55 protein-coding genes and 1 tRNA gene (1 of these 56 running past the window's edge) are annotated in these 55,364 nt (G+C 75.4%); 26 read left to right on the top strand and 30 right to left on the bottom strand.

The window, feature by feature from the left end:
- Window positions 1-730 carry the 3' portion of an esterase/lipase family protein gene (locus ACI794_RS15225; RefSeq protein ID WP_456616780.1) on the top strand. The gene continues 47 nt to the left of window position 1, outside the view, so the window shows 730 of its 777 coding nt (coding positions 48-777); its start codon lies off the left edge, out of view; its stop codon occupies window positions 728-730.
- A 44-nt stretch (window positions 731-774) separates the two neighbouring features.
- On the opposite strand, the gene ACI794_RS15220 is transcribed toward ACI794_RS15225, so the two are convergent.
- Together ACI794_RS15220 and ACI794_RS15215 are read right to left on the bottom strand one after the other, a co-directional pair.
- On the bottom strand, window positions 775-1,710 hold the full coding sequence (locus ACI794_RS15220) for an alpha/beta hydrolase (protein WP_456616779.1): 936 nt from the start codon (window positions 1,708-1,710) through the stop codon (window positions 775-777).
- Window positions 1,711-1,754: 44 nt separating this feature from the next.
- Window positions 1,755-3,254 (bottom strand): flavin-containing monooxygenase, encoded by a 1,500-nt coding sequence (locus tag ACI794_RS15215; RefSeq protein WP_456616778.1) that lies wholly within the window; start codon window positions 3,252-3,254, stop codon window positions 1,755-1,757.
- A 90-nt stretch (window positions 3,255-3,344) separates the two neighbouring features.
- Here ACI794_RS15215 and ACI794_RS15210 point away from each other — a divergent pair, with 90 nt between their 5' ends.
- A complete protein-coding gene (locus ACI794_RS15210) occupies window positions 3,345-4,370 on the top strand; it encodes an AraC family transcriptional regulator (RefSeq protein ID WP_456616777.1) in 1,026 nt (341 codons plus the stop codon).
- A 13-nt stretch (window positions 4,371-4,383) separates the two neighbouring features.
- Here ACI794_RS15210 and ACI794_RS15205 read toward each other — a convergent pair whose 3' ends face one another.
- From ACI794_RS15205 to ACI794_RS15190, 4 genes are all read right to left on the bottom strand, one after another.
- Window positions 4,384-5,178: an adenosylcobinamide-GDP ribazoletransferase gene (locus tag ACI794_RS15205; protein WP_456603003.1), complete on the bottom strand. Its 795-nt coding sequence runs from the start codon at window positions 5,176-5,178 to the stop codon at window positions 4,384-4,386.
- A complete protein-coding gene (locus ACI794_RS15200) occupies window positions 5,175-5,720 on the bottom strand; it encodes a bifunctional adenosylcobinamide kinase/adenosylcobinamide-phosphate guanylyltransferase (RefSeq protein ID WP_456603002.1) in 546 nt (181 codons plus the stop codon). The genes ACI794_RS15205 and ACI794_RS15200 overlap by 4 nt, the downstream gene beginning before the upstream one ends.
- A complete protein-coding gene (gene bluB, locus ACI794_RS15195; protein WP_456603001.1) occupies window positions 5,717-7,411 on the bottom strand; it encodes a 5,6-dimethylbenzimidazole synthase in 1,695 nt (564 codons plus the stop codon). Before bluB ends, ACI794_RS15200 begins: the two co-directional genes overlap by 4 nt.
- 84 nt (window positions 7,412-7,495) lie before the next feature.
- Window positions 7,496-7,939, bottom strand: coding sequence for a MarR family winged helix-turn-helix transcriptional regulator (locus ACI794_RS15190; protein WP_456603000.1), 444 nt, complete (start codon window positions 7,937-7,939; stop codon window positions 7,496-7,498).
- 21 nt (window positions 7,940-7,960) lie between these two features.
- On the opposite strand from ACI794_RS15190, the gene ACI794_RS15185 reads away from it, so the two are divergent.
- From ACI794_RS15185 to ACI794_RS15170, 4 genes are all read left to right on the top strand, one after another.
- Window positions 7,961-9,004 carry an ABC transporter substrate-binding protein gene (locus ACI794_RS15185; protein ID WP_456602999.1) on the top strand — a complete coding sequence of 348 codons (1,044 nt, stop codon included), beginning with the start codon at window positions 7,961-7,963 and terminating at the stop codon, window positions 9,002-9,004.
- Between the two features lie 86 nt (window positions 9,005-9,090).
- Window positions 9,091-10,536 carry an APC family permease gene (locus ACI794_RS15180; protein ID WP_456602998.1) on the top strand — a complete coding sequence of 482 codons (1,446 nt, stop codon included), beginning with the start codon at window positions 9,091-9,093 and terminating at the stop codon, window positions 10,534-10,536.
- Complete coding sequence (locus tag ACI794_RS15175; RefSeq protein WP_456616776.1) at window positions 10,533-11,558, top strand: acetamidase/formamidase family protein; 1,026 nt, start codon at window positions 10,533-10,535, stop codon at window positions 11,556-11,558. The genes ACI794_RS15180 and ACI794_RS15175 overlap by 4 nt, the downstream gene beginning before the upstream one ends.
- An 87-nt stretch (window positions 11,559-11,645) precedes the next feature.
- Window positions 11,646-12,272: a Rho termination factor N-terminal domain-containing protein gene (locus ACI794_RS15170; RefSeq protein WP_456602996.1), complete on the top strand. Its 627-nt coding sequence runs from the start codon at window positions 11,646-11,648 to the stop codon at window positions 12,270-12,272.
- A 52-nt stretch (window positions 12,273-12,324) separates the two neighbouring features.
- On the opposite strand, the gene ku is transcribed toward ACI794_RS15170, so the two are convergent.
- From ku to ACI794_RS15150, 4 genes are read right to left on the bottom strand one after another with little or no spacing between them, the layout of a single operon-like run.
- Window positions 12,325-13,323 carry a non-homologous end joining protein Ku gene (ku, locus tag ACI794_RS15165; RefSeq protein ID WP_456602995.1) on the bottom strand — a complete coding sequence of 333 codons (999 nt, stop codon included), beginning with the start codon at window positions 13,321-13,323 and terminating at the stop codon, window positions 12,325-12,327.
- Window positions 13,324-13,382: 59 nt separating this feature from the next.
- The gene (locus ACI794_RS15160) at window positions 13,383-14,294 is read right to left on the bottom strand and encodes a hypothetical protein (protein ID WP_456602994.1); all 912 of its coding nucleotides are present in this window, start codon (window positions 14,292-14,294) and stop codon (window positions 13,383-13,385) included.
- A gap of 57 nt (window positions 14,295-14,351) precedes the next feature.
- Window positions 14,352-14,759: a hypothetical protein gene (locus ACI794_RS15155; RefSeq protein ID WP_456602993.1), complete on the bottom strand. Its 408-nt coding sequence runs from the start codon at window positions 14,757-14,759 to the stop codon at window positions 14,352-14,354.
- An 11-nt stretch (window positions 14,760-14,770) separates the two neighbouring features.
- Window positions 14,771-15,577, bottom strand: a complete 807-nt coding sequence (locus tag ACI794_RS15150; protein WP_456602992.1) for a TIGR02587 family membrane protein — start codon at window positions 15,575-15,577, stop codon at window positions 14,771-14,773.
- A 149-nt stretch (window positions 15,578-15,726) separates the two neighbouring features.
- On the opposite strand from ACI794_RS15150, the gene ACI794_RS15145 reads away from it, so the two are divergent.
- The 6 genes from ACI794_RS15145 (at window position 15,727) to ACI794_RS15120 (ending at window position 22,720) form a co-directional block, all read left to right on the top strand.
- Window positions 15,727-17,793 (top strand): PEP/pyruvate-binding domain-containing protein, encoded by a 2,067-nt coding sequence (locus tag ACI794_RS15145; protein WP_456602991.1) that lies wholly within the window; start codon window positions 15,727-15,729, stop codon window positions 17,791-17,793.
- Complete coding sequence (locus ACI794_RS15140; RefSeq protein ID WP_456602990.1) at window positions 17,790-18,341, top strand: hypothetical protein; 552 nt, start codon at window positions 17,790-17,792, stop codon at window positions 18,339-18,341. Before ACI794_RS15145 ends, ACI794_RS15140 begins: the two co-directional genes overlap by 4 nt.
- Window positions 18,338-18,733 carry a hypothetical protein gene (locus ACI794_RS15135; protein ID WP_456602989.1) on the top strand — a complete coding sequence of 132 codons (396 nt, stop codon included), beginning with the start codon at window positions 18,338-18,340 and terminating at the stop codon, window positions 18,731-18,733. Before ACI794_RS15140 ends, ACI794_RS15135 begins: the two co-directional genes overlap by 4 nt.
- 74 nt (window positions 18,734-18,807) lie before the next feature.
- Entirely contained in the window at window positions 18,808-20,295 is a 1,488-nt protein-coding gene (locus ACI794_RS15130) for a phosphatase PAP2 family protein (RefSeq protein WP_456602988.1), read from the top strand.
- A 71-nt stretch (window positions 20,296-20,366) separates the two neighbouring features.
- The gene (locus ACI794_RS15125) at window positions 20,367-21,773 is read left to right on the top strand and encodes a metallophosphoesterase (protein WP_456616775.1); all 1,407 of its coding nucleotides are present in this window, start codon (window positions 20,367-20,369) and stop codon (window positions 21,771-21,773) included.
- Window positions 21,774-21,835: 62 nt separating this feature from the next.
- Window positions 21,836-22,720 (top strand): alpha/beta fold hydrolase, encoded by an 885-nt coding sequence (locus tag ACI794_RS15120; protein ID WP_456582376.1) that lies wholly within the window; start codon window positions 21,836-21,838, stop codon window positions 22,718-22,720.
- Between the two features lie 15 nt (window positions 22,721-22,735).
- On the opposite strand, the gene ACI794_RS15115 is transcribed toward ACI794_RS15120, so the two are convergent.
- Window positions 22,736-24,262, bottom strand: a complete 1,527-nt coding sequence (locus ACI794_RS15115; protein ID WP_456616774.1) for a molybdopterin-dependent oxidoreductase — start codon at window positions 24,260-24,262, stop codon at window positions 22,736-22,738.
- Window positions 24,263-24,520: 258 nt separating this feature from the next.
- On the opposite strand from ACI794_RS15115, the gene ACI794_RS15110 reads away from it, so the two are divergent.
- Together ACI794_RS15110 and ACI794_RS15105 are read left to right on the top strand one after the other, a co-directional pair.
- Complete coding sequence (locus ACI794_RS15110) at window positions 24,521-25,435, top strand: Gfo/Idh/MocA family protein (protein WP_456616773.1); 915 nt, start codon at window positions 24,521-24,523, stop codon at window positions 25,433-25,435.
- 92 nt (window positions 25,436-25,527) lie between these two features.
- Window positions 25,528-26,754: a glycosyltransferase gene (locus ACI794_RS15105; RefSeq protein WP_456616772.1), complete on the top strand. Its 1,227-nt coding sequence runs from the start codon at window positions 25,528-25,530 to the stop codon at window positions 26,752-26,754.
- A gap of 4 nt (window positions 26,755-26,758) precedes the next feature.
- On the opposite strand, the gene ACI794_RS15100 is transcribed toward ACI794_RS15105, so the two are convergent.
- Together ACI794_RS15100 and ACI794_RS15095 are read right to left on the bottom strand one after the other, a co-directional pair.
- Entirely contained in the window at window positions 26,759-28,573 is a 1,815-nt protein-coding gene (locus ACI794_RS15100; RefSeq protein ID WP_456616771.1) for a glycosyltransferase family 2 protein, read from the bottom strand.
- Window positions 28,570-29,820, bottom strand: a complete 1,251-nt coding sequence (locus tag ACI794_RS15095; protein ID WP_456616770.1) for a glycosyltransferase — start codon at window positions 29,818-29,820, stop codon at window positions 28,570-28,572. Before ACI794_RS15095 ends, ACI794_RS15100 begins: the two co-directional genes overlap by 4 nt.
- A 69-nt stretch (window positions 29,821-29,889) precedes the next feature.
- Here ACI794_RS15095 and ACI794_RS15090 point away from each other — a divergent pair, with 69 nt between their 5' ends.
- From ACI794_RS15090 to folP, 3 genes are read left to right on the top strand one after another with little or no spacing between them, the layout of a single operon-like run.
- Window positions 29,890-30,966, top strand: coding sequence for a glycosyltransferase family 9 protein (locus ACI794_RS15090; RefSeq protein WP_456616769.1), 1,077 nt, complete (start codon window positions 29,890-29,892; stop codon window positions 30,964-30,966).
- Window positions 30,963-32,051 (top strand): glycosyltransferase, encoded by a 1,089-nt coding sequence (locus ACI794_RS15085; RefSeq protein ID WP_456616768.1) that lies wholly within the window; start codon window positions 30,963-30,965, stop codon window positions 32,049-32,051. The genes ACI794_RS15090 and ACI794_RS15085 overlap by 4 nt, the downstream gene beginning before the upstream one ends.
- A 10-nt stretch (window positions 32,052-32,061) precedes the next feature.
- Window positions 32,062-32,895: a dihydropteroate synthase gene (folP, locus tag ACI794_RS15080; RefSeq protein WP_456616767.1), complete on the top strand. Its 834-nt coding sequence runs from the start codon at window positions 32,062-32,064 to the stop codon at window positions 32,893-32,895.
- Between the two features lie 40 nt (window positions 32,896-32,935).
- On the opposite strand, the gene ACI794_RS15075 is transcribed toward folP, so the two are convergent.
- The 5 genes from ACI794_RS15075 to ACI794_RS15055 form a co-directional block, all read right to left on the bottom strand.
- Complete coding sequence (locus tag ACI794_RS15075; protein ID WP_456616766.1) at window positions 32,936-33,721, bottom strand: hypothetical protein; 786 nt, start codon at window positions 33,719-33,721, stop codon at window positions 32,936-32,938.
- A 151-nt stretch (window positions 33,722-33,872) separates the two neighbouring features.
- Window positions 33,873-35,090 (bottom strand): phospholipase D-like domain-containing protein, encoded by a 1,218-nt coding sequence (locus tag ACI794_RS15070; RefSeq protein ID WP_456616765.1) that lies wholly within the window; start codon window positions 35,088-35,090, stop codon window positions 33,873-33,875.
- 5 nt (window positions 35,091-35,095) lie between these two features.
- Entirely contained in the window at window positions 35,096-35,299 is a 204-nt protein-coding gene (locus tag ACI794_RS15065; RefSeq protein WP_456602982.1) for a hypothetical protein, read from the bottom strand.
- Window positions 35,300-35,431: 132 nt separating this feature from the next.
- The gene (locus ACI794_RS15060; RefSeq protein ID WP_456602981.1) at window positions 35,432-36,682 is read right to left on the bottom strand and encodes a cytochrome P450; all 1,251 of its coding nucleotides are present in this window, start codon (window positions 36,680-36,682) and stop codon (window positions 35,432-35,434) included.
- Window positions 36,683-36,760: 78 nt separating this feature from the next.
- On the bottom strand, window positions 36,761-37,054 hold the full coding sequence (locus ACI794_RS15055; protein ID WP_456602980.1) for a hypothetical protein: 294 nt from the start codon (window positions 37,052-37,054) through the stop codon (window positions 36,761-36,763).
- 363 nt (window positions 37,055-37,417) lie between these two features.
- On the opposite strand from ACI794_RS15055, the gene ACI794_RS15050 reads away from it, so the two are divergent.
- Window positions 37,418-38,041 carry a hypothetical protein gene (locus ACI794_RS15050; RefSeq protein ID WP_456602979.1) on the top strand — a complete coding sequence of 208 codons (624 nt, stop codon included), beginning with the start codon at window positions 37,418-37,420 and terminating at the stop codon, window positions 38,039-38,041.
- 213 nt (window positions 38,042-38,254) lie between these two features.
- Entirely contained in the window at window positions 38,255-39,460 is a 1,206-nt protein-coding gene (locus ACI794_RS15045; protein ID WP_456602978.1) for an AI-2E family transporter, read from the top strand.
- 7 nt (window positions 39,461-39,467) lie between these two features.
- On the opposite strand, the gene ACI794_RS15040 is transcribed toward ACI794_RS15045, so the two are convergent.
- Window positions 39,468-40,139 (bottom strand): hypothetical protein, encoded by a 672-nt coding sequence (locus tag ACI794_RS15040; RefSeq protein WP_456602977.1) that lies wholly within the window; start codon window positions 40,137-40,139, stop codon window positions 39,468-39,470.
- Between the two features lie 172 nt (window positions 40,140-40,311).
- On the opposite strand from ACI794_RS15040, the gene ACI794_RS15035 reads away from it, so the two are divergent.
- Complete coding sequence (locus tag ACI794_RS15035; RefSeq protein WP_456602976.1) at window positions 40,312-40,647, top strand: hypothetical protein; 336 nt, start codon at window positions 40,312-40,314, stop codon at window positions 40,645-40,647.
- 59 nt (window positions 40,648-40,706) lie between these two features.
- Window positions 40,707-42,002 carry a class I SAM-dependent methyltransferase gene (locus ACI794_RS15030; RefSeq protein WP_456602975.1) on the top strand — a complete coding sequence of 432 codons (1,296 nt, stop codon included), beginning with the start codon at window positions 40,707-40,709 and terminating at the stop codon, window positions 42,000-42,002.
- A 1-nt stretch (window position 42,003) separates the two neighbouring features.
- Here the strand turns inward: ACI794_RS15030 and ACI794_RS15025 are convergent, their stop codons facing one another.
- Both ACI794_RS15025 and ACI794_RS15020 read right to left on the bottom strand, forming a co-directional pair.
- The gene (locus tag ACI794_RS15025) at window positions 42,004-43,695 is read right to left on the bottom strand and encodes a flavin monoamine oxidase family protein (protein WP_456616764.1); all 1,692 of its coding nucleotides are present in this window, start codon (window positions 43,693-43,695) and stop codon (window positions 42,004-42,006) included.
- Window positions 43,696-43,774: 79 nt separating this feature from the next.
- On the bottom strand, window positions 43,775-44,146 hold the full coding sequence (locus tag ACI794_RS15020) for a nuclear transport factor 2 family protein (protein WP_456602973.1): 372 nt from the start codon (window positions 44,144-44,146) through the stop codon (window positions 43,775-43,777).
- 102 nt (window positions 44,147-44,248) lie between these two features.
- On the opposite strand from ACI794_RS15020, the gene ACI794_RS15015 reads away from it, so the two are divergent.
- Window positions 44,249-44,653, top strand: a complete 405-nt coding sequence (locus ACI794_RS15015; RefSeq protein ID WP_456602972.1) for an MmcQ/YjbR family DNA-binding protein — start codon at window positions 44,249-44,251, stop codon at window positions 44,651-44,653.
- 92 nt (window positions 44,654-44,745) lie between these two features.
- Window positions 44,746-45,312 (top strand): dihydrofolate reductase family protein, encoded by a 567-nt coding sequence (locus tag ACI794_RS15010; RefSeq protein WP_456602971.1) that lies wholly within the window; start codon window positions 44,746-44,748, stop codon window positions 45,310-45,312.
- A gap of 100 nt (window positions 45,313-45,412) precedes the next feature.
- On the opposite strand, the gene ACI794_RS15005 is transcribed toward ACI794_RS15010, so the two are convergent.
- The 5 genes from ACI794_RS15005 to ACI794_RS14985 form a co-directional block, all read right to left on the bottom strand.
- Window positions 45,413-45,826, bottom strand: a complete 414-nt coding sequence (locus tag ACI794_RS15005; RefSeq protein WP_456602970.1) for a hypothetical protein — start codon at window positions 45,824-45,826, stop codon at window positions 45,413-45,415.
- A 15-nt stretch (window positions 45,827-45,841) separates the two neighbouring features.
- The gene (locus ACI794_RS15000; protein WP_456602969.1) at window positions 45,842-46,645 is read right to left on the bottom strand and encodes a TIGR02587 family membrane protein; all 804 of its coding nucleotides are present in this window, start codon (window positions 46,643-46,645) and stop codon (window positions 45,842-45,844) included.
- A 427-nt stretch (window positions 46,646-47,072) separates the two neighbouring features.
- Window positions 47,073-47,441: an STAS domain-containing protein gene (locus ACI794_RS14995; protein WP_456602968.1), complete on the bottom strand. Its 369-nt coding sequence runs from the start codon at window positions 47,439-47,441 to the stop codon at window positions 47,073-47,075.
- Window positions 47,442-47,623: 182 nt separating this feature from the next.
- Entirely contained in the window at window positions 47,624-48,397 is a 774-nt protein-coding gene (locus tag ACI794_RS14990; RefSeq protein ID WP_456602967.1) for a formate/nitrite transporter family protein, read from the bottom strand.
- Window positions 48,398-48,818: 421 nt separating this feature from the next.
- Window positions 48,819-48,891: transfer RNA gene (locus ACI794_RS14985), tRNA-Asn, on the bottom strand.
- Between the two features lie 137 nt (window positions 48,892-49,028).
- On the opposite strand from ACI794_RS14985, the gene ACI794_RS14980 reads away from it, so the two are divergent.
- The gene (locus ACI794_RS14980) at window positions 49,029-49,238 is read left to right on the top strand and encodes a hypothetical protein (RefSeq protein WP_456582904.1); all 210 of its coding nucleotides are present in this window, start codon (window positions 49,029-49,031) and stop codon (window positions 49,236-49,238) included.
- 13 nt (window positions 49,239-49,251) lie between these two features.
- Here the strand turns inward: ACI794_RS14980 and ACI794_RS14975 are convergent, their stop codons facing one another.
- The 4 genes from ACI794_RS14975 to ACI794_RS14960 are packed head-to-tail and all read right to left on the bottom strand — an operon-like array spanning window position 49,252 to window position 52,833.
- A complete protein-coding gene (locus tag ACI794_RS14975; RefSeq protein ID WP_456616763.1) occupies window positions 49,252-49,803 on the bottom strand; it encodes a hypothetical protein in 552 nt (183 codons plus the stop codon).
- The gene (gene dnaG / locus ACI794_RS14970) at window positions 49,800-51,689 is read right to left on the bottom strand and encodes a DNA primase (RefSeq protein ID WP_456616762.1); all 1,890 of its coding nucleotides are present in this window, start codon (window positions 51,687-51,689) and stop codon (window positions 49,800-49,802) included. The genes ACI794_RS14975 and dnaG overlap by 4 nt, the downstream gene beginning before the upstream one ends.
- Entirely contained in the window at window positions 51,689-52,198 is a 510-nt protein-coding gene (locus ACI794_RS14965) for a hypothetical protein (protein ID WP_456616761.1), read from the bottom strand. The genes dnaG and ACI794_RS14965 overlap by 1 nt, the downstream gene beginning before the upstream one ends.
- An 11-nt stretch (window positions 52,199-52,209) precedes the next feature.
- Window positions 52,210-52,833 carry a YdcF family protein gene (locus ACI794_RS14960; RefSeq protein WP_456602962.1) on the bottom strand — a complete coding sequence of 208 codons (624 nt, stop codon included), beginning with the start codon at window positions 52,831-52,833 and terminating at the stop codon, window positions 52,210-52,212.
- 177 nt (window positions 52,834-53,010) lie between these two features.
- Here ACI794_RS14960 and aztD point away from each other — a divergent pair, with 177 nt between their 5' ends.
- Both aztD and ACI794_RS14950 read left to right on the top strand, forming a co-directional pair.
- Complete coding sequence (gene aztD, locus ACI794_RS14955) at window positions 53,011-54,327, top strand: zinc metallochaperone AztD (protein WP_456616760.1); 1,317 nt, start codon at window positions 53,011-53,013, stop codon at window positions 54,325-54,327.
- Entirely contained in the window at window positions 54,324-55,199 is an 876-nt protein-coding gene (locus ACI794_RS14950) for a metal ABC transporter substrate-binding protein (protein WP_456616759.1), read from the top strand. The genes aztD and ACI794_RS14950 overlap by 4 nt, the downstream gene beginning before the upstream one ends.
- Window positions 55,200-55,364: the final 165 nt, after the last annotated feature.

Genomic DNA, 55,364 nt, shown 5'->3' with positions numbered 1-55,364 from the left:
GCTGGCCCTCACCGAGCCCGTCCGCGCCGTGATGAGCGCGGGTGCGCTCGCCGCCGGCACCCCGCTGCTGCGGTGGGCCCCGCGCGGCGAGCCGCACCCGGTCGTCGTCCTGCCGGGGTGGCTGGCCTCCGACGTCTCCACCCGGACGCTGCGCCGCTGGCTGGGCCGCCTCGGCTACCCGGCCGTCGGCTGGGACCTCGGCCGCAACCACGGGCCGCGGCCGGAGGTCGTGGACGGCGTCCGCGACCTGGTGCGGCGGCTCGCCGACGAGCACGGAGGCCCGGTGAGCATCGTCGGGCAGAGCCTGGGTGGCATCTTCGCCCGCCGGCTGGCCGAGCGCTCGCCCCGTCTGGTGCGGCAGGTGGTCTCACTCGGCTCCCCGTTCGCCGCCGTAACCTCCCGGGCGCGCCCTGCCGGCACGCGCGCCGGCACCTACGGCGAGCTGCGACGGCTGCGGGCGGTGCAGGACGTGCGCCCCGCCCGGCCGCTGCCGGTGCCGAGCACCTCGGTCTACTCGCGGTGGGACGGCGTCGTCGACTGGCGCACCTGCCTCCAGCAGGAGGGACCGACCAGCGAGAACGTCGCCGTGCACGCGAGCCACCTGGGCATGGGGGTGGACCCGGCCGTGCTGTGGATCGTCGCCGACCGGCTGGCGCAGCCCCAGGGCGCCTGGCGGCCGTTCCAGCGGCCCACGCGCCTGGGCCTGCGGGCGCTGTTCCCGGAGGCGTGAGGAGCGCGGCGGAACCGGGACAGGGGTTCCGCCGCGTCGTCCCCTCAGCGGTGCAGCAGCTCCCCGAACCGGGCGCAGGACTCCTCGATCGCCTTGTGGGCGGCCGGCGAGATCGTCCCCATGTCGAAGAAGCCGTGGATCATGCCGTCGTAGCGGAGGACCTCGGCGGTCACGCCCGCCGCGCGCAGCGCCTCGCCGTACGCCTCGCCCTCGTCGCGCAGCGGGTCGTACTCGGCCGTGACGACGACCGCGGGCGGGAGCCCGGAGAGGTCCCCGTGGTGCAGCGGCGACAGCCGCGGGTCCATGGCGTCGTCCCAGCCCTCGGCGTAGTGCCCGTAGAACCAGTCCATGGTGTCCTTCTCGAGGAAGTAGCCCTTGGCGTTCTCGATCCGCGACGGGTACTCGCCCTCGGCGTCGACCGCCGGGTAGATGAGGAACTGGGCGGTCATCGGCGTGCCGTCGGCGTGCAGGGCCTGCGCGACGACCGCGGAGAGGTTGCCCCCGGCGCTGTCGCCGGCGACGCCGAGCCGCTGGTCGCCGCCGAACTGGTCCAGGTGGGCGGCGATCCAGCGGGCGGCCGCCACGACGTCGTCCACCGCCGCCGGGAACGGGTGCTCCGGGGCGAGCCGGTAGTCGACGGCGACGACGACGGCGCCGCTGCCCCGGCAGACGTTGCGGGCCATGTTGTCGTGGGTGTCCAGGTCGCCGATCACCCAGCCGCCGCCGTGGAAGAACACGACCGTGGGGAACGGCCCCTGACCCTCGGGGCGGTAGACGCGGGCCTTCAGGTCGCCCTCGGCACCGGGAACGGTCCGGTCCTCCGTGCTGGCCACCGGCACCAGCTGCTCGGGGGTGCGCGCGCCGTGGGTGAGCGCCAGGTAGAGCGCCCGCCCGGCCTCGGGGGTGCCTTCGTACATGGGCGGCAGCCCGGCCTCCTCCATCATGGTCAGCATCGCGGCGATGTGCGGGTCGACGGGCACGTGGTCTCCAGATCTGTGCGGGTGGGAGTGGGCGGGGCGGGCGGTCAGCGGTAGACCAGCGACCCGTCGTCGAGGTCGACGGCAGGCAACGCCGTCCGTTCGTGGGCGTACTCCAGCAGGTGGGTCCACGGCTCGCGGTCCCCCTGCTTGAACATGCGGTCCACCGAGCGCATGACGTAGCCGGAGTTGAAGTTCTCCGGATCGGCCCAGGGCCGCAGCGGCATGTCCGCGTCCTCGGGGCGCAGCGTGGGCACGACGACGAAGGCGCCGCGTTCCTCCAGGTGCGCCAGGAGCCGGCAGACGAGCTCGCTCACCAGGTCGGCCCGCAGCGTCCAGCTCGCGCGGAAGTACCCGAACACGTACGCCATGTTGGGCACGCCGCTGATCATCGTGCCGCGCCAGGTGACCCGTTGGGTGAAGTCCACCGGTTCGCCGTCCACGGTGAACGCGATCCCGCCGAAGAGGCACAGGTCGAACCCGGTGGCGGTCACCACGATGTCGGCCTCCAGCTCCTCGCCCGAGGAGGTGCGGATCCCGGTCTCGGTGAAGGTGTCGATCGTGTCCGTGACGACCGAGGCCTTGCCCTCCCGGATGGCGGTGAACATGTCGCCGTCGGGCAGCAGGGCGAGCCGCTGCTGCCAGGGCCGGTAGGTCGGGCTGAAGTGCTTGGCGATGTCGAAGCCCTCCGGCAGCAGCGGACGCATCGCCTCGATGAGCATCTCGCGCAGCTCGTCAGGCGACTCGAACGACATCCGCGTGATCTCGTCGCCCTCGGCGATGTAGGCGCGGCGGAGGATCTCGTGGGTCCAGTCGTCGGGCACGTCGAGCGCGCGCAGGGTCTCGGCGAGCTCGTGCGTCCGGGGACGGGCGAAGAAGAAGGTCGGGGACCGCTGCAGCATGGTCACGTGCGCGGCGGTCTCCGCCATGGCCGGGACGATCGTCGCCGCGGTCGCGCCCGAGCCGATGACGACGACGCGCTTGCCGGTGTGGTCGAGGTCGTCCGGCCACTGCTGCGGGTGCACCACCACCCCGCGGAAGCGGTCCGTCCCGGGCCACTCCGGCCGGTAGGGCTGCCCGTGGTCGTAGTAGCCCTGGCACATCCACAGGAAGTCGGTGGTGAGGGTCAGCTCCTCGCCGGTGTCCTCGCGGCTGACCCGCACGGTCCACCGCCGCTCGGCCGACGACCAGCTCGCCGAGGTCACGCGGTGCCGGTAGCGGATGCTCCCGGCCAGGTCGTCCTCGGCGATGACCTCGTCGAGGTAGGACAGGATCTCGGCCGAGGTGGCGATCGAGGCGCCGCGCCAGGGCTTGAACTGGTAGCCGAAGGTGAAGAGGTCGCTGTCCGACCGGACGCCGGGGTAGCGGTGCGTCCACCAGGTGCCGCCCCGGTCGTCGAGGGCGTCGAGGACGGTGAAGGTCCGTCCCGGGAAGCGGTCCTTGAGGTGGTGGGCCGCCCCGATGCCCGAGATCCCGGCACCGACGATGAGCACGTCGACGTGCTCGGTCGTCGACGTCCTGGCGGGTTCCTGCGCGATCGCCGTCATGCGTGATGTCCCCTCCGTGCCCGACCGTGACGTCCGCGAACGTAAGGGCGGGACCGCGGTGTGAGCCATGGCACAATCGGCCGCACCTTGATGATTTCGGCCAACTCCGTCCACGCCGCGGCCCGGGGCACCGGCAGCGCGGCGCTGCTGTGCGCGCTCGCGGAGGAGCACGGCCTGGACCGGGCCGACCTGCTCGCGGCGGCCGGCGTCACCGAGGCGCAGCTCCGCGACCCGGCGGCGGAGATCAGCGCCGAGCAGGAGGTCCGGCTGGTGGCAGCCCTGGTCGGCGCGCTCCCCGAGGACGGCGGCCTGGCCGCCGGGGTGCGCTACCGGCTGGCCACCTACGGCATCTGGGGCTTCGCCCTGCTCTCCAGCCGCACGCTGCGGGAGGGGCACGAGGTGGCCATGCGCTTCCTCGACCTGACCTACGCGCTCACCCGGATCAGCGCGCACGAGGAGGACGGCGAGCTCCTGCTCTTCTTCGACGACCTCGAGCTGCCCGACCCGGTGCGCCGGTTCGTCCTCCTGCGCGACAGCTCGGCGGCCCTGCAGCTGTGGCGGGAGTCCCTGGGCCGGCCGGTCGTGCCGCGCCGGGTGGAGCTGCAGCTGCCCGAGCCCGCCGACCCCGCGCCCTACGCGGAGGCGTTCGGCGTCCCGCCGCGGTTCGCCGCGCCGCGGTCGGTCCTGGTCTTCGACGCCGTGCTGCTCGACCAGCCCCTCCCCCAGGCCGCCCCGCTGACCGCCGCGCTGTGCGAGGCGCAGTGCCGCGAGCTGCTGGAGCGCCGTGTCCACCGCCGGGGGCTCAGCGGCCAGGTGCGGGACGTGCTGCTCCGCCACCCGCAGCGGATGCCCGGCCAGGAGGCGGTCGCGGCCGAGCTGCACATGAGCGTGCGCACGCTGCGGCGCCGCCTGGACGAGGAAGGGACGAGCTTCCGCGCCGTCGTCGACCAGACCCGCAGGCACCTGGCCGAGGAGCTCCTCGCGACCGTCGGGCTGAGCGTGGAGCAGGTCGCCGAGCGCATCGGCTACTCGGAGGCCTCGGCGTTCGTGCACGCCTTCCGGCGGTGGACCGGCGACAGCCCGCGACGGTGGGCCCGATCCGCCGCGCGGGACTGAGAGCTCCGCTCGCTCAGGCCCAGGCGGTCCCGGCGGCCAGCACGACGAGTGCCGTGGTCGTCCCGGTCTCCACGGCGGCGCCGAAGACGTCGCCGGTGACCCCGCCGAGCCGGCGGCCGGCGTGCGCGGTCAGCGCCGCCGCGGCCGCCAGCGCGACCAGCACCGCGGCGACCGCCCAGCCGGCGTCGGCCGGGGAGCCACCCGCCAGCAGCCGCAGCCCGGCCGCGGCGGCGAGGAGCAGCAGCGTCGCCGTCCACCGGACCGCGGGCGTTCCCGCCCCGGCCACCAGGACGCCGAGCGCCGAGCCCGCCGCCGGTGGGCGCGCCGCCGCGTGCAGCACCGCCACCCGGCCGGCCGTCGTCGCCAGGACGACGCAGACCAGGCCTGCGGTCCGCGAGGAGTCGTCCAGCACCGCCCCCAGCGCCGCCACCTGGACCACGAGCAGGCAGACGAGGGCGGCCACCCCGAACGCGCCGACGTCGGGCCGCCGCATGATCGCCAGCGCCTGCTCGGCCGGGCGGCCGCTGCCCAGGCCGTCGGCGAGGTCGGCGGTGCCGTCGAGGTGCAGCCCGCGGGTCAGCAGGGCGAGCGCGCCCACCACCACCGCGGCGGCCAGCAGCGGGGCGCCGCCGTCGCTCCCCCGCCACACCGCCAGCGCCGGCACGAACGCCAGCGCCCCGAGCAGCGCGCCCACCAGCGGTAGCCACCGCAGCACGCCGGCGCCGGGCACGCGGGCCGACGGCGGCACCGGCAGCACGCTGAAGACCCCGAGCGCGGCGAGCGGCCCGCCGCGGGCGGGCCCGGTCACCGGAGCCGTTGCGGGATGCCGGCGGTGACCAGCCACACCCGCTGCGACGCCGCCGCCACCCGCGCGTTGAGGATGCCCAGCTCGTCGCGGTAGCGGCGCCCCGAGACGGTCGCCGGCACGACGCCGGAGCCGACCTCGTTGCTGACCGCGACCACCCGGCGGCGGGTGCCCGTCCAGGCGGCGACGACGTCGTCGACCGCGCGGGCCAGCCGCTCGTCCGCGCCCTGCTCCCCGGTCCAGACCCCGCAGTCGTCCATCGCGCGGGCCAGCCAGGTGGAGAGGCAGTCCACCAGCAGCGGCGGGCCCGCCTCCCCCAGCACGCCGACCAGGTCGACGGTCTCGCGGGTGCGCCAGCTCGCCGGGCGGCGGTCGCGGTGCAGGGCCACGCGGTCGGCCCACTCCGGGTCACCGCCGTCGGCGGGCAGGCCGCAGGCCACGTACTCGACCTGCCCGGCGCGGCCCAGCAGCTGCTCGGCGTGCCGCGACTTGCCCGAGCGCGCCCCCCCGAGCACCAGCGTGCGCCGCGGTCGGCGCAGGCTCACGAGACCCGCCCGGCGGTGCGCCGGGCCCGCAGCGCGGTGAGCAGCAGCTGCGCGGCCAGCGCGGCGCCGACGCCCTCGCCGGCCCGCAGGCGCAGGTCCAGCAGCGGCTCCAGCCCCAGGTCGGTGAGGACGGCGGCGTGCCCGCGCTCGCGGCTGCGCTGGCCGGCGACCAGCGCCGTCTGGGCGGCCGGCTCCAGGCGCACCGCGACGGCGGCGGCCACGGAGGTGACCAGCCCGTCGAGGACCACCGGCGCGCCGGCCGCGGCGGCGCCGAGCGTGACGCCGGTGAGCACCGCGATCTCCGGCCCCCCGAGCGCGGCGAGGAGGGTCATCGGGTCGGCGGAGCCGCGCTCCTCCCGGACCCGGTCCAGGGCACCGCGGACGACGGCGCGCTTGCGGTCGAGCATCGCCGCGTCGGCGCCCGCGCCGAGGCCGACGGCATCGTCGGGGTCGAGCCCCAGCAGGCCGCAGGCGAGGGCGGCGGCCACCGTGGTGTTGCCGATGCCCACCTCGCCCAGGCACACCAGGCCGGCGGCGGCGAGCTCCCGCCCGAGGGCGCGGCCCTCCTCGACCAGCGCCGCCGCCGCGTCGACGGTCAGGGCGTCGGCGGTGAGCAGGTCGCCCTGCGGCCCCGGCGGCACCGCGTGGTGCGCGTGCACCCGCAGCCCGGCCTGGCGGGCGGTCGACGCCCCGAGCGACTCCCCGGTGCGGGTGGCGGCCAGCACGTCGGCGGTCACGGTGAGCGGGTAGGCCGAGACCGCGTGCGCGTGGGCGACGGGGTGGTCGCCGGCGACGACGACCAGCGTGCCGGCGTCCGGCACCGACCCGGGCAGGGCGAGGACGCGGTCGACGGCGCGGTCGAGCACCCCCAGCGACCCGGGGACGGCGAGCAGGTCGTCACCGGTGTCGCGCGCGGCGACCACCGCCTCGGGACGCGGCCCCGCGAGGTGGCTGACGGGGGCGGCCGGGCTGTCGTCGGCCGGCCACCGCTCCCGCAGCACGACGTCCTCGAGGGGGGCGCGGTGGGACCAGCCGTGGCGCACCAGCCCGGGCTCGGGCGGGCGCTCGTCGGGCCAGCCCAGGCAGAGCCAGCCGAGGGTCTGCACCCCCTCCGGCAGGTGCAGCAGCGCGGCGAGGTCGGCCGGCTGGAAGAGCGTCACCCAGCCCATGCCCAGCCCCGAGGCGCGGGCGGCGAGCCACATGTTCTGGATCGCGCAGGCGCAGCTCCACAGGTCGGCGTCCGGGAAGGTCGCCCGGCCCAGCACGCCGGTGGCATGGGTGCGGCGGTCGCAGGCGACGACGACGCCCAGCGGCGCCTCCCGGATGCCCTCGAGCTGCAGGTCCAGCAGCCGCGCGCGGCGGTCGGGCGTCAGCAGCTCGGCCTGGCGCAGCCGCTCGCGGTCGGCGAGCACCGCGGCGCGGTCGCGGGTGCCCTGCTCGGTGACGACGACGAACCGCCAGGGCTGCGAGTGCCCCACCGACGGGGCCCGGTGACCGGCCTCCAGCACCGACCGCAGCAGCTCCGGCGGCACCGGGTCGGGCCGGTAGCGGCGGATGTCCCGGCGGGCCGCGACGACCGCGTGCAGCGCCTCCACCGTCGCGGGGTCCAAGGCCCAGCCCGCGGGATCGGCGGCCCGCTCGGCGGCGTGCGTCTGGTCACCGATCACCGGGACCGGCCGGGGCCAGGTCATGCCAACTCCTCCATCGGTCTCGGGAAGACCCTCGCACGAGGGCAGGAGCGCGCGGACCCCCGTTCCCCGCACGCGTCCGGCGGCTCAGCCCTCCGGGGTGGCCAGCTCGCCCAGCGCCCGGCGCAACCCCTCGACACGGGCAGGGCCCAGGGAGGCGGCCAGCGCCGCCTCGTGCGCCCGCACCAGGCCCTCCCAGCGGCGCAGCCGGTCGCGGCCAGGGCCGGAGAGGTGGACGACGACCTTGCGCCCGTCCTCGGGGTGCGGCAGCCGGTAGGCCAGCGCCTGGTCGACCGCACCGTCCACCAGCCGGGTACAGGTCGGCGCGGGCAGGTGCAGCGCGGTCCCGAGCTCCCCCATCGTGCGCCCGCCGCCGGTGAGCGCCCGGAGCAGCCGGTACCCGTCGAGCGTGCCGCCGTCCTCGGCGAGCGCGGCCGCCACACCGCCGGCCACCCGGCGCTGGGTCACCGTCAGCAGCTCGACCAGGTCGTCTGCGGCGGTTACCGCCTCGACGTCACCGCCCGGGAACATGGGGAGACCATACTTCTCGCCGTGACCGCTGCCAGGCCTCTGCTCGATCCGTGGGAGCTGCTGCTCGCGGGCCCGCGGACCGATGCGCTGCACGTCGGGCTGGCGGTGCCGCTGTCCGGTCCGCTCGCCCTGATCGCGCCCTCGGCCCTGGACCTTGCCGGGCTGGCCGCCGACGAGCTCAACGCGGCCGGCGGCGTGGACGGCCGGGAGGTGCGGCTGGTCGCGGTCGACTCCGGGCGAGCGGCGGAGGTCGTCGCGGCCGAGGCGGCGTCGTTGTTCGCGGCCGGGGCCTTCGACGTCCTCGTCGGGTTCCACACCAGCGACGTGCACCGCGCGCTCGAGCGCGCCCTGCCGCCGGGTGCCCGGTACGTCTTCACCCCGCCGCACGAGGGCGGGCGCCCGCGCCCCGGCGTCCTGCGCACCGGAGCCTCCCCCGCGGGGCAGCACGCCGCGGCGCTCAGCTGGCTCGTCGCGCACCGCCGGGCACGCCGCTGGGTGCTGCTGGGCACCGACTACGTGTGGCCCCGGGCGGTGCACCGGGCCGCCCACCGGGCGCTGGGCGCGGCCGGCGCCCGGGTGGTCGGCGAGGCGCTGGTGCCCTTCGGCCCCACGGACATGGGTCCGCTGCTCGACCTGGTCCGTCGCACCCGGGCCGATGGCGTGCTGCTGAGCATGGTCGGCCGGGACCTGGTGACCTTCAACCGCGAGTTCGCGCGCGCCGGGCTGGACCGGCGGGTGGTGCGGCTCTCCGGGGCGCTGGAGGAGAACGGCCTCTATGCCCTGGGCGGCGACGGCACCGGCGAGCTGTACGCCTGCATGCCCTCGTTCGCCTCGTCCGGTGACGGCCCCGATGAGGCGCAGCTGGACCTTCAGGAGCGTCATGCCCGGCGCTCCGGCCCGTCGGCGCCGGTGGTCTGCGCCTACGCCCGGGCCGTCTACGACGGTGTCCGACTGGCGGTCTCGCCCGCGGGATCGGCGCGGTCCGGCCGCCGCGCACCGGCCGCCCGGCTGGCCCGCGCCGATGGGCTGGCGCTGCGCGAGATCCCGGACCTTCTCACAGCCTGAGACAGATACTTCCATCTGGAAGGAATCGGTCCTACTCTGCTCGCGCCCCGGCACCGCACCGGGAAGAGAGACGGAGTCGACCGCCCATGAGCGAGCCCCGCACCACCACCGGCGCCCCCGGGGGCGCCCCCACCCTCGGCGGCGCGAGCCCCGCCGCGAGCGCGCAGGGCGTGGAGTCCTTCGGCTACAAGCAGGAGCTCAAGCGCTCCCTCACCTTCGGCGACCTGCTGGTCTACGGCCTGGTCTTCATGGTCCCGATCGCGCCGTTCGGCATCTTCGGCGGCGTCTTCCAGGCCTCGGGCGGCATGGTCGCCCTCGCGTACGTCGTCGGCGGCCTGGCCATGGCGTTCACCGCCGCGTCGTACTCGCAGATGTCGCGGGCGTTCCCGATGGCGGGCTCGGTCTACACCTACGCCGGGCGGGGCATCGCCCAGCCCGTCGGCTTCATCGCCGGGTGGATGGTGCTGCTGGACTACCTGCTCATCCCGGGCCTGCTGTACCTGATCTCCGGTTTCGCCATGAACTCGATCGTGCCCGGCGTCCCGGTGTGGACGTGGATCGTCGGCTTCGTCCTGCTCAACACGGTGGTCAACTACTTCGGCATCGAGTTCACCGCGCGGGTGAACAAGATCGTGCTGGTGGCCGAGCTCGTCGTCCTGGCCATCTTCCTGGTGGTCGGCGTCATCGCGCTGGCCGGCGGCGCGGGTGGCGGCTGGGACCTCACGCCGATCTACAACAGCGACACGTTCTCTCTGGAGCTGGTGTTCGGCGCGGTCTCCATCGCGGTGCTGAGCTTCCTCGGCTTCGACGCCATCTCCACCCTCGCCGAGGAGAACCGCGACTCGGCGCGCTCGATCGGCAGGTCGATGATCGCCGCACTGGTGCTCGCCGGCACCCTCTTCGTCGTCCAGACCTGGGTCGCCGCGCTGCTCGTGCCCGACCCCGACACCCTCATCGCCGAGGGCGACGCCGCGGGCACCGCCTTCTACGATGCCGCCGGGGTCGCCGGTGGCGAGTGGCTGGCGACGCTGACCGCCGTCGCCACCGCCATCGCCTGGGGCTTCGCCAACTCCCTGGTGGCCCAGGCCGCCACGTCGCGCTTGCTCTTCGCCATGGCCCGCGACCGCCAGCTCCCCGGCTTCCTCGCCAGCGTCCACCCGGTCCGCCGCGTGCCGGTCAACGCCACGCTGCTGGTGGCGGTGATCTCGCTCGTCCTCGGCGTCTACATGAGCACCCGGGACGACGGCATCACGCTGCTGTCCACGCTGGTCAACTTCGGCGCCCTGTCGGCATTCCTGCTGCTGCACGTCTCGGTGGTCGTGCACTACATCGGCCGGCTCCGCAGCCGGAACTGGTGGCTGCACCTGGTGGTGCCGGTCGTCGGCTTCGCGATCCTGGCCTACGTGGTCTACAACGCGCAGGTGGCGGCGCAGGAGCTCGGCTTCGTGTGGTTCGCCGTCGGCGTGGCCCTGATGATCGGTCTGCTGGCCACCGGCCGCCGGCCCGAGCTCCGGACGGAGGAGAAGCTGTGAGCCTCGAGGTCGTCTCCCTCACCCCGACGCCCGACCAGTACCGGTACCTCTTCGGCGGGGGGCCCGAGCCCCTGGTGCGCGTCCGGCCGGGAACCGTGGTCGAGCTGACCACCGAGGACTGCTTCGGCGGCCGGGTGACCAGCACCGACGACCTGCCCAGCCGGGTCTGCGACTTCTCGCAGCTCAACCCGGTCACCGGCCCGATCCACGTGGAGGGCGCCGAGCCCGGCGACACCGTCGCCGTCCACTTCGTGGACATCGCGCCGGCCCGTGACTGGGCCGTCTCGACGACGTTCCCGCACTTCGGTGCGCTGACCGCGACGCACAGCACGGCGATGCTGCACGACCCGCTCGAGGAGGTGGTGTGGGTCTACGAGGTCGACCGCGAACGGAGCACCTGCCTGTTCCGCCCCCGCCGCGGTGGCCCCGAGGTCGAGCTCCCGCTGGACCCGATGCACGGCACCGTCGGGGTGGCGCCGGCCGGCGGCGAGGCGTTCGCGACCATCACGCCGGGCGCGCACGGCGGGAACATGGACACCCCGGAGCTGCGCGCCGGCACGACGGCGTACTTCGGCGTCAACGTGCCCGGCGCCCAGCTGGCGATCGGGGACGGGCACTGCCGGCAGGGCGAGGGCGAGGTCTGCGGCACCGCCGTCGAGGCCGCCATGCGCACCGTCGTCGTCGTCGACCTGGTCAAGGGTGCCGGCACCCCCTGGCCGCGGCTGGAGACCGACGACTTCCTCATGTCGACCGGCTCCGCGCGGCCCCTGGAGGACGCCTACCGAATGAGCCAGCACGACCTGGTGACCTGGGCCGCCGAGCTCACCGGCTGGGACACCCTCGACGCCTACCAGCTGGTCAGCCAGGCCGGGCTCGCCCCGGCCGGCAACGTCGTGGACACCAACTACACGATGGTCGCCAAGCTGGCGAAGGCCTACCTGGGGCGCGAGGGCGTCGTCGTCGCCGACGGCGTGCACGACCGGCTGCGGCAGACGGCCGCCGCCTACCTCGCGCAGCGCTGAGGACCGGGCGGCCCCGGTGCGTGCGTCGCGCACCTGCGGGTAGGGCCGAGGTCGATGCCTGCACCGACTTCGGAGGAGGACGGACGCATGACCAACGAGACCCCCGACACCCCGGGCCTGAGCGAGACCGCGCTCCGCGAGATGAAGGTCGACGAGCTGCGGGAGCGCGCCAAGGCCGACGGCATCGAGGGCACGTCGTCGATGAAGAAGGAGGAGCTCGTCGGCGCGATCTCCGAGGCCTACCAGCAGGGCCGCGACTCCGCCGGCGGGAGGGGCGGCGGCAACGGTGGCGGGGACGGCGGCGGGGACGAGGCCGGTGCCCCCGGTGACCGCGGCCCCGACGACGGGCACCTCCGCACGGGCGACCAGACGTCGCGGTCGCTGCAGTACTCGCAGGAGGTGACCTCCCTCGAGGAGGACCCGGAGCGCCCGGGGCGCAGCCTGGCCACCTCCAGCCACGAGGTCATCCGGCGCTGGGCCGAGGAGCGCGGTGGCGTCCCGGCCACCGTGGAGGGCACGGAGCACGGCGACCACCTCGGCGTGCTGCGGTTCGACTTCGGCGGCGAGAACGAGAACCTGCGCCACGTCAGCTGGGACGAGTGGTTCCACACCTTCGACGCCCGGAAGCTGAACTTCCTCTACCAGGAGGAGCGCAAGGACGGGAACCAGAGCAACTTCTTCCGCCTGGAGAGCCCGGACCGCGAGGACGCCTGACCGCGCGCACCGGGTCGTGCCCCCCGCGGCGGGGACACGGCCCGGCGCCGGCTCAGGAGGCCTTGCTCGACCCCTGGCGGGCGTCGGCGACGGCGCGGGCGAGCTCGTCGCGCGTCATCTTCGACCGACCGGAGACGTCGAGGTCCTGAGCCATGTCGTAGAGCTCCTTCTTGGACCTGCCCTCCAGGTCCTCCGCCGCCGGGCGCCCGCCCCGCCGGTGCGCCTTCCGCGTCCGCAGCCCGGCGTCGTCCCCGGAGTTCCCCGGCCGGTGCTTGCCCGCGGCCTCCACGCTGGCGCGCAGCGCCGACATGAGGTCGACGACGTTCGAGGCGGTCTCGGGCTCCCCCTGGGTGACCACCTCCTCGCCGCGGCGCTTGGCCTCGATCAGCTCCTCGACCCGCTCGCGATAGGTGTCGCGGTAGTTCGTCGGGTCCCACTCCGTGGTCATCGAGTCGATCAGCGAGACGGCCATGTCGAGGTCGCGGGAGGCGAAGGAGTGGCGGACGGGGAGCTGCTCGATCTCCTCCAGCGGGTCCCGCACCTCGTCGGCGAAGTACATCGTCTCCAGCGTGAGCACGTCACCCTGCGGGCGGACGGCCGCCAGGTACTGCTTGGACCGCATCACGAAGGTGGCGACCGCGACCCGCCCGGCCCGTTCCATGGCCTGCAGCAGTAACGCGTACGCACGATGCGCCTGCTCGTCCTGCGGAGCGAGGTAGTAGGTCCGGTCGTAGTAGATGGGGTCGATCTCGGAGACGTCGACGAAGTCGGAGATGTCGATGACCCGCGACCGACCCGGCTCGATCTCCTCCAGCTCCTCCGGGGTGACGATCACGTACCGGCCGTCGCCGATGTCCTCGCCCTTGACGATGTCGTCGTAGTCGACCTCCTCGCCGGTGTCCTCGTTGATCCGCTTGTAGCGGATGCGCGACGAGGTCCCCCGCTCGAACTGGTTGAAGTGGACCGACTTGTCCTCGGTCGCCGAGTACAGGCCCACGGGGACGTTGACCAGGCCGAACGCCAGGGCGCCGGTCCAGATGGCTCGTGCCACGGCTCCTCCTCCCGACTGATCCGCCAGGCGTACCCCCGGGCCGGCGGCCGTCACCCCGATCAGGCGGTCCGGTCGCCCCGGGCGTCCTCGCCGGCCTCCGCGGTCAGCCGGTCGACCCGCGCGCGGGCGCGGTCCCGCACCTCGCCGGCCCGCCGCGCCCGGCGTTCCCCGGCGTCCCGGCGCCGCTGCGCCCCGCGGAGCTCCTCGCCCGCCTCCGCGGCCTCCCGCTCCGCCTCGCGCAGCTGCTCGGCCAGCTCGTCGACCCGTGCGCGGGCTCGCTCCCGACGGGCGCCTGCCTCCTCGGCCCGTCGCTGGTCGGCCCGCGCCTCCTCCTCGGCCTCGGCCGCCGCCGCCTCGGCCTCCTCGAGCTCGCGGCGCGCCTTCTCCAGCGCGTCCTGGCGCCCCCGCCGGCGCCCCGGCAGCGCCGCCCGGGTGCCGACCGCCGCCGGTCGCAGGCCCCCGCCGGCGCCGACGTCGGCCACCGCCCCCTCGACCCCGATCCGGGCCAGGCCGTGGTGCGACAGCGGCGTCAGGAGGCGACCGGTGAGCACCGCCTGCCCGGCGGTCTCGTCGGCGATCGCCGCCCGGAGGGTGTCCTGCACCTGGCCGGCGACGGAGTCGCTCACCGGGTGGCCGAGGTCCTGGGCGAGTGAGCGCGCCTGCCGGGTCAGCGCCGCGACCACGCGGTGGCGCTGCTGGGAGAGCTCCCGCAACTCGTCGCCGTCGAGGTCGCCCTGGGCCTCGCGCAGCCCCGCACCCAGCTCCACCAGCTCGGCGACCTCGGCCGGTTGCCGGCGCACCAGGGTGTTCACCACCCAGGCCGCGGTCGTCGGCTTGCGCAGCTTGCCGATCACGCCCGCCAGCTCCCGGTCGCCGGCGGCACGGACCTCCTTGCGCCGGGCCTCCCGCGCCTCGACGAAGTCCTCGGGCGGGATGCCGTACAGCTCGTCGGCGACGTCGGCCGGCGTCACGGCACCCGTCTCCCCATGCGCTCGATCATGGCGGCCGACCCCTCGGAAGGCCACCGATCAGGGTGACGCGTAGCCCGCCGGGCGGACCTCCAGCCGGCCGCCCCGGGGGTCCTCCGAGAACAGCAGCGCCCCGCTGCGGTGACTGTCCGGAGGCACGTAGGCGATCGTGGTCGAGGACTCTTCGACTTCGCGGCCGTCCCGGGTGATCGAGCCCGACACCTCCAGCTGCTCGGCCGTGCGGTCACCGGTGTTCTCCACACGGAAGGAGACCGCCCACCCCTCGCCTCGGGGCTCCACGGCCGTCACGCTGACCGCGAGGTCGGGGGCGGCGCCGGCGTCGGTGACCGCCTCGAACCCGACGAACGCGAGCAGGACCAGGACCAGCAGCCCGCCGAGGGTGCCCAGCGCGTACTCCCCCGCCGTCGTCCGCTCCCGGCCCCCCGTCTCCTCCTCCGGCTCGTCCACCGGTTCCTCCCTCACAGGATGAGCCGCGCCGCCGCGGCGCCGATGCTGGCCGGGAAGGCCAGCACAACGGTCTGCGCCACCACGACGGCGGCGCCCGTGCCGTCGAAGCGGCCGAAGGTCCACAGCACGTACGCCGAGACGACGATGGCCGCGGCATACCCGGCTACGGTGAGGGTCAGGAACGACCTGACGAACCCGCCGGTCGACCGCTCCTGCCCGCGGAAGCCGACGGTGTACACGAAGCCGTGCATGACGACCAGGCTGAGGACGACGAGCAACCCGGTACCGACCGTGCTCATCCGGGCGGCCATGAGCACCACCTCCTCTGTCGGCGCGATGTTGGCGGCGAAGACGATGGCCCCGGCGGTCATGAGGAAGACCTCGTGCCCGTACCGGTCCGGCTCCCTCCGCCGGCTGCGCTGCCCGAGCTGGCTGCGGGCGTAGGAGGCTCCGACCGCGGCGGGGAGCGCCTCGATGGCAGTCACCCCGAGCGCGTCCCGCCAGTTCCGGACCGGATCGATGACCCCGAGCACGGAGAGCACGAGCGCGGTGGTGGCCGCGGCCACGAGCAGGGCGACCCCGGCGTCGGCGAGGTAGCCGCCCGCGCCGACTCCCCCGGGCCCGGTGCCGAAGTACCGCGACAGGGCGATCACGAGCGCGACGGTCGTGACCACCAGCAGCGCCAGCCGGTAGCGCTCGACGGTGTGCGCCAGGCGCCACAGCTCCATGGTCATCATCAGCGGCAGCGCGAACAACAGCGCCCCGCCGAAGGCCCGGCCGACGCCTCGGGCGAGTTCGTGGTCGTGGCCCCCCGTCACCCGACACCGGGTCCCGGACGGAAGGAGAGGAGGTCCACGGGCCTCCCCTACCCCGGAAGACCCGATCGCCGCCGTTACGTTTTCCCGACGAAACCGCCGGTCGGTGCCGCGCGGCGGTTGCCCGGGCCGCCGGTGGCAACCCCGTCCCCATGCCCGCCACCTCGATCGACGACGGCTCCGAAACCCCGCCCGTCGCCGCCGGACCGTCCGTGGTGCACCTCGACGACGAGGCCGCCGCCGACGAAGGGACCACCGGCGCGAAGGCGGCCGCGCTCGCGCGGGCGCGCCGCGCGGGGCTGCCGATCGTCCCCGGGTTCGTGGTGACCACCGGGGCCGTGGAGCGGATCGCCGCCGAATCGCCTCTCCCCGACGAGGTGCTGGTGGCCTGGCGCGAGCTGTCGGACGACGGGCGGCGCGCGCTCGTGGTGCGCAGCAGCTCGACCGTCGAGGACCTCGGCGACTCGTCGATGGCCGGCCGGTTCGAGTCGGTGGTCGGGGTCCGGGGCGCCGAAGAGTTCGAGCGCGCCGTGGCGACCGTCGTGGCCTCCCGGGAGACCGCCGCGGAGGGCTCGGACCAGCTCACCGGCCGGGAGCCGTTGGCCGTCCTGGTCCAGCCGCTGCTCGACGCCCGCAGCGGCGGCGTGCTCTTCGGCATCGACCCGGTGTCCGGCCGGGAGGACCGCCTCGTCGTCGCCGCGGTGACCGGTGGTCCCGACCGGCTGGTCAGCGGCGAGGTCGACGGCGACCGCTACGAGCTGGACCGCTCCGGTCGCCGCACGGACGTCCACCGCGGGGACGGCGGGGTGCGGCTGCGGAAAGCGCAGCTGCGGGCGCTGGCCGACCTCGCCCGCCGGACCGCCCAGGTCTTCGACGGCCCCCAGGACGTGGAGTGGGCCTTCGACGAGACCAACCGGCTGCGGCTGCTGCAGAGCCGGCCGGTGACGGCGGAGCCGCGCGGCCGCCCGCGGGGGCCCGTGCTCGGCCCGGGCCCGGTCGCCGAGACCTTCCCGGAGCCGTTGCAGCCCCTGGAGGCAGACCTCTGGATCCCCCCGCTGCGCGAGGCGCTGGGCCACGCGCTGCTGCTGGCCGGCACCACCGACCGTGCGGCGGTGGAGGACTCCCCGCTGGTGACCGTGCTCGGTGGCTGGGTCGCCGTCGACCTCGACCTCCTGGAGAGCCGCACCGAGGCACCCGGCCTCCGGGAGCGGCTGGACCCGCGGCCCCGGCTGCGCCGCCTGCGCGCGTCCTGGCGGGTGGGCCGGCTGCGCTCGGCGCTGCCCGCGCTGGCGCAGGACGTGCTGGAGTCCGCCGACCACGCGCTCGGGGGCGTCCCCCGGCTCGACGCGCTGTCGGACCGCCAGCTCGTCGCCGTGCTGCACCGGGTGCAGCCGGCGCTGCGCTCCGTGCACGCCCACGAGGTGCTGATGGGCATGCTGGTCGACCCCGAGACCCCCCGGCTGACCGGCGTCAGCGCGGCCATGCGGGTGCTCGCGCGCTCCCGGCAGGCCGGGCTGGGCGACGCCGAGATCGTCGCCGCCAACCCCGTCGTCCTGGCGCTGGCCCCGCCCCGGATCTGCGCCGCTCCCGTCCTCCCGCCCGAGGTCGACGCCCCCACCAGCCCCGCGCCCGGGGACCCGACCGACGCCGGGTTGCTGCGCGAGGCGCTCCGGCTGCGGGTGCGCTGGCTGCAGGAGGTCTCCGCGCGCGCGGCCTGGTCCCTCGGCGAACGGCTGGCCGCGGCCGGGCGGCTCGAGGACGCCGAGTCGGTGCGCGGCCTGCGGCTGACCGACCTCGCCGCCGCCGTCCACGACCCCGGCCTGGAGCTGTCCCCGGCCCCCGGCGAGGAGGGGGAACCGCTCCCGGCGCGCTTCCGGATGAGCGACACGGGGCGGCCGGTGCCCGTCACCGGCGCCTCGGGCGGGACCGGCGCCGGTGGTGGCACCGGCACGGGTCCGGTGCACCACGGGGAGGACCCGCCGGAGGGCTCGGTGCTCGTCGTCCGCACCCTCGACCCGTCGCTGGCGCCGGTGCTACCGCGGCTGGCCGGGCTGGTGGCGGAGACCGGCAGCGTGCTCGCGCACCTGGCCATCCTGGCGCGGGAATCCGGCGTGCCGACCGTCGTGGGCGTCGCCGGGGCGCTGGACCGGTTCCCACCGGGGGTCACCGTCAGGGTCGACGGCGCCACCGGTGCCGTCGAGGAGGAGGAGTCGTCGTGAAGAAGCTGAGCTGGCTCGTCGGAGTGGTGGCCCTGCTCGCCAGCGGCGGCTACCTGTTCGTCTACATCTACCGGTGGGAGTGGCACCGCGCCCTGCTCGTGGGCACCCTCTTCCTCGCCACGCTGGTCGGGCTGTGCACCGCCCTGGTGCTGCGTCGGCTGGCCGCCGTGGAGGAGCGGGCCCGGACGACGTCCGCCGACCCGCGGCCGCCCGGGGCGCTGGAGCGCCTGCGCGCGGCGCCGGTGCAGACCCGGCCCTTCCGGTGGCTGTCGCCCGAGGCGCTGGACCGCACGCACATCTTCATCCCGGTGCTCCTCGGCGGCGGCTTCGTGGTCTCCGGCATCGCCTGGCTGGTCGAGCGGGTGGCGGGCAGCTCCGCCCGGGCCGGCGTGGAGCAGGAGCTGGCCGCCGAGCTCGAGGAGGTCGCCTTCCCGGTCACCCCGCTGGTGCCCACGGACGCCGAGCTGCTCGGCTGCGGCGACGACTTCGCCGACGACGCGGCGCTGCGGGTGCTGCTCGGCCCGGCCGCCTCGGCGGTGCCGCGGTGAGGCGGGTGCTCGCCTGGGTGCTGGGCATCGCCGTGGCCGCCACCGGCCTCGTGCTGCTGCGCGCCGAGCTCATGACCGTGGACATCCCGCAGCCGGAGGGCTCCTACACCGACGTGGTCATCGCGGTGCAGATCCGGGAGGACCCGGCCGTGCGCGAGGAGATGACCCGCGGGCTGGTGAGCACCTGCCGGCTGCTGGTGAACGCCGACGTCGTCGAGGACTCCTTCCTGTCGGTGGACGAGGGGGTGTTCGCCTTCCGGCTGCGCCCCGGGCTCGACGAGTTCGACCGGCGCGAGCTCCGGGGCTGCCTGCGCGACACCCGGGTGCAGCACCTGCTCGCCGATGTGCGGCGGCTCGAGACGGTGTCACCGGGGGACGGGGCCCGCGGGTGACCCGCCGGCAGCCGTCACGCGATCGTCAGCTGCCTCCCGGTGTCCCCCGCTCCTCGCGGGTACCCGTGACGGGCATGAGCCGGGTCGAGGAGCACACCCACGTCCAGGGCACCCGCAGCACCGCAGGGATGGGCCGCTTCGGGTTACGGGCGGGGCTCGGCCTCGTGGCCCTGCTCGCGGGGCTGGTCCCCTTCCTGCTCCTCCTGCTGCTCGTCGAGCGGGAGTGGTCGCCGCTGGCGTCGCTGGACGGCGCGGTGGCCGACGACCTGAACTCCGTCGTCAGCGGCTCCCCCGCCCTGGTCTCCGTGCTCCGGGTCGTCACCGACCTCGGGGGCAACGCCGCAGCGATCCTGGTGTTCACGCTGACGACCGTCTTCCTGCTGATCCGCGGGCAGCGCCGGCTCGCCGCCTTCGCCGTGGTCACCGGGATCGGCCTGGCGGTCCTCGTGCCCGTGACCAAGGCGCTCATCGGGCGCGCGCGGCCGATGGTCGAGAGCCCGGTCTCGGAGCTGCCCTCCAACGCGAGCTTCCCCAGCGGCCACGCCGCCGTCTCCCTGGTCACGTGGGGGACGCTGGCCCTGCTCGCCCTCCCGGCGGTCCGCCGGGCGCTGCGCCCCTGGGTGGTCACGGCCGCTGTGCTCGTCACCCTGGCCGTCGGGTTCACCCGGCTCGCCCTCGGTGTCCACTTCGTCACCGACGTCCTCGCCGGGTACGCGCTCGGCGCCGGGATCCTGGCGGTGACGACGGCGGCGTTCCGCGGCTGGCAGCACGACCACCACGCCCGCCCCGACGCGGCGGTCGACCCGCTGGACGTCGAACCGCGGGACGCGTCGCACCTGGCGCCCTCCCGGCAGCCCGCCCTCCCCCGTGGGAAGCGCACGGTGGTCCGGCTCCTGGGCGCCGCGGGTGCGCTCGCCGTGGCGCTGATCCTGCTCGGCCTGCTGGTCACCGCGGTGCTCGGCGACACCGCCCTGGGCCGCTTCGACCGGCAGGTCGTCCAGGCCGTCGTCGAGCTGCGCACGCCGACCTTGACCGACATCGCCGACGCGGTGGAGAAGCTGTCCGGCACCGCCATGGTGATCGCGGTCCCGCTGACCCTCGGCACCGTGGCCCTGGCGGTCACGGGGAGCTGGCGGCCGGTGCTCTTCGTCCTCCTCACCGTGCTCGGGGAGCTCGGCATCTACTTCGTCGTCTCCCGCACCGTGGACCGCATGCGCCCGTCGGTGGCGGACCTGACCTCGGGCCTGCCCACCGCAGCGAGCTGGCCGTCGGGGCACGCGGCCGCCGCGGCGGCGCTCTACGGAGCGCTCGCCGCGCTGGTGATCACGCTCGCCGGCAGCCGCTGGCGCTGGGCGGTGCTCGCCGTGCCGGTGCTGCTGGCCCCGGCCATCGCCCTGGCCCGCATCTACACGGCGGCGCACTACCCCACCGACGTGGTCGCCGGGCTCCTCCTGGGCACGGTGTGGGTGCTCGTGTGCGCCCGGTACCTGCTGCCGGGGGTCGGCGACCAGGTCCGGTACCCCCGGTCGGACGCCGCGGAGCCGGTCCCGGCCGGGCGCTGACGGGCGTCGTCACCGAACCGCAAGGCACGCCGGGCGCTGGACCACCGGGGCGCGGGGTACCCCCACCGACCATGCCGGACACGCACTTCGAACCGTTCGTCCACCTCGTCGACGTCACCCCTCACCGGGCGCTGCTGGCCTGGGGCGGGTTCTGGTTCCGGCGCGACGACCCGGCCGCGCGCTGGCAGGTGGTCGGGGACGGCGAGCTGACCGGGCTGGACGGCGGCCGGACCGCCAGCATCGGCGCGTCGTCGCAGCCGTACGGCGACGCCCTGGTGGAGGTGCTGGACGGGGCCGGCGACGTCGTGGCGGAGGCCCGCACCGACAGCGGCAACAGCGTCTGGGTCGACGGGCTCGCCCCGGACACGGCCTACGGCTACCGGATCACGGTGGACGGCCGCCCCTGGGCGGAGGGGCCGCGGATGGACTGGGGGCCGGCCCCGCGCGGCGGGCTGGACCTGCTGCCGAGCGGTCGCGAGTACCGGATGCGCTTCCGCACGCACCCCTCCCCCGAGCTCCCGGCCGCCCTGGACTTCGCCGTGCTCGGTGACTACGGCATCGGCGTCCTCGCCGACACCGAGAGCGGGCGCCGGCAGCGGCGGGTGGCCGAGGTGCTCGACCGGCTCGTCGACGACCCGGGGGTGCGCCTGGTGCTGACCCTCGGCGACAACGTCTACGCGGGGCCGGGCTCGCGGGGCTCGGAGGGCAGCGGGGGTCGGGACGCCGACTGGTACGGCAGCTTCTACCAGCCGTACCGCTACGCGCTGGCGCAGGTGCCGGTCTACCCGGCCGTCGGCAACCACGACAGCAGCGACAAGGAGACCAGCGACGACCGCGAGCAGATCCGCGACAACTTCCACACCGACGCCCGCTTCACCCCCGAGGTGGCCGGGCCGCGGGCCTCGGTGGACCCCGGCATGTTCTACCGGTTCGCGTTCGGCGCCGACGTCGAGTTCGTCTGCATCGACACCTCCCTGGCCGACCCGCTGCCCACGGAGCACTTCTTCGAGCACCCGCGGCACCACGCCTTCCTCGAGGAGGCCTTCCCGCAGGACGGCCCCGGGCCGCGGTGGCGCGTGCCCTTCTCCCACCACCCCGTGTACTGCGCCGGCCCGCACCACGGGAACACCGGTGCGATGGTCGAGCACCTGGCGCCGCTGTTCGCCCGGGCCGGCGTCCGCGCCACGTTCGCGGGCCACGAGCACAACTTCCAGTACTCGCGGGTCGACGGGACCGACTTCTTCCTCTCCGGCGCCGGCGGGCAGCTGCGCGAGGACCCGCCGGAGGAGTTCGGCCCGGCGGGGACCGTCGCCTGGGCCGCCCAGGCGCACCTGCTGCACGTGCGCATCGACGACGACACCATGACCGTGCTCCCACTCGCGGCCGTCGACCGCTCCGGCCGGCCGGAGGCCATGACCCCCCAGGCGCCCGACGGCGGCGTCGTCGAGGTGCCCTTCCTCGTGCACCGGGACCGGTGAGCCGCGCGGGATGTCACCACTTCGACACGGCCCCCGGGCCGGCTCGTGGGTAGGGGCCTCCCATGACCGACGTGACCTCCTTCGACGGCACCCGCCTGGCCCTCTACTCCTGGGGGGCGCAGGACGCCCCCCTCGTCGTGCTCGTGCACGGGCTGGGGATGTCCGTGGACTCCTGGGGGGACGTCCCGCAGCGGCTCGGCGAGGCGCACCGCGTGGTCGCCTACGACCTGCGGGGCCACGCCCAGTCCGGCGACGCCCGCTCCGGGAGCTACGGCCTGGCGGCGCACGCCGCGGACCTCGCGGCCGTGCTGGACGCCGTCGTGCCCCGGGGCGGCTCCGCGGTCGTCGTCGGCCACAGCCTCGGCGGGGCCGTCCTGCTGCGGCACGTCGACGGCAGCGGGGACGACCGCATCCGCGGCGTCGTGTTCGTCGGCTCCGGTGGCGCGGGGGTGACGGCGCCGGGGTTCCCCGGCCGCCGCCTGCCGGGCTGGGCGCGGGCCCGGCTGGGCACGGTGTGGTTCACCCTGCTGCGCACCGGTGCCCGGTGGGGCCGCCGGCTCCGGCCCGTCCGGGCGCTCTCCGACCGCGGCATCCGGCACTTCGCCTTCGCCCCCGGTGAGCCGCAGGAAGCCGTGGCGCGCATGCGGGACGACTTCCTCTCCACCCGGCCGCTTGCCCTGGCCGGATCGGCGCTGGGCGCCCTGACCGAGGACGGCGTCCGGCGGGCGCACTCCCTCACCGCCCCCACGCTGCTCGTGCACGGCGACCGCGACCCGGAGGTGCCGAACGCGGAGATCCACCGGCTGCTCTCCGCCCTGCCCGACGGGGAGCTGGTGCAGGTGCCCCGAGCCGGTCACATGCTGCCCCTGACCGACCCGGACGTGGTGGTGGAGCAGGTGGCGCGCTGGGTCGACCGGGTCGGCGGTGAGCGGGACGCCGCCGCCTGATCGGCCGCCCGGCGCTCACGCCTGGACCAGAACCTCGATCACCGGGTAGCCGGACGCACCGTCGGGCGCCACGGGGGTGCGCTCGTCGGTCTGCACCTCGCCGAGCCCGTCGGTCGCCCGTGCGGCGATCACGTGCCGCCCGGGCGTCGGGTCCCAGGGCAGGTACCACTGGCGCCAGACGTCGACGTCGTAGGACTCGGCGAGCTCGGCCTCCTGCCACGGGCCGTCGTCGATGCGCACCTCGACCCGCTCGATCCCCCGTGTCGGCGCCCACGCGACCCCGGCGATGGGGCGCCGCGCGGCGGGGACGGTGCTCCCGGACGCGGGGACGTCGATGCGGGCCTGCGTCTTGATCGGCCCCTCCTTGGCCCAGCCGCGCGGGATCCAGTACCCGTCGACGTCCCAGTCGGTGAGCTCGATCGCCGAGAGCCACTTCGTCGCCGAGACGTAGCCGTAGAGGCCGGGGACCACGAGGCGGGCCGGGAAGCCGTGCTCGGCGGGCAACGGCTCCCCGTTCATCGCCACCGCCACCATCGCCTCCTCCACGTCGAGGGCGGTCAGGGTGGGGAACCCGGCGGTGAAGCCGTCGACGGAGCGGCCGATGAGCTGGGTGGCGCCCTCCTGCAGCCCGGCCCGCTCGAGGAGCGCGCGCAGCGGCACGCCCTGCCAGCGGGCGTTGCCGACGAGGTCGCCGCCGACCTCGTTGGAGACGCAGGCGATGGTGATGTCGGCCTCGATCTGCGGCAGCTCCATGAGGTCGGCGTAGGTCAGGGTGAACGGGTCGTCGACCATCCCGCGGATCTCCAGCCGCCAGGTCTCGGGGTCCACGGTGGGCACCCGGAGCGCGGTGTCGATCCGGTAGAATTCCTCGTTCGGGATGAACAGCGGGGTGAGGCCCGGGATGTCGAAGGAGGCGCCGGGAGGCACGGGGCCGGCCTGCCTCACCGGGACCGGCAGCCGGATGGCGGCCCGCAGCTCGTCGAGCCGCTCCCGGCCGGAGAGCAGGTGGCCCCCGACGCCGGCGAGCACGCCGAGCACGGTGGCACCACCGGTCACGGCCAGGAACCGCCGCCGGTCCAGCTCGCTCATCGCGGGCACCGTTCCCGGGTCGGCCGGGTCGGCGGTCGACGAGCGGCCATCCGCCGACACCGCGCGGCGGGGCAGGCCCACGACGAGCAGACCCAGCACCGCGATGCCGGTGGCGGCACCGACCAGCCCCACGAGCACGGTGAGGAAGACGGGGTTGCGGTCGTCGGCCAGCGCGGCCACGACGCCGAGCGTCGCGAACAGGGCGAACCCGCCGGCGGCCAGGATGACGTGGCGCCGGGCGAGCACTCCCAGCGCGGCGCCGATCAGCACGGAGACGAGCAGGACGCCGCCCAGGAGGACGGGCTTGTCAGCGGCGCCCAGCGTCGCGATCGCCCACTGCTCGAGCCAGCCGGGCACGCTGTCGATGACCGCATCCCCGACGGCGATGACGAGGGAAGGAGCGCCGGGGATCAGCCCGGCGACGAGCTCGGCCAGCCCGAGCCCCGCGGCCACCGCCGCCACCCCCGCCAGGGCTGCGCTCCCCCGGCCCAGCGGGTGGGCCCGCGCCGTCCCTGCACCTGCCGACCGCGTCGTCTCCGCCACGTCGGGTGCGTTGACCCGCGCCGGCGGGCGGGACACCGGGTCCGCGGGGATCGACGCAGGATCGTCATGAGCCGCCCCCGGGAGGTTCCCGCGCCGCCGTGCGGGGGAAGCCCGCAGCCATGGGTGTGCGGATCGGCATCGTCGGCGGGCTTCATCGCCGGCCGGCACGTGGAATCGCTCGCGACCGTGCCCGGGGCGCAGGTGGTCGGGGTCGCCGATCCGCGACCCGACCGGGCCGAGCGCCTGGCCGGCACCGCGGGGGCAGCGGCGTACGCGGACTGGCGGGAGCTCCTGGACCGCGGCGACCTGGACGGCCTCTACGTCTGCGTCCCGCCGTCGGCCCACGGCGCGGTCGAGGACGCGGCCGTCGACCGGGGTCTCCCGCTGTTCGTGGAGAAGCCGCTGGCCGCCGACCTCTCCACCGCCGAGCGGCTGGCCGGCCGGATCGAGGAGGCCGCGCTGCTGACCGCCGTCGGCTACCACTGGCGGTACCTGGACACGGTGGAGCACGCCCGCCGGCTGCTCGCCGACCGCCCGGCCCGGCTGGTCTCCGGGGCCTGGCTGGACAAGGCCCCCCGGGTCGACTGGTGGGCCCGCCAGAACGCCTCGGGCGGGCAGACCGTCGAGCAGGTCACCCACCTGCTCGATGTCGCCCGGCTGCTCGCCGGCGAGGTGACCTCCGGCCGGGCTCTCGGCGTGCGCTCGGCCGACGGGCCGGGCGACATCCTGCACGCCAGCACGGCCGCCCTGCGGTTCGCCGACGGCGCGGTCGGCTCCTTCACCTCCAGCTGCCTCCTCCCCCGCGGCTTCCGGATCGGCCTCGAGGTCGTCGCCCCGGGGCTGGGCCTGCGGCTCACCGAGCGGGAGATGACCGTCTCCGACGCGGACGGGGAGCGCACGGTCACCGCCGCCGTCGACCCGATCGCCGCCGAAGACCGGGCGTTCGTCGACGCCGTCCGCGGCGAGGGCGAGGACGTCCGGGCCCCCTACGCCGAGGCCCTGCGCACGCACCGGCTCGCCGTCGCGGTCGCGCGAGCGGCCGCCGACGGCGGCGCGGTCGACCTGGACGGGACCGCCGGGTGACCGGCCCGACCGTGCGGAACCTCGGGGTGGCCGGTCCCGGCGAGCCCGTGGTCCTCGAGGTCGCCGAGCCCGTCCCCGGGGAGTGAGCCGCCGTGCGGATCCTGCTGGTCGGCAACCACTGGACCGAGGGCCCCGGCGGTGCGGAGACCGTGCTGGTCCTCACCGCCGAGCTCCTGCGCGCCGCCGGGCACGAGGTCGTGCCGTTCGCCGTGGCCGAGGAGCGGACCCTGCCCACCCCGGTGCGCCACCGGCTCCCGGAGGCGGCGGGCAGCCGGGCGCGCACCCGGTTCGGGGAGGCGTGGGCGGGCACGTGGTCCCCGCGCTCGTACCGGGCGCTGTCGCAGGTGGTCCGCGAGATACGACCCGACGTCGCGCATGTGCACCACGTCTTCGAGCGGCTGACGACGTCGGCCCTCGACGCGCTGCGCCGCGGCGGCGTGCCGACCGTCATGACCCTGCACGACTACAAGCCGGTGTGCCCGAACTACCGGTTCTTCACCGAGGGCGCGCCGTGCACCCGCTGCCTGTCGGGCCGCTACCTCGAGGTGGTGCGGCACCGCTGCCTGGAGGGTTCGCGCTGGCGCTCGATCGCGGCGGCCGCGGACGGCTACGTCTCCCGCGCCCGTGGGCTGTACCAGCGGGTCGACCGGTTCATCTCCCCCAGCGCGTTCCTGCGCGACCGGGTCGTCGAGGGCGGGCTGCCGGCCGGCCGCATCGACGTGCTGCCCAACCCGGTCGTCGCCGCCGCCACGCCCCGCCACGACCCCGATCAGCCCCCCGTCGTCGTGTACGCGAGCCGCCTCGTCGCGGAGAAGGGCGTGCACACGCTGCTCGACGCGTCGACCGGGCTGCCCGAGGGGGTGCGGGTGCAGCTGATCGGGTCGGGGCGCCTGGAGGGCGAGGTGCGCCGTCGGGTGGCGGCCGAGGCGCTGCCGGTCGACGTCCTGGGTCCGCTGCCGGCGGCGGAGGTGGCCGCCCGTCTCCGGCGGGCCGCCGTGGCGGTGCTCCCGGCGGTGTGGTGGGAGAACTCCCCCATGGCGGTGCTCGAGCCCGCCGCCCAGGGGGTGCCGGTGGTGGCGACGGCGGTGGGCGGGATCCCGGAGCTCGTGGCGGACGGCGAGACCGGGCGGCTCGTCCCCCCGGGCGACCCGGTCGCCCTGGCCGGCGCCCTGAGCCTCGGCGTCACCGACCGGGCGGCGGCGGACGCCATGGGCCGCGCCGCCTGGGAGCGGGTCCGGCGCCGGCACGACCCGGCCGCGCACGTGGCCGCCCTGCTGGACACCTACCGGTCGGTCACCGTCGCGGGTGCGCGGCCCTGAGCGGTCACCGGGCCAGCGACCGCAGCAGCGCGGACAACCGATCGGCGTGCGCGTCGAAGGTGTACCGCGGGCGCACCGCGAGCGCCGCGGCGCCCGCCCGCCGGTCGGCGACCTCCCGCGCTAGCACCGCGGCGACGTCGTCGACGGTCCGGTAGAAGAGCCCGGTGCCGTCCTGGCGGAGCACGCGCTCCACGGAGACGACCGAGCCCGGGTTCGCCTGCTGGAGCAGCGGCAACCCCGCGGCGAGCAGCACCGGCAGCCGAGCCGGGGAGTTCAGGTCGTCCCAGCTCGCCCGCCGCAGGTCGCCGCCGTTGGCGCTGCGGAAGCGGTGCAGCCAGCCGGCGTCGTAGCGGGAGAAGACCTCGACCCAGTCCTCGGGGCCGACGGCGGGGTGCAGGTGCACGTACCGGGGGGCCTCGGCCAGCGCGCGGTCCAGCCAGGTGGTCCAGGCCCCCTTGGGCCCGGGGGCGCGCACCTGGCCGTGCAGGTGCACGTGGATGCCGCGGCGGGCCAGGTCGAGCACCAGGTCGGCGTCCAGCCCGGCCGGACGGCCGACCACCACCGTGTGCGGCTCCCCGTCGGCGGCCGAGAGTTTGGGCGCCAGCGGGCCGTCCTGCCACTCGCGTGGCGGCAGGTCGCCGTCGAGCACCCCGAGCCGCCGCGGGTCGGCCTGCCCCGGCAGCGCGGCGAGGAACCAGTCCCGCTCCTCCTCGGTGGCGAGCAGGCAGGCGTCCGAGCCGGTGACCAGGTCGGCCAGCAGCGGCCACTCCCCCCGGACGAGGCTGCGCTGCGGGGCCTCCTTGAAGTGCCAGACGAACGGCACGTCGGGGAAGGCCCGGCGCACGGCGTGCGCCAGCGGCACGGCGCGCCAGTTCAGCTGCGCCCACACGGCGTCCGGGGGGCGCGAGCGGACGGCGTCGCGCCACCCGTCGCGGTCGACGTCGGCGACGTGGCCGAACGGCAGCGGCCCGACCGTCGCGTCGCCGAGCCCGCGGCGGGTCCACAGCCCGGAGAGCCGGTGGCCGCGCTCGGCCAGCGCGAGCACCCGTTCGGGGTTGAACGCCAGCTCCCCGACGACCAGGACGTCCAGCCCGTCCGGCGCCGGGGGGTAGCTCCGCTCCCGGAACCGGGCGTAGCGGGCGACCTCGTCGACCTCGCCGCCGTCGGTCGAAGCGAACCGCAGCGGGGCCGGCACCCGGTAGCGGCTGCGGAAGACGTTGAGCCCGCCGTCGAAGGCCTCGCGGATGGCGCGGGACCGCTGGCCGGGGTGCACCGTCCACCGGCAGGTCGTCCGCCCGGTGTCGACCGCCGGGGCGCGGGCGGCCAGCCGGGACCAGAACAGCCGGTCGAGGTCGTCGGTCTCCAGCTCGGCGCGTTCGGTCCACCGGTCGGGAGTGCGGCGATGGGCCACCTGCACCAGCTGGGCGTAGGGCGTGCCCGGGTCGGCGTCCGGCCGGGACCGGGCCCAGACCGCGCCGGGGACGGCGAGGGCCTCGAGCAGCGCCGTCAGGTGGTCGGGGAACCAGAGGTCGTCGGCGGGGAGGTAGGCCACGACCGGGGCGCCCGTGGCGGCGAGCCCGCGGTTCAGCGTGGCGCCCAGGCCGCGGTTGCCCGGCGTCCGGGAGACCCGGATCCGGGGATCGCCGAGGGCCGCCACCACCGCCCGGACCGCGGCCGGGTCGGTGGACCCGTCGTCGAGGACGACGGCCTCCCAGCCCTCCTCCTGCTGGGTGAGCAGGCTGCCCAGCGCCCCGGGGAGGAAGGCCGCCTGGTCGTGCACCGGCACCAGCACGCCGATGCGCGGTGGTGCCGGCCTCACGCGCGCGCCGAGGAGGCGGTCACCCGGCCCAGGACCGCGGCGTAGACCCCGGCCACTCGCGACGACAGCTCGGGCCATGCGTACGCCGCCGCCCGGCAGCGCGCCGCCCGGGCGAGGCGGCCGCGGAGTCGGTCATCCGCCACCAGCCGGTCGAGGGCCGCGGCGAGCGCGGCGACGTCGCCCGGTGGGACGAGCAGCCCCGTCTCGCCGTCCCGCACGACCTCGGGGATGCCGCCGACGTCGCTGGCGACGACGGGCAGGCCGGCGGCCATCGCCTCGACCAGGACCGACCCCATCTCCTCGTAGGCCGAGGGGAGGACCAGGACGTCCAGCCCCTCGAGGACGCCGGGCACTGCGTCGTGGGGGACGAACCCCGACAGCCTGATCCGGTCGCGGGCGGGGCTCCGGGCCACCAGCGACTCGACGCGGGGGCGCTCGGGGCCGTCCCCGACCACCACCAGTTGCGCCGGCTCGGCCATGCGCCCGAACGCCCGGACCACGAGGTCCGGCCGCTTCTGCGGGGCGAGCCGCCCGACGTAGCCGATCCGCAGGCCACCGGTGGGGCGGCTCCCGGGCCGGTCGGCCGGGGGCCGGAAGAGCGCCGGGTCGAAGCCGGACGGGATGACGTGGACGCGGTCCTCCGCGACCCCGTCGGCCAGCAGCCCCGCCCGCGCCCGGGCGGTCAGCACGACGACCGCGTCCGCCCGCCGCAGGGCCGCCCGCTCGACCGCCCCGCCGAGCCGGTGCAGCAGGCGGGCCCTCAGGCCGCGCCCACGCATGGTGTGCCGCACGCTGCAGTGGACGGTCACCACCAGGGGGCACCCGTGCCGGCGGGCGGCCAGCCGGGCCAGCGGCAGGACGGCGAGGTCCTCCCCCTGGTGGGCGTGGACGACGTCGACCCCCACCCGCCGGCGCAGCGCGGCCGGCAGGGCCGCGACGGCCCAGCACTGGCGCAGGAAGCGGACGGGCAGGCCGACACGGACGACCAGCGCGCCGTCGCCGAGCCGGCTGGTCCCCCGGGGGCCGGCCAGCCGCGAGGTCAGCACGGTCTGCGCGACGCCCTGCGCGTCCAAGCAGCGGGTCAGCGCCGCCGTGTGGTTCTGCATCCCGCCGATGGGGTCGAACCTCGCGGTGCGCCCGTCGAGCTCCGCGCCCGGTCCCCGACCGCGGTCCGGCATGGGCTCGTAGACGCTGCAGAGCCGGAGAACGCGCAGTTCACCGGCGGCTCTCCCCTCGGTTCCCGTCATGGGCACACGTTGGCACGCGCACCGGCCCGACGCTGTGTAGTGCGCCACCGACCTGGGCAGGAGGTCGCCGTGACGGTCGCGCCGCTCACCGACCCGGAGGTCTCCCGGATCGCACTGGTCCGTCTCCGGGTGGGCCTGGGCGACCTGCTCTGCAGCGCGCCCGCGCTGCGCCGGCTCCGCTCCGCCCGGCCCGACGCCCACGTCACGCTGATCACCTGGGCGCGCATGGCACCGGTGGTCGAGCGCCTGGGTGACACCGTGGACGAACTGCTCCCGTTCCCCGGGTGCGAGGGGATCCCCGACGGTCCGGTCGACCGGGCCGGGTGGGCGCCGTTCCGCGACGCGGCCCGCAGCCGGCGCTTCGACCTCGCCCTGCAGGTGTACGGGGACCGCCCCGCGGCCAACCAGGTCGCCACCTCGCTCGGCGCACGGCTCGTCGGCGGCTTCGCCCCGACCGGCTGGACCCCGCCGCCCGGGGAGGAGCACCTGCACCTGCGCTACCCGCTGGGCCTGCACGAGGTCGACCGGCACCTCCGGCTGCTCGAGCACCTGGGGCTGCCCGCCGGCGACCCACCCGCCGTGTGGTTCCCCGTCCACGGGGGTGAGGAGGCCGAGCACCGGAGCCTCCTGGAGCGCCACGGCCTCGAGCCCGGCCGGTACGCCGTCCTGCACCCGGGCGCCTCCTCCCCGACCCGACGCTGGCCGGTGGCGCGCTACGCCGCCGTCGGCGACGCCCTGGCCGCCGACGGGCTGGACGTCGTGGTGACCGGGGTCCCCGGTGAGGCCGGGGTCAGCGCGGGGCTGGTGGCGGCCATGCGGGCCCCCGCGGTGGACCTGACGGGGACCACGGGCCTGGGCGCGCTGGCCGCGCTGCTGCGGGACAGCGCCGTGCTCGTGGGCAACGACACCGGCACCGCGCACCTCGCGGCGGCGGTGGGCGCCCGGAGCGTCACGGTCTTCCTCCCCGGTGACCCGGCCCGCTGGGCCTACCGGGGGCCCCGGCACCGGTGGCTCGCTCCCGACGTCCCCTGCGCGCCGTGCCCGCACCTGGAGTGCCCGATCGACTTCCGCTGCTCCGCGGCGATCACCCCGGCCGCCGTGCTCGCCCGGGCCCGGGAGCTGGTCGGCCCGCCGCGGGAACGGTGAGCGCCGTGCGGCCGGCGCGGGTCACCTTCGTCAGCGACTCCGACGCCTGGGGTGGCGCGGAGGTCTACCTGACCCACCTCCTGCGGCACGCGGCCGGCCTCGGCTGGGCGGCCTCGCTGGTCTGCGCCGAGCCCGTGGCAGCCGGTTTCCGGGCGGCCTGCGGGGACCTGCCGTGCGCCGTCGTCCCGCTCGCCCGGCACACCGCGCGCGCCCCGGAGGTGCAGACGGCGATCGGGGGGCAGCGCCCCGACGTGGTCGCCGTCAACCTGGTGGACCCGGGCTCCAACGCCGCCGCCGTCGCGGCCGCGCTCGCGGTCTCCCCCACCACCGCCACGCTGCACCTGGCCGGGAGCACGGGCACCGGTGCGCAGCGGGCAGCGCTCGCGGCGCTCCTCGCCCGGCTCGGCGCCGTCCTCACCCCGTCGGCCGACGGACGGGCGCTGCTGCTGGCCGACCTCGGCCTGGGCCCCGACCGGGTGCACGTGGTGCCCAACGGCGTGCCGGTCCCCCCGAACCCGGCGGGGCCGGCCGGTGGGCCCGTGCCGCGGCTGGGTGCGCTGGGCCGGCTGACCGCGCAGAAGGGGTTCGACGTCCTGCTCGAGGCGGTCGGGCGGCTGGTCACCGAGGGCCTCCGGTTCGACGTGGTGATCGGCGGGGACGGGCGGGACCGCACCGCGCTCCGGTCGCGGGCGCAGGGGCTGCCGGTCGCGTTCCCCGGCTTCGTCACCGACGTCCGCGGCTTCCTGGCCGGCCTCGACCTGTTCTGCCTCTCCTCGCGCCGGGAGGCCCTGCCACTGGTGCTGCTGGAGGCGATGGCCGAGGGCCTGCCGTGCGTCGCCACGGACGTCGGCGCGGTCCGGGAGGCGGTCGGCGACGACGCCGTGGTGGTGCCCGCCGAGGACCCGGGCGCGCTCGCCGGCGCACTCCGGTCGCTGCTCCTCGACGACGGCCGGCGGAACGCGCTCGGCGCGGCGGCACGCCGGCGGGCCGAGGCCGAGTTCGACGCCGGCCTCATGGCCCGACGGACCTTCACCGTGCTCGAGCGGGTGGTGCACGACCCTGCCGCCGCAGGACGGGTCTGGTAGGCCTGGACGGGTGTTCCTGAGCCTCGGTCCCGAGCTCGTCGACCTCTCCCGGCGCCCGCTGGTCGTGGGCATCCTCAACCGGACGCGCGACTCGTTCCACGACCGCGGCGCCCACTACGCGCTCGACGCCCTGCTCGCGCACGCCGAGCGACTCGTGGCCGACGGTGCCGACGTGCTCGAGCTCGGGGCGCGTCCGGGGGGTGTGGGCGTAGCCGATGTGGGTCCGGACGAGGAGCGGGACCTCGCCGCGGGGACGATCACCGCCCTCGGTGCCCGGTTCGACCTGCCGCTGGCGGTGGACACCACCCGCGCGGGCGTCGCGGCCGCCGCGTTCGCCGAGGGCGCCGTGCTCGGCAACGACATGAGCGGGTTCCGCGATCCGGGCTACCTGCCCGCCGCCGTCAGGGCCGGCGCGGCCGTGGTGGCCACGCACATCCGCCGGCCGCCGGGGGTGCCCGACCCCGACCCGGTCTACGGCGACGTCGTCGGCGAGGTGACCGGGTGCCTGGCCGACCTGGCGCAGCGTGCGCTGACCGCCGGGCTGGACCACCGGCAGGTCGTCGTCGACCCGGGCATCGACCTCGGGAAGACCTGGCAGCAGTCGTTGCGGCTGCTCGGGCACCTCGGGGAGGTGGCGGCCCTCGGCTTCCCTGTGCTCCTGGCGGTCTCCAACAAGCTCTTCCTGCGCCGGGCCCTCGGCCTCCCCGATGCCCCCCTCGACGTCGCCACCGCGGCGGCGTGCGCCCTGGGGGCCGCAGCCGGCGGCCACCTGATCCGGGTGCACGACGCCCGGGTGGGCCGCCAGGCGGCCGATCTGGCGCACGCTATGCGGTCGACCGGCTGAGCACGACGAGTGCCGCCGGCCGACCGCGGTCGGACGGGGATCAGCGCGTCCCGCGGCTCCGGCGGACCGCCATGCCGGCGGCGACGGCGGCACCCACGAGGGCGGTGCCGCCCAGGGCGAGGAGCCCCTGGTGCTCGGTCCCGGCCGTGCTGCCACCACCGGCGGCGACGCCGCCGACCGGGGTGCGCTCGACCTGGGCGGTCGTCGGGGCCTCCGGCGCGGGGGTGGGCGACGGCGCGCTGGACGGCGCCGGGGTGGTCGACGGCGCCGGGGCCGCGGTCTCGGCGGATGCCTGGGTGACCGTGCCGCAGAGGACGGGCCGGGCCTCGTCGATGCCGGCGTCCGGGTCCTCGATCCGGTAGCCCACGAGCACGACCTCCTCGAGACCGAACGGGTCGACCTCCGCGACGTCGTACGTGCGCTCGATGGCGATCTCCCCGCCGTCGGTGACGACCGGCACCCGGTCGACGTCCACGACCGGCTCGGGGGCGATGTCGCCCTCGGTGGTCAGCGCCACCACCGGCTCACCGACGGAGGGAGCCGCCTCCGCACCGGTGGCCGCGCCGTCGGGCGGGCAGACGCCTTCGCCACCGGCGGTGAGGAAGGCGGCGACGGGGATCCCGGGTTCCAGGCCCTCGGCTGCGAGGCGGACCAGCAGCGTTTGCGCCTCGTCGTCGAGGACGAGGTCGGCCTCCCCGGCCGCCCCGCCGTCACCGACGGGGTCGAGGACCACGACGGCCTCGACCTCCTCCGCAGCGGCGGGTGCGGCGACGGCGAGGGCCAGGGGAGCGGCCAGCGCGGCGACGATCAGCGGCTTGCGGTGCATGCGGTTGCTCCGTCCGTTCAGCGGTCCACGAGGGATCCGGTCGGTGCCCGCGCCGCTCGGCGGGGGCGTTGCTCGGCCTCCGGACCATTCCCGGCAGGAACCCGCCCACCGCCGGGAGCGCCCTTCGTCACGGTTCTGCAACGCAGCCTTCTCAGGGGCGGCGACCGGCCAGCCCGGCCGCCCCCATGCCCCGCAGGGGGCGCCCCACCACGTCCGCGGCCACCTCCAGCGCCCGCCTGCGGAGGCCCCGGTCGCGCCACCGGCCGGCGTCGACCCGTTCGCTGAGCGAGAGGTCGTCGGCGAAGTGGCGGTCGAGCACCCCCACGACCACGGGGTCGTCGAGCACCAGTCCCACCTGCTCGTTGAGCGCGAGCGACCGGACGTCGACGTTCGTCGTGCCGACCAGCGCGACGGCGCCGTCGACGGAGACCACCTTGGCGTGGAGCAGCGAGGGCTGGTAGCGCCAGATCTCGACACCGGCGTCGAGCAGCGGCTGGAAGTCCAGCTCCGCCTGCAGGTGCACCGACGGTCGCTCCTGGTGCGGTCCGCTGACCAGCACGCGCACCCGCACCCCTCGGCGGGCGGTGTCGCAGAGCAACTGGCGCAGCCACCGGGGCAGCCGGATGTAGGGCGTGGTGATCCGGACGTCCTGCCGGGCGGCCTGCAGCAGCGCGGCGATGGCGACGGCCGCCTCGCTCCACCCCGGCTGCGACGACGTCCGGAACACCTGGACGGCCGTGGTGCCCGCCGGCGGAAGCTCCGGGAACTCGTCCTCGGCCGAGACCAGCCCGCCCGGGAGGCGGACCTGCGCCTGCATCCAGGCGGACACGAAGGCCGCGCGGAGGCCCGCGACGGCCGGTCCCCGGACCCGGAAGGCGGTGTCCCGCCAGTCCCCGGGCTGCCGGCCGCTCCCGGTCCACGTGGAGTCGATGCCCGTCCCTCCGGTGAACCCGACCTGCTCGTCGCACACCAGCACGCGGCGGTGCGTGCGCATGTTCCAGGCGGTGACCCGGAAGCTGTGCATGGGCCGATAGAAGTAGACGATGCACCCGGCCCCGCGCAGGGCACGCAGGTCGCCCCGGTCCATGTGCTTGGCGCCGTAGCCGTCGAGCAGGACCCGGACGCGCACGCCGTCCTGGGCGCGCTGGGCGAGGGCTCCGGCGACCTCGTGGCTGATCTCCCCGCCCCGCCAGGAGAACCAGAGCAGGTCGACGCTGCGTCGTGCGGCGGCGATGGCCTCCAGCAGCGCCGGGAACGTCTCGTCGCCGTCCCTCAGGACGTCGACCCTGTTGCCCTCGGTGAAGGGCACGCCCAGCAGCGACTCGACCACCCGCCGGGTGGAGACGCCGGCGACCTGGGAGCCGGGCACCGCCGTCACCCCGCGTACGGGGTCTCGGACCCGCGCGGAGAGGCGTCCGGCACGGTGACGGTGACGTCGAGGCCCGGCACGAGCCGGCGGTCGGCGTCCCTCTGCCGGCGGGCCGTGGCCAGCTGCTCCGGCTCGGCCTCGTTGCTCTCCTCCATCGGCGGGACGACCGACGGGGTCGTCCGCACCGCCACCACCCGTCCTGCGGACACGGGGATCTCCTCTCGCTGGGGGTCGTGCCGGTGGACGGCTACCCGGACCCGCCGGCGGAAACCGCCCGGCCGCCGCTGTCACGGCTTCGACACGGAGCACCGGCCCGGGGCGGTGCGGGCGGGCCGCGCCGTTCACCCCACCGGCCGGACAGCGGACAGGCGCACCCCGCTGGCGGGGCCCGCCGGCATCCGTGACAGGTCGATGCTCAGATCCTGCAGCGGGACGTCGTAGGTCATGGCCGTGGTGAGCAGCCGGACGGCGCGCTCCACCACCGTGATCGTGAGCCACTCGCCCGCGCAGCGGTGCCCCGCCTCGACGTCCCCGCCGCCCTGGGGGACGAAGCTGTACGGGCCGCCGTCCCAGGTGGCGAACCGCTCGGGCCGGAAGGCAGCCGGCTCGTCCCACAGCCGGCGGTCGTGGTTGGTGGCGTAGACGTCCAGGAGGAACCAGTCACCGGGCCCGAAGTGGCGGCCGCGCCAGTCGAACGGCTCGAGCACCCGTCCGCCCACGGCCGGGAAGAACGGGTAGTAGCGGCGGACCTCCTGCACGAACCAGCGGCGGTACTCCTCGTCGGCGGCGGCGCGGGCGCGGGCATCGGGGTGCTGGGCGAGCGCGAGCCCCGCGAAGACGACGTACCGCGCCACCGCCACCGTCGGGCGGAGCACGTTGATCAGCTCCACCCGCGCGACCTCCGGGTCGAGCAACCGGCCCTCCTCGTCGCGGTACGAGGCGATCACGTCCGCGGCCCGACCCTCCTCCACGGGGAGCGCACCGCTGCGGATCCGGTCGATCACCGCACCGGCCCAGCGCTCGGCCCGGTGCCGACGGACCTGCCCGCGGAGGTTCCGCGGCCCCACGGCCCCGGCGCCCGCCACCATCGCGGCGAGCTGCCGGGTGCGCTCACCCACCTCGGCCGGCGTGAGCGGGATCCCGGCCCACGCGCACACGGCCCGGCAGAGGACCTCGTGGACGGCGTCGAGCAGGACGACGTCGCCCGCGCCGGCCCACCGCCGCACCCCGTCCCGCCACTCGCCCTCCACCCGGTCGGCCAGGTCGTCCAGCGCGGCAGGGGTCATGAGGGACAGGAACATCGCCTTGCGGTGGCGGTGCGCCGAACCGTCCAGCATCTGGACGCTGCCCAGGTCCTGCAGGAGCGTCACCACCGTCGGAGGCAGCGCCCGGCGGCGGGTCATCCGGTCCGGTTCGTACAGCAGCCGCGCCGCCTCCTCGCCATAGGCCATGACGGCCGGCCGGAGCATCAGGCGCGTCTCGAAGACGTCGGTCCCCACGGCGGCGAAACGGTGGGTGCCGAACGTGTACCCCTCCCGGAGCAGGGCGAGGCTGCTGTCGGCGGCGCCCACGCGGGGGATGTCGTCGGTCACGGGCGGATCTCCTCTCCTGACGAACCGTGCCGGGCCCGGCGTCGGTGCCCGGACGGCAGCCCGCTGCAGACGGCCCGTTCAGCCCAGCGCGCCGAACGGGTGCCACTCCTCGGCCGCCGGGGCGCGCAGGGCGGCCGCGGCGCGCAGCCGTTCGTCCAGGAGGTGGTCGACCATCCGCGATCTGCAGTCGATCGTCACCAGCAGGGAGGCCTCGAGATCGGCGAGCTCCTCCTGGCGCCGCCGGATCTCGGCGAGCTCCCGTTCCGCGTCCAGGCGGACGCTGCGGCTGGACCGGAGGTCCCCGTCGATGGCCGCGAGGCTCCGGGGCTGCGGCGCGGACGAGGTCGGTCGGGACAGGACGGGCTGGGACATGGCGACCTCCGGGATACGGCGGGAGCGGCCGCGACGTCGGCGGCCGCTGCGCCGGATGTGCCCGTCCGCGCGGCGGTCACAGCGATTCGACCCGTGCTGACACGGATCTGCAAGAGGACCGCAACAGAACCGGGGGCCGTTGCCGGCGGGAGGGGCCCGGACCGCGTCGCCGCGGAATCCACCCGGGAGGCGCCTGCTCCTCGCCCCCGCCCGTGACCGCTCCGTGACCATGTGGCGGATCGGTGTCGGATCCGTGTCGGTGCGCGCACACACCGCGCCCCCCTGCCGTGCAGCGGGCACCTGGTGCGCCGTCCAGACCGACATCGGCCGGGCTCCGACCGGCCGGATCCCAGAGGGGGAAGCATGACCACGAACGCAGCACGAACCACGTCCACCGGCAAGCAGCGGGCGGGCCGAACCGCGACCGCGCTCGCCGCCGCCGTGCTGGGCCTGGGCGGCCTCGCGGCCTGCAGCGACGACTCGGCAGGTCCCGAGGCCGGCGGCGTCACCGCCGACGACCTCCAGCAGGTCGAGGACCAGCTGGCCGGCCTCGACGAGCGGGTGGGTGCCCTCGAGGAGGGCGTCGGCACCGAGGCGCCCGTCGACCCGCTCGGGGCGGAGGACGACACCGCCGCGTTCTTCGAGGACAGCCAGTCCTACGTCGGCCAGGAGGTCACCGTCAGCGCGGAGGTCTCGGAGATGGTGACGACCACGGACGTCGGCAGCGCCTTCCGGATCGCCGGCGAGTCGGGCGACCCGATCGCCGTCGTCTCGGCCGCCCAGACCGCGGAGATGGACGCCAACGACGTCGTCCAGGTCACCGGCACCGTCGTCCAGGTGCAGCGCGACACCTTCGAGCAGGACTTCGGCGTCGCCTCCGACGAGCTCTTCGAGGACGCCGACGCGTGGTTCCAGGAGGAGGAGGGATCGGTGGCCATCTCCGCCGACAGCATCGAGGTGCTGCAGGAGCAGGGCCAGAACGACTGATCCGCTGACGCACGCGGCACGCGGTGGAGCGCCGGGAGCGGTGCTCCACCGCGCCGTCGCGGTTCGCCCGGCCGGTCGTGCCGCGGTGGCCGAGGATGCGCAGGTACCCCGTTGCCGCTACCGGCACGGGAGGAACGGGATCACCAGGACCGGAGGAGCGACTGTGCGGACGGGACGACGGCGGTGAGCTGGTGGTCGAGGCGGGCGACGGGTGTGCCGCCGCAGGACGGCGCCGGCTCGCCCGCGCCGAGGACCGTCGCGACGGCGCCCGAGCGCTACCCGCTGGCCCCGGTCCCCGCCGCACCCGCGTGGGCGGTGCGGACCCTCGTCGTCAGCGCCGCCGTCCTGGCGCTGGCGGGGATCGCCTGGCTGCTGTTCTGGGTGCTGCTGCGCCTGCCGCTGGTGACGGTCGCCATCGCCGTGGCCCTGCTGCTCGCCGCCGTCATCGCGCCGATCACCCGGTGGCTGGCCCGCGGGCTGCCCCGGGCGGCCGCGGCGCTGCTGTCGGTGCTCCTCCTGTTCGGTGTCCTGATCGGTGCCGGGTTCCTCGTCGGCTTCCGCGCCGCGGACCAGCTGCGCAACCTCACCCGCCCCCTGGCCGCCGGGATCGACCGGATCCGGGTGTGGCTGATCGAGGGGCCGCTGGGCCTGGACCCGCAGCAGGTCACCGAGGCCCGCAACGCCGTGGTGGACCGCCTCTTCCGGCTCGCGCCGGAGCCGACCGCGGCGGCGAGCATGGCCCTCTACGTCCTGGCCGCCGTCCTCCTGGTGGCCTTCCTGACCTTCTTCCTGCTCAAGGACGGGGCGTCGATGTGGGCCTGGGTCCTGCGGCTCGTGCCCGCCCGGCGGCGCGCCCAGGTGGACGGCGCCGGGCGGACGGCGTGGACGACGCTGTCGCAGTACGTGCGGGGCATCGTCATCGTGGCGCTGATCGACGCGGTGGGGATCGGCTTGGCGCTGGTCATCCTGGGCGTGCCGCTGTGGCCCTCGCTCACCCTGCTGACGTTCGTCGGCGCCTTCATCCCCCTGTTCGGCGCGACCGTGAGCGGGGCGGTGGCCGTGCTCGTCACCCTGGTCACCAACGGCCTGACCGATGCGATCATCGTGCTGGTCGCCGTCCTGGTGGTGCAGCAGGTCGAGGGCAATGTCCTGCACCCGATCATCGTCGGCCGGTCACTGCGCCTGCACCCGGTGGTCATCCTGGTCTCGGTGACCGCCGGCTCGCTGCTCTGGGGCCTCGCCGGAGCGCTGCTGGCCGTGCCGCTCGTCGCCGTCGCCTACCGGGTGTTCGACTACCTCCGCGACAACCCGCTGGCCACCCCCCGGCCGGCACCCGCCGTCCCGGACGGGGCGGCACCCGCGCCCCCACCCGCACCGGAACCGGCACCGCAACCGGCGGCGGGCGCGGGCCTCCCGTAGCTCCGGCTCAGCCGGACGACTGCCGCACGACCTCCGCCTCGCGGGCGGCGACCGCGATCTCCCCGCCGAGCTCGGTGAACAGCCTCTCGGGGTCCTCCGCCAGCACGTCGGCGGAGATCCCGAAGTCCGCCTCGAAGGAATCCCGCTCGACGCGCCCGACGGGTCCGGTGACCCGCAGGACGTCGCCGACCTCGAGGTCACCGGGCGGGGTCGGCGTCACCACGCCGACGGTGGTCCCGTCTCCGTCGCCTAGGCGGAAGGCGGCTCCCACGTCGGCGACCGAGACCAGCTCCACCACCTCGGCGGTCACCGTGACGTCCTGCCCGACCAGCGGTTCGGGATCCTCGAACAGGCCGGCGGGGTCGTCGAACGGCTGCCCGGCACCGCCGTCGGGCGTGGGCTCGCCGTCGCCGGGCGCCGAGGGGTCCTCCGTGGGCGGGGCCCCGCTGGGGGCGGCGGACGGGGGCGGCTGCTGCTCCAGCGCCTCGACCCGGTCGCGGAGCTCGTCGACCTCCTCCCGCAGCCCCTGCACCTCGGCCTCCAGCGCCGGGGACGTCGCCCCGGCCCCGCAGGCGGCCAGGCCTCCGAGCGCGAGGGCCAGGACGAGCGCGGCCCTGCGCCCGGGGCCGCCGGCGGCTCCCCCGCGCCTGCCCGCACGCGTCCGTCGCTGGGCCACCATGCCCTCTCCTCGCTCGTCCGGTGCGCCGGCATCCCTTCGGCACCGTGAGCCGGCTAGTGCGAGGGTGGCCCCAGGGCACGGCAGGGAGCAAGCCGGGGAGTGGACGAGCCGGGCACGTGAGGCCCGGTGCGCCTGGTCCAGCGGGCCGTCGCCCACCGCTACCGTGCCGGGGGTGATCCTGCCCGACCGGCACGACGCCTCCGCCTGCGCCACGTGCGGCCGTCCCTGGGCGGACGTGGACGGCGGCCGCAGCTGGGTCCACCTCGAGGTCACCCGCCACGACGAGGCCGACGAGTTCCGCTTCGTGGATGCCGACTTCTGCACCCAGCAGCACGCCGCCCAGTGGCTCGCCCGGCCGCTCCCCGATCCGACGCCCCCCGCGCCGCACGCGTCGACCTGGCGCGACCGCCTCGCCGCGGCCTGGATCGTCCTGCTCCTCGGGCTCGGGGGCGCGCTGATGGGGCTGGGTGTCTGGACGGCGGGGCGGTTCGTCGTCGACCTGTTCTAAGCGGACGCCGGCGCCGGAACCCCTCCCCCGGGGCGCGGTCGTTCTGCCAGGGTCGGGGCATGGCGCACCGGGGCGCGAGCCGGCTGGTCCACGAACTGGGGAGCCTCCTGATCGGCGCACCGCTCCCCCTCTCGGTGCGCTGCTGGGACGGCTCCGAGACGCTCGTCGACGGCGCACCCACCCTCGTGGTGCACCACCGGAGGGCGCTGCGCCGCCTGGTCCACGCGCCGGGAGAGCTGGGCCTGGCCCGGGCCTACGTCAGCGGCGACCTCGACATCGAGGGGGACCTCTACGCCGCCCTGAGCTTCCCGGACGACCTGCCGTCCCGGCCCGACCTGCGCCTGGACCGGCGGGTGCTCGCCCGGCTGGCGGGCCCACTGCTCCGGCTGGGGGTCCTCGGGCCTCCTCCGGCGCCGCCGCCGGAGGAGGCCCGGCTGCACGGCCTCCGGCACTCGCTGCACCGCGACCGCAGCGCCATCACCCACCACTACGACGTCGGCAACGACTTCTACCGCCTGCTGCTCGGCCCGTCGCTGGTCTACAGCTGCGCCTACTTCCCCGAGCCCGGCGCGACGCTCGAGCGCGCGCAGGAGGCGAAGCTGGACCTGGTCTGCCGCAAGCTCGGACTGGAACCGGGGATGCGGCTGCTGGACGTCGGCTGCGGGTGGGGCTCGCTGGCCCTGCACGCGGCCTCCCGGTACGGCGTCTCGGTGGTGGGGGTGACCATCTCGGGCGCCCAGGCGGACCTGGCCCGCCGCCGGCTGGCCGACGCCGGGCTCGCCGACCGCGTCGAGGTGCGGTTGCGGGACTACCGGGAGGTCGACGACGGCCCGTTCGACGCCATCGCGTCGGTCGGCATGGCCGAGCACGTGGGCCGCGACCAGCTGCCCCGGTACGCCGGCCGGTTGCACGACCTGCTCGCGCCGGGTGGCCGGCTGCTCAACCACGCGATCGCCCGCGGCCCCGCGGCCGGCCCCGACCGCCCCGACCCGGGGTCGTTCCTCACGCGCTACGTCTTCCCCGACGGCGAGCTGCAGCCCTTGGCCACGCACGTGCAGGTGCTGGAGGAGGCCGGCTTCGAGGTGTGCGACGTCGAGGCGCTGCGCCGGCACTACGCGCTGACCTGCCGGGCGTGGGTGCGCAACCTGGAGGCGCACTGGGACGAGGCCGTGCGGGCGTCCTCGCCGGGGCGGGCACGCGTCTGGCGGCTCTACCTGGCCGGCTCGGCGCTGGCATTCGAGCGCCACCGGGTCGGGGTGAACCAGGTCCTCGCCGTGCGGCCGGGCGGGGACAGCCGGCTCCCCCTGCGCCGTCCCGACTGGAGCCGCTCGACCCTGGACGCCGGCACCGCGTGAGCTAGTCGGGCAGCGCGACGGGGCCGAGCTCGGCGAAGACGTCGCCGGGGCCGGGGTTGCCCGCGTGGGTGCGGCCCCCGAAGTGCCGCATGATGCCCCAGACCGCGTTGAGGGAGGTCTGCACCGCGCCCTCGACCCAGGCCGGCGTCCACGAGACGTCGTCGCCGGCCAGGAAGATCCCCCGGTGCTCGGGCGGGAAGTCGTCCTGCACGAAATGGGAGTACATCCGGTGGTTGTACCGGTAGTGGCCCGGCAGGGCGCCCTTGAAGGCGCCGAGGAAGTGCGCGTCCGCCTCCCAGGAGATCGTGACCGGGTCGCCGATGATGTGCTGCGCGATGTCCAGACCGGGGTAGATCTTCTTCAGCGCCCCGAGCGCCAGCCGCACGCGCTGGTCCACCGGGTACGGCAGCATCTTCAGCGCGTCGCTCATCCACGAGTACGTCAGGCAGATGACACCGGGCTTGTCGTCGCCGTGGTCGAACAGGTACGTGCCGCGGGTCAGCCGGTCGGTCAGCGTCATGCTCATGACGTCGCGGCCGGTCACCGGGTCCTTGTCCTTCCAGAACGGCCGGTCGACCATCACGAAGGTCTTGGACGACTGCATGTAGCGCGTGCGGTCCAGGGCCGTCCACATCTTCTGCGCGAACAGGCTCTCGTCGCAGTCGATCTGCGTCGTCAGCAGCCAGCTCTGGCAGGTGACGAGCACCGCGGGGTACCGGGCGACGTGTCCCCAGGCGTCGGTGACGGCGAAGGCGCCGTCGGCGTCCCGGGCGATGGCGGCGACACCGGCACGGGGACCGCCGGAGTGGAGCTTCGCCAGCGTCGTCCCGGCCGGCCAGTGCGCGGGCGCGTCGGGGGCGTGGTTCCACAACCCCCACGGCACCTGCTCCACCCCGCCGACGACGAAGCGCTGGTCCTCGTCGCAGTTGGTCATCACCACGCGGAAGATCTCCAGCATCGAGTTCGGGAAGTCGGAGTCCCAGCCGCCGGTGCCGAAGCCGACCTGGCCGAACACCTCCCGGTGGTGGAAGGACAGCCGCGAGAACGCCTCCGAGCTGGCGATGAAGTCGTAGAAGGTGCGGTCGTCCCACAGGGGCACGAGCTCGTCCCACAGCGCCTTGAGCGACTTCACGTCGCGCGCCCGGATGGCGTCCTGGATCTCGGCGAACCCGACGGTCTGCAGTGCGTCGGCCCACGCCGCCGCCACCTCCCGGAACAGCGGCGGCAGGGCCTCGGAGGACTCCGCGTAGTGCGTCTCGCCCTCGATGTCGATGACCGTGCTGCCCGACGCATGCGTCAGCGGGTTCGGAAAGGGCCTGGTCTCCAGGCCGAGCAGGTCGACGTAGCGGTAGAAGGCGGTCGACGACACGGGGAACCGCATGCCGCCCAGCTCGGCGACGATCTCCTCCGGCGCGCCCTCGAACCGGGCCGACCGCAGCCGGCCCCCCATCTGCGAGGCCTCGTAGAGGACCGGCTTGAGGCCCAGCTTCATCAGCTCGTACGCCGCGACGAGGCCGGAGATCCCGGCGCCGACGATGGCGACCTCCTCCCCGTGCCGCTCGGGCGGGACGGCCCCCAGGCCCGAGGGGTGGGTGATCCAGTCGTCGAACGCGAAGGGGAAGTCGGGGCCGAAGATGGTGATCGGCGGGCGGTCCTCGTCCTGAGCGTCCTCCCGATCGGGACCCATCGTCATCGCGTCTTCCCTCCTCGCCCGCACCGGCTCCCCGTGGCGCGCTGCACCCTACGGGGAGCGGTGCCCCGGTCCGGCGTCCTCACGCGAGCAGCGCCGCCATCCGCTCGCGGAGCGCGGTCGCGGCCGAGTAGGGCCGGACCATCACCGTGAGTTCGGTCAGGACGCCGCCGCGGCCGCGCAGGATGTCCACGCCCTGGAGGGCGCGGTCCCCGACCCGGGTGTCGAAGGCGAGGACGTGCCCGCCGTCGGCCGCGTAGGAGGCGGTGTAGCGGAAGTCCTCGAAGACGGACATCACGCCGGTGAGGATCGCGTGCAGCGGCCCGGTGCCGCGGTAGGGCTCGTGGACGATCGGCGACAGGAAGACGCAGTCGTCCGCGAACAGCCGCACCGCGGCGTCGACGTCACGGCTCTCGACCGCCGCCCGGAAGGCGGCGAAGGGGTCGGTCGGCACGGTCGTTCCTCTCTCGATGGCTGCACCGGTCGTCGGGTGGCCGATCACCGCGCCACCGGAGGCACCCTCCCACCGGCGCCCCGACGGGACCACACTGCGGGGATGGCGACCTGGGAAGACGTCCGACGGTTGGTCGCCGGGCTGCCGGACACCGACGAGCACCCCTCGTACGGCGGGCAGCCGTCGTGGCGGGTGCACGGCAAGGGCTTCGTCTGGGTGCGGCCGTTGCGGCCGGCCGACCGCGCGGCGCTCGGCACCGCGGCGCCGGACGAGGACGAGCCGGTGCTGGGGGTGTGCGTGGCCGACGAGGGCGTGAAGGCCTCGCTGCTCGCGGCGGCGCCCGACGTCTTCCTCACGACGCCGCACTTCGACGGGTACGCCGTCGTCCTGGTGCGGCTCGGGCGGATCCCGGTCGACGAGCTCGCGGAGCTGGTGGAGGACGCGTGGCGAGCACGTGCGCCGCGGCGGCTGCTCGCCGAGTTCGACGGCCGCGGGAGCACTCCCTGACCGCTCGGGTGCCGAGCCGCAGCGGCGGGACCGATGAGATCGCCGGAGTCCACCGGTCTGAGCTCCCGCCCGGTCACGGATCAGGAGGACGCATGCGCAAGATCGTCGTGCAGATGACGCTGTCGCTGGACGGCTACTTCGAGGGGCCGGACCACGACCTGAGCTGGCACCTGGTCGACGAGGAGCTCCACGCGCACTTCAACCAGCAGCTCGCGACGATGAGCGCATTCGTGGAGGGCCGGGTCACCTACGAGCTGATGGAGGCGGTCTGGCCGACCGCCGACCAGAACCCGGACTTCCCGCCGGTCATGCAGGAGTTCGCCGGCATCTGGCGCGCCACGCCGAAGATCGTCTTCTCCCGCACGCTGGAACGGGTGGGCCCCAACGCGACGCTGCGCGCAGCGGTGGACCCCGACGAGATCCGCGCGCTGAAGCAGGAGCCGGGCGGGGACATGACGCTCGGCGGGGTGGACCTGGTCCAGACCTTCCGCCGGCTGGACCTGGTCGACGAGTACCGCCTCTACGTCAGCCCGGTCGTCCTCGGCCGCGGCCGGCGGCTGTTCGAGAGCGCCGACGGACCGACCGAGCTGGACCTGGTGGAGAACCGGCGGTTCGGCAACGGCGTCGTCCTGCTGCGCTACGCCGTCCGTCGGCCCTGACTGCGGCGATCCCCCGACGGTCGCCCCGTCAGCCGGCGGCCGTGACCACGTGCGTCATGAGGACGCCGGGCGGGGGTGCGCGAGCGCGGCGGTCACCGACTCAGGCGACCTTGTACCCCTCGGGACCAACCGTGAGCTCGCCGTCGCGCGGATCGGCCGAGAACACCAGCACCGCCTCACGCCGGCTCTCCGGCGGAACGTAGGCGACGCTCGCGGAGGCCTGCTCGACCTGACGCCCGTCCCGGGTCAGCTGACCGCTGAGCTGCACCGTCTCGGCCGTGGTCCCACCGTCGTTGCGCACCCGTACGTGCACCTCGTAACCGGGACCTGCCTGCTCGATGGCCGTTATCTCGACGGCCAGCTCCGGGCCGCTCTCCCGGACCGCGACGGCCTGGTAGCCGAGGAAGGCGATCAGCAGCAGCACCAGCACTCCGCCCAGGCCGCCCGCGGCGTACTCGGCCGCTGACGTACCACCGGCGCCCTGGTCCTGGGCGTCCTCGTCGGATTCGGGCATGGGGCTTTCCTCTCGTCACAGGATGAGCCGGGCCGCCGCGGCGCCCAGGCTCGCCGGGAGGGCCAGGACCACCGTCTCGGTGACCGCCATGAGCAGCCCGGTGTCGTCGAAGCGGCCCAACGTCCACAGGAGGTACGCCGACACGCACACCGCGAGCGCGTAGCCGGCGACGGTGAAGGTGGTGAAGGCCCGGACGGGGCCCTCATCCTGCTCCTGCCCGCCGAAACCGACCCCGTAGACGAAGGCGTGCATCAGCGCGAGGCTGACGCCGATGAGGGCCAGCGTGTGCCAGGGGGTCATCGTGGCCGCGAGCAGGACGATCTCCTCCGTCGGTGCCAGGTTCGCGGCGAACACCACCGCCCCGGCCACCATCAGGAAGAGCTCGTGGCCGTACCCGGACTTGCCCGGTGAGGCGCTGTTCTGCCCGAGCTGGGTGCGGGCGTAGGAGGCCCCGACCGCGGCCGGCAGCAGTTCCAGGCCGAGGATCGAGGTCGCGTCCTGCCAGTTCCGCAGCCAGTCCAGGACGTCGAGGGTGGTGAGGATGACCGCTGCGGCGACGGCGGCAGCGAGGAACGCCACGCCCGCGTCCACCAGAGCAGGGCGCCATCCCGACGCTCCGGAGCCTCCCAGGTGGCGGGCGAGGCCGATGACCAGCAGGACGGTCCCGACCGCGAGGGCGGCCAGGCGGTAGCGGTCGACGGCGAGGCTCAGCCGCCACACCTCCATCGTCATCAGGACGGGCATGGCGAAGAGCAGGGCTCCGCCGACGGCCCGGCCGAAACCCTTGATCAGGTGGTGCGCTTCGGTCTGCTGCGGCATCGCGCTCCACTCAGGTCAGGTCGCGCACGGTCCGCAGGGGTGGACGGAGTCGTCGGGCGGTCGTCCAGCCGGCGTCCAGGGCTGCCCTGCCACGGGGAGACGCGTCCGCGCGGTCCCGGAAGGGGTGGAGAGGTGTCTCTGGCGCGCGTCGTCGCCAGGAACAGAAGTCTGGCAGGCGTTCCCGGACGGCGGAGGAGAGCTCCCCGGTAGAGCCGAGGTTGACACGGCAACGTCATGGACGCCGGGGCGATCCCCGGCTCGTCAGCTGCCGGCGGGCGGGCGGACGCGAGGCGGGCGACCGACGGCGGTCACCGGGCGGCTCGCCGGCTCCCGGTACGGGACCGGCGACCTCGCCGTCCTGATGATCACCGTCCCGGATCGACGCGCCGTCACCCGTCCTCCCCGTCCCGGCGGGCGTGACGCCCGGTCAGTTCGGGTTGACGACGCCCGCGCCTGGGTGGTGCGCCGCGCCACCGAGATCCAGCGCCGCTCGCTGCAGGGTGGGCGAAGCGCCCCGGAGGGTGAACTGCCGGCGGTGCCGGGTGGCCCGGCGGTGGGCGACGGCGATGGCGCGCAGACCGTGCTGATCGCCCACCGTGGCTGCGCTGAGGTCGAGGGTCCACTGCGCGCACGAGGTGAGCAGGAGCGCGGAGACGGCGTCCTCGAGCAGGTGCGCGGTTGCCCGGTCGACCCGTCCGACCAGCTCCAGGTGGCCGGTCACGAGGTCCAGGCGCGCGAGGAGCCGTGAGGCGTCCTCGTGGTGCGAATCGGTCGGAGAAGCGGACGACAGGGCCACTGCGGTCACCTCGCGAACGAGGAGGAGTCGCCGGCGGCGGCAGGGCAACGGCCGGCACCCGCACCGGTGCGGGCAGAGGCCGCGTCTTCGACCCACCGAGACGCTAGCCCGCGGGCGGCGCGGAAGCCACCGGCGCAGCCATGGTCGCGGCCGGCCTGACGCGACGCGACGCCGCGCCGCGGCTAGCTCTTGACCTGGGCCGTGTGGGTCAAGGTGATCAGGAGAAGGCCACCGATCATGTTGCCCGCCGTGGCCAGACCGATGTTCTTCCACAGGTCGACGTAGGCCACGGCGTCGGAGAGCCAGATGCCGAACATCAGGTGCAACCCGGAGACGACGACGTGGTCGAACGGCCCCAGCGCCAGGAGGAAACCGACGAGGAACGCGACGAGGATCTGCGCCGCCATGCTGTTGCAGGCCCGGACCATGTACGACAGCAGAGTGATCAGCGCCCCGGCGAAGATGGCGCGGACGACGGTCGCCGCCCAGTCCTTGCCGGCGATGTCCTCGGCCACCGAGACGAGGGCGTCCGCAGCGCCGGTGGGCAGTGCGCCCGGCACCGTCATGAGCGCCACCAGGATCCCGCCGCCCACCAGGTTCAGCGCGAACGTCAGCAGCCACAGCCGGCCCAGCTGGACCCACGGCCTGCGGCCCTTCTCCTCGATCGCCGCCGCGACGGGGTCGAAGAAGTCCTCGGTGAACAGCTCCGACCGTCCCACGATCAGGAACACGACGCCCACGGCGAACGCCAACGCGCCCGCGACGGTCGCCACTCCCCCGCCGACGTCCGGTTCGAGCAGCCCCTCGACGACCCCGAGCGCCACGATGCCGAACACGATCGTCACCCCGGCGATGAACGCGGTGGCGACCTTGTCCAGGGGCGACATGGCGAGCCGACGACGACCCTCGTGCTTCGCGCGCTCGTAGACCTCTTCGGGGCTCGGGGCGACAGCCATCCCGGCTCTATACCGCAAGCCCCAGGGCTCACACGGAGGTTGGGACGCGGGACACGGCCGACCGGCTGGCCTCCCCAGCCGGCGCGTCGGACTCGGGGATGGGCGTCGAGGGCGGTACGTGCTCCTACCGGTCGCGTCCGGCGCGCACGGATGCGGCCACCCGGTGCCCGGCCGCATCCGGGACGAACGCGGCACCGTGGGAGGCGCACGAGGCCGCGAGCGGGCACGAGGAGGCGTCCATGACGACGGACGTCCACACCACCGCCCGACGGTGCGCGAAGCACGGTCCCCGCGCTGGTCCTCGGCTGAGGTGGCGCGCGTCGGCGTTGCACGTACCTGAGCAGGTGCTGGGCCGAGCGCCCAGGACAGGGACGACGAAGGCCCCCGACTGGCGAAACCGCTGGTCGGAGGCCTTGTTCTGCTCCCCCGATTGGACTCGAACCAATAACCCTGCGATTAACAGTCGCATGCTCTGCCAATTGAGCTACGGGGGATCAGCGGGCGCGACCCGCTGGCCCGACGAGAGTACCCCACGGCCGATGTGCCCCGGCACGCGGCTCGCGGGGGCGGGGCGGTGCCCGCCACAGGTACGGTGACCGTCGTTCACCGCCCGTTCAACCAGGAGGTTCCCGTGGCCAAGCTGTCGTTCCTCGCCGGATTCGGTGCTGGTTACGTGCTCGGATCGCGGGCCGGCCGCGAGCGCTACGAGCAGATCCGCCGCACCTGGGAGCACGCCAAGGACGACCCGCGCCTGCAGAGCCTCGCCGGCATGGCGCAGGCGAAGGCCGACGACGCGGTCTCGACGCTGAAGTCGCAGCTGGGCGGCGAGCCGCCCCGCTGAGCCGCCCGCCGGCTCAGTCCGGCTGCTCGGCGGCCAGCGCCTCGGCGAGCTTCTGCCGCGCGATGTCGCGGGCCACCGGGTCGTCGCGGTCGGCGTCGTCGTCGAAGACCACGGTCCACTCGCGGGCTGCCTGACCGGGGACCCGCCGGGCCACCAGCAGCAGGCCGCCCCGGTCGGGCAGCGGGCTGCGGCGGCTGGTCACGATCGTCTGGTCGACCCGCCGGCGCACGGTCGCCGGGAGGTCGCCGGCGTCGGTGAGCACGTGCCGCACGGCGGACAGGCGCGCCTGCACCCCCGGCTCCACCTCGGCGAGGGGCGTCACGCTGAAGGAGCCGCCGCCGTCGGCGGTCGCGACCCAGCGGGCGTGCCCCACCTCGTGCCACGGCAGCACGCCACCGCCCGAGGGGCCGATCACCCGCAGGCCGCGGGAGGTGGCCACCAGCCAGCCGGCGTCGCGGGCCAGCACCCCCCAGGCGAGCACGCGCTCGTCGGGGTCGGCCAGGGCGGCGCGCACCTCCGCGGGCGGGCGCGCGAACCGGCGCCGGAGGTTCTCCAGCAGACTCACGACGCGAGGCCGCCCATCGCCCGCTCGCGCAGCGACCGCGCCTGCTGCTCCAACGCGACGAGCTGGCCGAAGACCTTCGTGTACTCGTCGGCCTGCTCCACCGGGTTCATCCGCTGCAGGCGACCCTTGAGCGCGGCCACCTGGCGCACGGTCGCCATCTCCTGGAGCCGGGCGAGGATCGCGTTCACGTAGGCGGGGTCGCACTCGCCGGTGACCGAGCGCATCGGCTCCACCGCCAGCGCCGTGAGCAGCGCCCGGGCGCTCTCCCGCTCGCAGTGCGCCGCCACCTGGTCCAGCCACGCCGGCCCCGTCACCGTCACGCCGGCGGTGCCGCCCGCCCCGGCCACGGCCGCGGCGACGGCGGCGTAGTCCGGGTCGGTGTAGGCACCCGGAGGCACGACGTCGAAGGAGGGACCGGCGTACTCGGGCGCCTGCAGCGCGGCCTTCACGGCCTCGCGCTCGACGGCGACCGCCGCATCGTCCGGCGTCCGCTTCGGCGCACGCGGGCGGCCCCGCGACGGCGCCCCTCCCCCGTCGCCGGTCAGCCGCCGCACCCGCTCCAGCACCTCGGCCTCGTCCGTGTTGCCGATCATCCCGGCGAGCTCCCGGGCGTAGGCCGGGCGCAGGGCGTGGTCCTTGATGCCCGCCACCAGCGGCACGGTCTTCTCGAGCGCGGCGACCCGGCCCTCGACGGTGTCGAGGTCGTAGCCGGCCAGCGTCGTCCGCAGCACGAAGGCGATCAGCGGGGTGCGCCGGGCGACGAGGTCGCGGACGGCGGCGTCACCCTGCTCCTGGCGCAGCTCGCACGGGTCGCGGCCCTCCTGCTCGACCGCGACGAACGTCTGCCCGACGAAGCGCTGGTCCTCGGCGAAGGTCTTCATCGCCGCGGCCTGGCCGGCGGCGTCGCCGTCGAAGGTGTAGACGACCTCGCCGCGGAACTCGTCCTGGTCCATGAGCAGCCGGCGGAGCACGCCGATGTGCTCGGCGCCGAAGGCGGTGCCGCAGGAGGCCACCGCCGTCGTCACGCCGGCCAGGTGGCAGGCCATGACGTCGGTGTAGCCCTCGACGACGACCGCCTGGTGCCGGCGGGCGATGTCGCGCTTGGCGCGGTCGATGCCGTAGAGCACCGAGCTCTTCTTGTAGAGCGGCGTCTCGGGGGTGTTGAGGTACTTGGGCCCCGGGTCGTCGTCCATGAGCTTGCGGGCGCCGAAGCCGATGACGTCGCCGGTGATGTCGCGGATCGGCCACACCAGCCGGCGGTGGAACCGGTCGATCAGCGTGCCCCGGGAGGACTCCTTCGCCAGCCCCGCCGTCACCAGCTCGGCCTGGGTGAAGCCCTTGGCCCGAAGGTGGCGGGTCAGCCCGTCCCAGCCGCCGGGGGCGTAGCCGCAGCCGAAGTCCAGCGCCGCCTGCCGGTCGAAGGCGCGGTCGGCGAGGAACTGGCGGGCCGGCGCGGCATCGGGGGTGCCCAGCTGCTCGGCGTAGAAGGCGGCCGCCGCGGTGTTGGCCGCGACCAGCCGCGCGCGCTGTCCCACCGAGGCGCGGTCGGGCCCGGCGGTGGGACGTCCGCCGTCGTCCTCGTACTTCAGCTCGATGTTGGCGCGGTTGGCCAGCAGCTCGACGGCCTCGCTGAACGACAGGTGGTCGATCTGCTGGACGAAGGAGATGACGTCGCCACCTACCCCGCAACCAAAGCAATGGAAGAGGTTCCTCGACGGCGTGACCTGGAAGGACGGCGACTTCTCGTCGTGGAAGGGGCACAGGCCCTTGAGGCTGCCGCCGCCGGCGCGCTTGAGCTGCAGGTGCTCGCCCACGATGTCGTCGATCTTGCTGCGCTCGCGCACCAGCGCGATGTCCGCCGCCCGGATGCGGCCCCGGCCGGCCATCAGCTGCTCCCGCCGATCACGGCCACCCCGACCGCGCCCCCCGTCACGGCGGTGTTGCGGCGGGAGAGAACGAGCTCGATCCAGAGCAGGAAGACCTGGTGGTGCAGCGGCACCGTCGGCTCGGCGTGGAGCGTCGGCCGCGGCGACCAGCCGCCTGTCGTCCCCGACTCGGCGACGGTGCGCGCCCCGGCGGTGTAGCGGTGAGAGCTCTTCCACACCGACGCCGTCGCCCGCTCCAGGACGACGCCCTCGAGGTCGAGGCCCCAGGTGCTCTTCCAGAACGACGTCTGCCGGGCGCGCAGCCGGGAGGAGTCGGTGGGGTCGACCTCCCAGCGGCCGGTGAGCACGCCCTTCTGCTTGCCGAAGAGCCAGCGCGGGTCACCGATCACGGCGGTCGCCGCCTCCCGCCAGTTCTCCGCCCACAGGGTCGCCACGACCGCGCCGTCCGACAGGACGGGGACGACTCCCCCGCCGACGCCGGAGGTGCCGGCCTTGCCCAGTTCGAGCACCGTGTCCTCCCTCAGCCGATGCCGGGTGCGCCGGCGACGCTCTCACCGGTCACTCGGTAGAGCAGGTAGGCAGCAGTCTCCCGCAGGATGTAGCGGAACTGCGTGGCGCGGGTCTGCACGGCCGGGCCCTGACGGGTCGGGGAGCTCTCCGCCTCCATCCCGGCGTCCTCGGCCATGCGCTCGGCGCGCATCGCGTGCCAGGGGTCGGTGACCAGGACGGCCCGCTCCCAGCCCCGCTCGGCGAAGGCCTCGCCGACCACCCGCATGCTCTCCAGGGTGTCCACCCCCTCGGGCACCGCGAGCAGCGACTCGGCGGGGACGCCGGTGGCGGCGAGGTAGTCGCGGCCGGCCTCGGCCTCGGCGAACTGGTCGCCGGCGGCCTTGCCCCCCACGGTCACGATCACGGGGGCGACGCCCTGCTCGTACAGCCTCAGCGCGTGCTCCAGTCGCGCCTCGAAGATCGACGACGGCACGCCGTTGTACTGGGCCGACCCGAGAACCACGATGGCATCGGACTGCGGCCGGGCGTCCTGCCGCGCGGTCCACCAGATGCCGAGGGCCGTGGAGACCACCAGGAGCACGGCGGAGAGGACCCCGGCTCCGATCACCCGGCCCAGCAGACTCCGCACACCCACCCGTCATGGGTACCACGCGGAGCTGACCTTCCTGCGGCCCCGGGGACGGTGCGTCCCGCGCCGGTCGCGTGCGCGACGGCGCCGAGGGCCCGGGGCCCGCGAGCACCCGACTAGTGAGAATGATTGTCGTATTCGTTACGGTGTCGGCGTCCCGTCCATCCCGTGAAGGAGCCCCCCGTGCGTCCCCTGGCCGCCCTCCGAACCACCGTCCTCGCGGCGGTCGTCCCCCTGGCCGCCGTCACCGGCTGCGCATCGACCGACGCGGGCGCCACCGCCGCGCCGGCGGAGGAGCCGACCCCCTCCCCCGCCGCCGAGCCCACCGAGGTCGGCGCCAACCAGCCGCGCCTGGCCGCCACCTACGACGGCGGGCTGCTCGTCCTCGACGGCACCACCCTCGAGGTGCTCGCCGACGAACCCCTCGAGGGCTTCAACCGGCTCAACCCCGCCGGCGACGGCCGCCACTTCCTGGTCTCCACGCAGGGCGGCTTCCGCCTCCTCGACGGCGGGGCCTGGGGCGAGCCGCACGGCGACCACGCGCACTACTACACCGCCGACCCCGAGCTGACCGAGGTGCTCTTCGAGGCCGAGCAGCCCGGGCACGTGGTCGCCCACGCGGGCCGCACCGTCCTGTTCGACGACGGCACCGGTGACATCACCGCCTTCGACAGCGCGCACATCGCCGACGACGACGTCGAGCTCACCCGGTCCTCCACCCCGGAGGCCCACCACGGCGTCGCGGTCGAGCTGGAGGACGGCACGATGCTGGTGTCGGAGGGCACCGAGGAGTCGCGCAGCGGCGTCCGGATCCTCGACGCCCACGGCCAGGAGATCGCCGCGCGCGACGACTGTCCCGCCGTCCACGGCGAGACCGTGGCCGCCGACGAGGCGATCGTCATCGGCTGCCAGGACGGCGCCGTGCTCTACGCCGGCGGCGAGCTCACCAAGATCCAGAGCCCCGACGAGTACGGGCGCATCGGCAACCAGTTCGGCACCGAGGAGTCGCCGATCGTGCTCGGCGACTACGAGCGCAGCGCCGAGGACCGGTCCAGCACCGTCGCGCTGATCGACACGACGACCGCGGAGCTGCGCCTGGTCGACCTCCCGGCGCCCTACTGGTACCGCTCCTTCGGCCGCGGGCCGAACGGCGAGGGCCTGGTCCTCACCTACGACGGCGCCCTGCAGGTCATCGACCCGGTCTCCGGCACCGTGACCCGCTCCATCCCCGTCACCGGCCCCTGGGAGGAGTCCGAGGACTGGCAGGACCCGCATCCGCAGGTCGTCGTCGTCGACGGCATGGCCTACGTGACCGAGCCCGCCACCCAGCAGATCCACGCGGTCGACGTCGAGGGCGGCGCGGTGTGGAAGAGCGGCGACCTGGAGGTGGCACCGATCGAGCTCGCCGGGGTCTCCGGCGACGTCGAGGGGCGCACCGCGCACGAGCACGGCGACGAGGAGCACGCCGAGGGCGACGAGCACGACGAGAACGGCGAGTGATCGCCGCCGGTGCCGCGCGGAGGGCGGCCCTCACCGGGCTCGTCCTGTGCGCGGTCTCCGGGTGCGCCGGGGACCCGGCCGGCCCACCGGACGACGGCGGCGTCGACGTCCTCGTCTCGTCGTACCCGCTCGAGTACGTCGCCGAGGCGGTCGGGGGGAAGCACGTCGAGGTCGCCAACCTGACGCCCGCCGGCGACGACACCCACGGGCTGGAGCCGGCACCCCGGGACGTCGCGGCCATCGGCGAGGCCGACGTCGTCGTCCACCTCTCCGGCGGCCTGCAGCCGGCGCTCGACGAGCTCCTCGACCAGCAGCCACCGGAGCACCTGGTGGACGCCGCCGCCGTGGCCGACCGCGGGCGGGACCCGCACTTCTGGCTCGACCCGCTCCGGCTGGCCGAGCTGGGCGAGCAGGTGGCCGAGGAGCTCGCGGCGGTCGACCCCGACCACGCGGCGGAGTACGCCGCGGCGGCCGGACGGCTGGCCGACTCGCTCGCCGACCTGGACCGCGAGTACGCCGAGACCCTCGCTCCCTGCCAGGGGGCCACGCTGCTCGCGACGCACGAGGCGTTCGGGTACCTCGCCGACCGGTACGGCCTGCGCCAGGTCGGGGTCGCCGGCCTCGACCCGCAGGTCGAGCCTCCGCCGAGCCGGGTGCGGGCCGCGGCCGACGCGGTCCTGAGCTCGGGCGCGCGGACGATCTTCTTCGAGGCCGCCGCGGGCTCCTCCGTGGCGGAGGTCCTCGCCGCCGACCTGGGGCTGGCGACCGACGTGCTGCACCCCATCGAGCGGGTGACGGCCGAGCAGACCTATCCCGGCCTCATGGCCGCCAACCTGGAAGCGCTGCGGCGCGGCCTCGTCTGCAGCGGCTGACGACGGGACCCTGCACCGCGGCCGCGGTGCAGGGTCCCGCGCCGAGCCTGCGAGGCGTGGGGGGGCCCCCGGGGCTCCGTCTCGTCCCCCCGCGGTCCCCGCCCACCGCGGCGCGGGCGGGCTCCACCCCGGGGACCGGCCCCCCGAAACGCGAGCACGTTTACT

The organism is Blastococcus sp. SYSU DS0541 (genome assembly GCF_054050875.1).
The sequence above is the reverse complement of the archived record's forward strand: the minus strand, read 5'-3'. Positions and strand labels throughout refer to the sequence as shown.

Excerpts from the sequence above, each read along its gene's own strand:
- ACI794_RS15030 (WP_456602975.1), top strand. The coding sequence starts at position 40,707 with ATGGCGCACCGGGGCGCGAGCCGGCTGGTCCACGAACTGGGGAGCCTC.
- ACI794_RS15145 (WP_456602991.1), top strand. The coding sequence starts at position 15,727 with ATGCCCGCCACCTCGATCGACGACGGCTCCGAAACCCCGCCCGTCGCC.
- ACI794_RS15040 (WP_456602977.1), bottom strand. The coding sequence starts at position 40,139 with ATGGTGGCCCAGCGACGGACGCGTGCGGGCAGGCGCGGGGGAGCCGCC.
- ACI794_RS15075 (WP_456616766.1), bottom strand. The coding sequence starts at position 33,721 with ATGCACCGCAAGCCGCTGATCGTCGCCGCGCTGGCCGCTCCCCTGGCC.
- ACI794_RS15005 (WP_456602970.1), bottom strand. The coding sequence starts at position 45,826 with ATGCCCGAATCCGACGAGGACGCCCAGGACCAGGGCGCCGGTGGTACG.
- ACI794_RS14990 (WP_456602967.1), bottom strand. The coding sequence starts at position 48,397 with ATGGCTGTCGCCCCGAGCCCCGAAGAGGTCTACGAGCGCGCGAAGCAC.
- ACI794_RS15015 (WP_456602972.1), top strand. The coding sequence starts at position 44,249 with ATGGCGACCTGGGAAGACGTCCGACGGTTGGTCGCCGGGCTGCCGGAC.
- ACI794_RS15055 (WP_456602980.1), bottom strand. The coding sequence starts at position 37,054 with ATGTCCCAGCCCGTCCTGTCCCGACCGACCTCGTCCGCGCCGCAGCCC.
- ACI794_RS15190 (WP_456603000.1), bottom strand. The coding sequence starts at position 7,939 with ATGTTCCCGGGCGGTGACGTCGAGGCGGTAACCGCCGCAGACGACCTG.
- ACI794_RS15125 (WP_456616775.1), top strand. The coding sequence starts at position 20,367 with ATGCCGGACACGCACTTCGAACCGTTCGTCCACCTCGTCGACGTCACC.
- ACI794_RS15210 (WP_456616777.1), top strand. The coding sequence starts at position 3,345 with ATGATTTCGGCCAACTCCGTCCACGCCGCGGCCCGGGGCACCGGCAGC.
- ACI794_RS15180 (WP_456602998.1), top strand. The coding sequence starts at position 9,091 with ATGAGCGAGCCCCGCACCACCACCGGCGCCCCCGGGGGCGCCCCCACC.
- dnaG (WP_456616762.1), bottom strand. The coding sequence starts at position 51,689 with ATGGCCGGCCGGGGCCGCATCCGGGCGGCGGACATCGCGCTGGTGCGC.
- ACI794_RS15050 (WP_456602979.1), top strand. The coding sequence starts at position 37,418 with ATGACCACGAACGCAGCACGAACCACGTCCACCGGCAAGCAGCGGGCG.
- ACI794_RS15025 (WP_456616764.1), bottom strand. The coding sequence starts at position 43,695 with ATGACGATGGGTCCCGATCGGGAGGACGCTCAGGACGAGGACCGCCCG.
- ACI794_RS15215 (WP_456616778.1), bottom strand. The coding sequence starts at position 3,254 with ATGACGGCGATCGCGCAGGAACCCGCCAGGACGTCGACGACCGAGCAC.
- ACI794_RS15010 (WP_456602971.1), top strand. The coding sequence starts at position 44,746 with ATGCGCAAGATCGTCGTGCAGATGACGCTGTCGCTGGACGGCTACTTC.
- ACI794_RS15095 (WP_456616770.1), bottom strand. The coding sequence starts at position 29,820 with ATGACGGGAACCGAGGGGAGAGCCGCCGGTGAACTGCGCGTTCTCCGG.
- ACI794_RS15170 (WP_456602996.1), top strand. The coding sequence starts at position 11,646 with ATGACCAACGAGACCCCCGACACCCCGGGCCTGAGCGAGACCGCGCTC.
- ACI794_RS15120 (WP_456582376.1), top strand. The coding sequence starts at position 21,836 with ATGACCGACGTGACCTCCTTCGACGGCACCCGCCTGGCCCTCTACTCC.
- bluB (WP_456603001.1), bottom strand. The coding sequence starts at position 7,411 with ATGACCTGGCCCCGGCCGGTCCCGGTGATCGGTGACCAGACGCACGCC.
- ACI794_RS15000 (WP_456602969.1), bottom strand. The coding sequence starts at position 46,645 with ATGCCGCAGCAGACCGAAGCGCACCACCTGATCAAGGGTTTCGGCCGG.
- ACI794_RS15130 (WP_456602988.1), top strand. The coding sequence starts at position 18,808 with ATGAGCCGGGTCGAGGAGCACACCCACGTCCAGGGCACCCGCAGCACC.